Origin of the sequence: Micromonospora sp. NPDC049171 (genome assembly GCF_040648275.1) — a bacterium.
Taxonomy (GTDB): Bacteria; Actinomycetota; Actinomycetes; order Mycobacteriales; family Micromonosporaceae; genus Micromonospora.
The window spans coordinates 570,509-625,262 of record NZ_JBEZDJ010000001.1 but is presented as its reverse complement, the minus strand read 5'-3'; the positions used below and the strand labels follow the sequence as shown (position 1 = coordinate 625,262).

The window sequence follows — 54,754 nt, the reverse complement described above, 5'->3', positions numbered from 1 at the left end:
CACACTGACGGCCCGCGGGGCAGGCGACCGCCGACCCGCACGCCCCCGATCGTACGGAGGATGGTGCATGTCCATCGGCGCTGAGCCGCACGCAGCACGCGACGATGCGGCCTCCCGGCCGAGCTTCGAGCTCGCCCTGCGCGGCTATGACAAACGCCAGGTGGATCGGCACCTGGAGCAGCTCGACGGTCAGATCGCGATGCTGAGTGGCGAGCACGGTCGCTCCGCGGTCCGGGTCCGTGAGTTGACCGCCGAGGTGCAGCGCCTGCGCGCCGAGTTGGCCGAGATGCGGGAGCAGCCGGTGCAGGTGGACCGTGCCTCGATCCACGATCTGGGCCCGATGGTCGCCGAGATCATGACGCTCGCCGACAAGCAGGCCGCCATGATCATCGAGTCGGCCAGCGACCGGGCCAACGAACTGCGCAGCGAGTCGGAGCGGATCCTCGCCGACACCCGTGAGCGGGCCGCGCAGGCACGGCAGGACCTGTCCGAGGAGTTGGCGACCCGGCGTTCCGAGCAGGAGCAGGCGCACGAGGAGCGGCGCACCCTGGCCGAGGCCGAGTTGACCGCGATCCGCGAGCACGCCGAGCAGTTGCGCGCCGACGGTGAGGCCGCACACGAGCGCGCCCAGCACGAGGCGAAACGGATCACCGAGCAGAGCGCCCAGCAGCTCAACCAGACCCGGGTCGCCGCCGACGCGCTGATGAAGTCGGCCCGTACCCAGATCCAGCAGGAGCTCCAGTCGGCCCGCTCCAAGAACCAGCAGGAGATGGCCCAGTGGCAGGCCAGCGTGGAGCGGGAGGTCAACGAGCGGCGCACGGCCGCCGAGCAGGACATCGCCGAGCAGCAGGCCGCCGCCGAGCAGGAGCTTGCCGAGCAGCGCAGCTCCACCGAGCAGCAGATCGCCGCGCTGCTGGCCGAGGCGCAGCAGCACGTGACCGAGCTACGTAACCGGGCCGACGAGCAGGCCGCCACGCACCAGGAGCAGCTCACCGCCCTTCAGCAGGAGATCGCGGAGCGCCGGCAGGAGGCCGAGGAGCTGCACGCCGAGCTGGACACCGCCCGCCAGCAGCTCGCCGAGATCCAGCAGGAGGGCGAGACGCTGGAGAACGAGCTGTCGCGGATGCAACAGCGGCTCAGCGAGGTCCGCCGGGACCTCACCGCCGAGAGCGCCCGGCTGGACGAGGCCCGCCGTGCCGGGGACTCCGCCGAACGGCACGCCAAGGAGGTACGCGCCCGGGTGCAGCGGGAGGCCAAGCGGGTGGCCGACCTCGCCGCCGCCGCGGTCATGGCGGCGGCAGCCGGTGGTCCGGAGACCGCCGAGTACCCGATGGTGGGCACCCGGTCCAGCATCGACCGGCCGAGCGCCGACCGGCCCTTCGTCGACCGGACCGGTCACGGGCGGGCCGACGCCGACCAGTCCGGCGACGAGCAGTCCGTTACCGAGCAGTCGAGGGGCGACCGGTCCGGTGCCGAGCCGGCCGACCGTGAACGCGCCGACGGTGAACGCGCCGACGGGCCGACCACTGTGGACGAGCCGGTGGCCGCGTCCACCGACCGGCCCGCCGCCCCGGACGGGCACGTCCAGGAGCCGGAGCGCATCTTCACCCGGCCGGACGCCCCGACGCCCGTGCCGTTTCTCGCCTTCGGGCAGCCGGTCAGCGAGAACGGCGCCACCCGGCACTGACCACGACCACTGTCGTCCGGGCCCGCAGCGAACTCGCACGGGCCCGGGACGGTCCGGGTGTCGTGGCTACTGCCGCTCCCACTGCTCCTTGGTGATCTCGTACCGTACGCCTCCGTGCTCGGAGCCCTCGATCATCTCCATGTCGGAGGGAGTGGGGATGGTGGCCGCGAGCGTCATGTCGAGCTTCGCCATGATGTTGCGCGATCCGTGGTTCACGGACATCGTCTCAGCCCAGACCATGCGCACACCGAGCTCCGTGAACGCCTTGCCCAGCAAGGCCCGCGAGCCCTCGGTGGCATAACCGTTGCCCCAAGCCGCCTGCCGCAGACGGTAGCCGAGTTCGACTTCGTCCAGCGGGCCCTCCGGCCCGGGACGCAGGATGAACCAGCCGATGAACGCGCCGCCGTCCTTCTCGTGCGCGGCGAACAGTCCGAGGTCGCCGTCCCACTTCTCGTACCCGGCGAGGATGTTCGGGAGGTAGCGCTCGCGGACGAGCTCCGGCGCGGTCGGGTTGCCGCCGGTCAGGTAGCGCATCACCGCCGGGTCGCTGTCCAGCTCGATCAGCAGGTCCGCGTCATCGGCAGTGAAACGGCGCAGGGCCAGTCGCTCGGTCTCCAGGTAGGTGTCCACGAGTCGATCATGTCTGATGCAGGTCGGGGCAGCCCAACGGTTTTCCTCGGCACCTCGGGGGCGGCGGAGGAGCGACCCGCGACGGCGACGACCGGATCAGATCGACGCGACCGCCGGTGTGAGTCGGCGCTCGCCCTCTTGGCCGCCGCACGGCTTGCCGGGTTGGATAGGCGGATGGCTCTGATTTCCTACGACAGCGTGGACGCAGCCGCCTTCCACGCGACCCGGCACCTGCGAAACGCCGATCTCGGGACCTGGCGTACGGCGATCAGCCGGCACTTCGAGGCCCAGCCCGGGATGCGCATGCTCGACCTCGGCTGCGGCACCGGCAGTTGGGCGCACGCGTTCCGCACCTGGTGGCCTGGAGTCAGTGTCGTGGCGGTGGACCCCTCGGCGGCCATGCGCGAGCGTGCGGTGTTCCAGCCGGTCGTGCCGGGTGCCACCGACGGCCTGCCGTTCCGGGACGGGAGTTTCGACGGGGTCTGGCTCTCCACAGTGATTCACCATGTTCCCGACCTCGCTGCTGCTGCCCGCGAGATCCGGCGGGTGCTGAGACCGGGCGCGCCGGTGCTGATCCGGTCCGCGTTCGCCGGTCGGCACGAGGCGATCAGCCTGTTCCACTGGTTTCCGGAGGCCGTCGCCGTGCTGGACCGGTACCCGAGCATCGCCGACGTCGAGGCCGCGTTCGCCACCGCCGGGTTCGCGGTCACGGGCTGCGAACCTGTTCCGCAGGCGACCGCCCCGTCGATCGCCGACGCCGCCGCCGGACTGCGCCGCGAAGCGCACACCCCTCTACAGCTGATCAGCGACGAGGCGTACGCGGCAGGCATCGCCCGGTTGAACGATGCCGCACGAAGGCCGTCCGGGCCGGTCATCGATGCGCTGGACCTGCTGGTGCTCCGCTGAGCCACAACCCGGCCGACCCGGAAACCTGGACGACAGCCCTTCAACGACTGTTGACCTGGGGCGATTCTGCCCGGAACCGGGTCGCCGGTCTCCTCGGAGCTGGCAGGCTGGGCTGGCCGTCGCGCACCAGCGGTGGCCGCCGGCCTGCCCGGTGACCGAGAGGAGCGCCCGGTGACCGACGGACCTGAGGAATTCGACCTGCTCGTCGTGGGCGGCGGCAAGGCCGGCAAGACGTTGAGTATGGACGTCGCCCGCTCCGGGCAGCGGGTCGCCATGGTCGAACGCGGCATGATCGGCGGCAGCTGCATCAACGTCGCGTGCATCCCGACGAAGGCCCTGGTCACCAGCGCCCGGGCGGCCCGCCTGCTGCGCGACGCGTCCGCGCTCGGCCTGAGCGTGCAGGGCGGACGGGTCGACGTGGACCTGCTGCGTGCGCACAAGCAGGACGTCGTCGAGGGGATGGTGGCCGCCAACCGGCAGCAGTTCCTCGACTCCGGCCTGCACCTGGTGATCGGCGAGGCCCGGTTCGTCGGCCCCCGGACCGTACGGGTGTCGCTCGCCGACGGTGGTGAGCGGCTGCTGCGCGGCGACGACGTGGTGATCAACACGGGTACGCGTCCACATCTGCCCTCGGTGCCCGGGATGGCCGAGGCCGGGGTGCTGACCAGCGACGAGCTGCTGCGCCTGGATCGGTTGCCGGCCCGGCTGGTGGTGCTCGGCGGCGGCACCGTCGGGGTGGAGTTCGCGCAGATGTTCGCGTCGTTCGGCAGCGCGGTGACGCTTGTCGAGGGCGGCCCCCGGCTGCTCCCCCGCGAGGACCCGGACGTGAGTGACGCGGTGCTACGGGTCTTCCTCGACGACGGCATCGACGTCCGCGTCGGCATCGCCGTCGCCCGCGTCGACCGTGACGCGGACGGCACGCTCCGGGTGACACTTGACGACGGCAGCCTGGTGACCGGGGATGACGTGCTGGTGGCGGCCGGGCGGGAACCGGTCACCGACGGGCTCGGCCTGGACGTGGCCGGCGTACGCCTCAACGAGCGCGGCTTCGTGCAGGTCGACGAGCACCTGCGCACCAGCGCCGAGCGGACCTGGGCGGCCGGCGACGTCGCCGGCAGCCCGCAGTTCACCCACGTCTCGCTGGACGACTACCGGATCATCCGGGCGAACCTCGCGGGAGGACAGCGCAGCACCGCCGACCGGCTCATCCCGTACACCGTCTTCACCACCCCGGAGCTGGCCCGGGTCGGGCTCACCGAAACCGAGGCGCGCCGCGCCGGGTACGACATCGAGGTGGCCCACCTGCCGGTCGCCGCGATCCCCCGGGCGCGCACCCTGCGCCAGACCCAGGGCACATGGAAGGCGGTCATCGACACCAACACCGACCAGATCCTCGGCGCGGCGCTGCTCGGCGCCGAGGCCGGCGAGGTTATCACCTCGGTGCAGTTGGCCATGCTCGCCGGGATGCCGTGGACCGCCCTGCGCGACGCGGTCATCACCCACCCGACCATGACCGAAGGTCTCAACCTGCTCTTCGCCTCGCTCAAGCCCCGCCCGGTCCGCTGACCCGGCGCCCTCCGTCGGAGCGGTCACACAGTTCCGGGTACGCGGCTAGCATCCGGGCATGGCCCTGACCTACGCGACAAGCCACGGCCACGACGCGGCACGCTTCTTCGGGCCGCTTGTCGACCTGTACGAGTGTGTCTACGCCGAGCCGCCGTACGAGGAGGGCCCGGACCAGGTGTCCCGTTTCCGCGACCGCCTGCCCGGCGAGGCCGCCCGGCCAGGTTTCACCCTCGTCACCGTCACCGAGGGCTCGTCGCTGGTCGGTGCCGCGTACGGGTGGACCATGTCAGCCGGGACTGGTGGTCCCGCGCCGACGGCAACCCGCCCGCCGAGATCCGCGCGGCGTCGAAGCTGGCCGTCCTGGAATGGATCGTCCACCCGCACCGCCGAGGTGAGGGAGTTGGCGCGGAGCTGATGCGCCGACTACTCGCCGACCGGACAGAGCGGTACGCCACCCTCGCCTCCGACCCCCCGCTCGCGCGCCCGTGAGATGTACGCGCGCAACGGGTGGCGGCAGGTCGGCACGTCGATCCTGCCCTGGGGCCCGCCCATGGATCTGCTCGTCCGCGACCTCGACCCGAAGCCGATCCGCTGAACGGCCCACGGCCCACGGCCCACGGCTAGGCTAGGGCCTGTTTCCGCCGTAGGCGAGGTGACGGGCGAGGAAGCGCTCCGAGCTTTCCCGCTCGAATGCGGGTACGCCGGTGTGCGGCCCGGCGTTGGCGTGCAGCGTCTTCTCCGGCGAGGCGAATGCATCGAACAGCGCGACAGCCGAGTCACGGGGCACCAGCTTGTCGTCCCACTGCAGGAGAAATTCGACAGGTACGGTGATCCGGGCCGCCACCAACGGCACTCCGATCGCGCTGCCCAGCGACAATCCCCAGAACCCCACCGGCCCGCCCCGGCCGACGACGTCGAGTTGTTGCAGGGCGTCCAGCACCGTTCGCCACTCGGAGACCGCTTGTCTGCCGAGTTGAGCGCTGTGCCGCAGGAGCTGCGAGTCGATGGGCTCGCCGGCCGCTATCCGCTCCCGAATTCCGGCCCTGAACCGCTCGGTCAGCTCGGTTCCCGACCGATCACCGTGTCCCGGTGCATCGACGGCCGCCACCGCGAAACCGTGGGCGGTGACGAAGCGGTGTGCACGGGCCACCAGACCCGAGACCAGCTTGTGGTTACCGCCGCCGTGGGCCAGCAACACCAAGGGGCGACCGCTGGCGGCACCGCCCGGCGACCAGAGCACTCCAGGGATGTCCCCGAGGGTGAAGCGACGTTCCGAGACGCCGTTCGCGATCGTCTCCGAGGTGAAGCGCATAGGTCCGGAAGATAGCCTCCGAGGGGGTCGGGCAGGAACCGGGTTCCCTCATGATGTCGGGCCCGGCCTGGACAGTGAGACCAGGCCGGGCAACGCCAGGACTTAACGGAGAGCCCTTAGCTGTGCCGCGGGATGTCCGTCGTGTACGCCAGCTCGCGGCCCGCCTCCACGTCGGAGGTCAGTGCATCGATCCGGGCCTTGACCAGTGAGTAGGAGTCCGAGCCGAGCAGTTGGTGCAGAGGAGCCTTTCCCGCGACCGCCACCTCGATGATGGCGGTCGCGGCTCGGACGGGGTCACCGAGCTGGGTGCCCGGCATCGCCAGGTGCGCCTCGGTCATCTCCCGGATCGACTCGTAGCCGGAAACGGTGGTCGGCGGCAGGCCAAGGGAGTGGGTACGCAGAAAATCGGTCTGCATGTAGCCGGGCTCCACGAGGTTGACCTGCACGCCGAAATCGCCGACTTCCGCGGCCAGTGACTCGGTCAGCCCTTCCAGGGCGTACTTCCCGGCGCAGTAGAGACCCCAGCCCGGGAAGGAGGTCAGACCGAGGATCGAGGAGATGTTGATGATGTGACCGCTGCGCTGGGTGCGCATGGACGGCAGCACCGCACGAAGAACGTTCCAGAGCCCAAAGATCTGCACGTCGAACATCTGCCGGACGTCGGCGTCGGTGACCTCCTCGATGGCGGCGAGGAAGCCGTAGCCGGCGTTGTTCACGACTACGTCGATCGCGCCGAAACGGTCGGTGGTGGAGCGGATCGCCGCCGCGACCGCCGGCTCGTTCGCGAGGTTCAGCTCAAGTGGCAGCAGCCGGGCCCGGTCCACGGATCCCAGGGCCGCGTCGAGACGCTCAGCCGACCTGGTCGTCGCCGCGACGTTGTCACCGCGCTTGAGGAGCTGCTTGACCAACTCCAGGCCGAGGCCCCGGGAGGTGCCCGTGACGAACCAGGTGGCGGGTCGGGTGGTGGGGTACGACATCGGTGTTCTCCTTGTGACTGGAGTGGCAGCGCTGTGCCCTGCCGGAGACGCGTTTCATGCTGCTGCCGGGCGGGCGGGCCGAACACCCCTGGCCAGGCCCAGCCGTACCTGGGAACGACATGCCCACCCAACCCCTGGGCGCGGACTGTCGCGCGCGGCATCATTGGCGACATGGTGCGACGTACAGAACTGGCCGGCTTCCTGCGGAAATGCCGGGCTGACACGACGCCGGAGGCAGCGGGAATCGTCCCGCTGTCGGGGCGACGCGTCCGCGGCCTGCGCCGTGAGGAGGTGGCTCAGCTCGCCGGGGTGAGCGTCGACTACTACACCCGACTCGAGCAGGGCCGCCACAGCAGTCCGTCGGAGGCGGTCATCGACGCGTTGGGCCGTGTCTTCCAGCTCGACGCGGCCGCCCGGGCTCACCTTGTCGACCTGGCCCGGCCGGCCCGGCACCGCGCCGGGCAGGTGCCGGGCCAGCGGGTCCGGCCGGCGATGCACCAGATGATCGCCTCGATGGTCGACCACCCGGCCTTCATCGTCGGGCGCCGCACGGACATCCTCGCGTCGAACCTGCTGGCCCGCGCCCTCCTCACCGACTGGACCCAACTGCCACCCCGCGAGCGCAACTACACGCGCTGGGTCCTCCTCGACCCCGGCGCCCGCGAGGTCTACCCCGAATGGGCCACCGTGGCGGCTGACGTCGTGGGCACGCTGCGCCTCTACGCCGGCCGGAACCCCGACGACCCGCAGCTCAACGAACTCGTCGGCGAGCTGACCATCAAGAGCCCGCAGTTCCGTACGTGGTGGCACAACCACCGGGTGCACGAGCGGACCCACGGCACCAAGCACATGGTCCACCCCGTCGTGGGACCGATGACCATCCGATACGAGGCGCTGGCACTACCCGGCGACGACGACCAGACGCTCTTCATCTACACCACGGATCCCGGCAGCAGCTCACACGACAACCTGCGCCTGCTCGCGCTCTGGGCGACACAGCAGCGGTACGCCCCAACGACCGGCGCCTCCAAGGCCGCTTCCGCCCAGGACCTGCTCGTGTGTGACCTTGACCCGAAGCCGGTCCGCTGAGCGCCGCGGAGCACGGCTACGCGGCGGCGATCTCGTCGCGTACCCGTTGTTGGAAGGCACGGGCCTGTGCCCCGGTGGGCGGGGGCCCGCCGTGGCGTGCGGCGACCGCCCGGCCGATCACCTCGGCCGGGTCGCCGGCGTCGATCAGCCGCTGACCGGCCGCGACCTTGGCCAGCCAGACGCCGTCGCGGTGGCGCACCAGCGACCGGCAGGCGCCGAGCACGGCGTCCTCCGTGCCGGGCGCCGGTTCGTCGTCCGACGGGGTCGGCAGGGCCAGCCACCAGGACAGCGCGTCGACGAGCAGGCGGCGCAGGTCGGCCGGGGCGAGGTCGGCGAAGGCGTCCCCCGCCGGCGGGCCGAGCAGCGGCAGCCCGCTCTGGTGCAGGATGCTGCGGTCCAGCCCGTACCAGAAGCGGCCGTCGCCGACCGGCCGGTCCGCGGGGTCGAGGGTGCACCGGAACGGCATGCCGGACCCGGTGTTCAGCTCGACCTCGAAGCCCGGCTCGGGGGTTCCGGAGGCGGCCACCTCCCGGCGGTACGCGACAAGTTCCAGCCCGCGCGCCGGGCAGGGCAGGGCCTCGTGGCGTAGCCGCGCCACCAGCGTCCGCTTGACGGCGTCGGTGAGCGGTCCGGCGCTGACCAACGCCACGTCCACGTCGCTGCGGCCGGCCTGGTACGCGCCGAGCCCCACCGAGCCGGCCGCGTACGCGCCGACCAGGTCGGCCCCGAGCACGTCCCGGGCGGCGGCGACCAGGTCGTCCAGATAGTGCTGAAGTGCGGAGTCCACGGGCCATCATGGCGCACGGGTCGGAGCCGAGCGGGACTACCCCGCGTAGAGCAGCAGCAGACCGGCGACGGTGTAGGCGACCATCAGGGCCAGCAGCGGGAGTTGACCGGCCACCGCCCGGGCCCGGGGGAACAGGTACAGGGCGCGGTCGTGGGCGAGCAGTGTGCCGACCAGGTGTCCGAGGACGATGACGGTGATCTGGAGGCTGGCCACCCCGGAGGGCGTGACCAGCCCGGTGTGCGGTTCCCAGTCGGCGGTGCCGAGCCAGTTGGCGCCGGTGCCCAGCGGGTCGGAGAGCAGCGCGACGGTGCGTTGGCCTTCCAGGATCAGCAGCGAGTAGTAGTGCGCCACCACGTAGCCCACCGCGATCGGCACGATCGAGTGGGCGATCTCGCCCGGCACCGCTCGGGTTTCGGCCGGGTCGGCTCGCCCGATGCGGGCCGCGGCCGTGGTGGCGAGCAGGTACGCCACGGCGACGGCGGCGATGACCAGGATCAGCCCGCCGCTGCCGGTGACCGCCGGGTGCAGGCCGTTCTCCTGGCTGAAGCGCAACCAGCCCGGCGCGTTGGAGAGGCTGTCGTACATCGTCGAGCCGAGCAGCACGACCGCCACGGCGACCAGCCCGGGCCGGGGCCGCAGGCCGGCGATCCCGTCGAGCGGGTTGCGCCAGACCAGTACGCCGTCGGCGGCACGGCCGATCGGGGCGAGCTGACCGACCAGGGTGCTGTACACCTCGAAGGGGTCGGCGCGGTCGAACCAGCCGACGCCGAACAGGGCCGCTCCGACCAGCATGACCACCGCGTACGCGGCGAGCCAGGCGGTGATGACCGGCAGGGTGGCCCGTTCGGGTGCGACAAGTTCCAGCCAGACGAACCCGAACAGTGTGGCGGCACCCGGCCACAGCCCCACACCGGCTGGCAGCTCACGAAGCCCACGGTCCGGGTCCCGGCGCGCCGCCAGCGCGACGAGCAGATGCACCGTACGCAGCGGGTTGAGCGCCCGCCAGACCGGGCCGAGCAGCAGTGACAGTGGGGCCAGCCCGACCCAGAGCAGCACGTAGAGCGCGCCGGCGCTCGGATTGTCCGCGGTGTCCGGCCCACCCAGCAGACCCACGCAGAACCAGACGGCGGTGAGCAGGCCGACCCCGCGCAGCGTCCACCGCAACGGTGGTGCGTCGACGAGCCGGGCGAGCCGTCGGGGCACCGGGTGGCCGCCTGTCGCGTCCCGGTCGAGTCGGGGTTCGCGCCAGAGCAGGCCCAGCGCGAGGAACGTGACGACGAGGGTCAGCGCGGCGGCGACGACCAGCTGCGGCAGGGTGATCGGCAGGTCCTGGCGGCCACCGACGCCGTGTGCCAGCAGCGGTGCGGGGGCGCTCATCTCGGTCAGCGGACGACGAGCTGGAACAGCACCAGCTCGGTCTCGTGCGTCTCCACCTCGAACAGACCGGTCTTGTCGGCCCGGAAATCCACCGAGCCGGGCTTGCCGGCCGGCAGTCGCGCGCCCAGGTCGTAGCCGTGCACGTGCAGTTCGTCCGACACGTCGGAGGTAACGGTGATCCGGACCAACTGTCCCTTACCCACGGTGATCCGTCCGGTCGGCGGACTGATCCGCCGCTTGGCGATCGTCACGACGATCTCGCGGTCCGCCGCCGGTGCGCTGGGTGACGGGCTGGCCGTCGGGGTCGGCGCGGTGGTGGCGGCGCTCGGCGCGGCGGCGGACGTGGTCGGCGCGGTCGGGGTGGCCACGGACGGGTCGTCGTCGTGCCCGCAACCGGCGACGAGCAGGGCGGTGAGAACACCGGCGGTGAGGGCGGCAGCGGCGCGGGGGGTGGGGGTGCGGGCGAACACGGGCGGGCTCCGAACGACGCGAGGGGGACGGGTGGCGGGGTGATCGTCGGGGAGGAGAACTCTACGTCTTGTTCGGCGGCGGCGAAATGACCATGATGAACGAATGCCATCGAGGTTGGTCACTGTGCGTAACACCCTGAGTCGTGCCGTGGCGGCGTTGGCCGCGATGCTCGTGGTGTCGCTGCTGTTGCCCGCCGCTCCGGCGTCCGCGCACGGCCAGTTGGCGACCTCCACCCCGCTGACCGGCACCGTGGTGCGCGAGCCGCTGACCCAACTGGCCCTGTACTTCACCGAGAAGCCGGCCGCGAACGCGCACTTCACCGTCACCGGGCCGAACGGCTCCCGGGTGGACAGCGGCTGGTCCGCCGGCGAGCCGAAGCGGCTGGACAAGCCGGTCACCGAATACTTCAAGGTCAACGGCGTGTTCGAGCCACGGCTCTACCACACCGGTTTCCCGGCCCTGGTGACCGTCGCGCACTGGCCGGCGAAGGGCCGCTACACCGCCAACTACCTCTCCGTCGCCTCCGACGGCGAGACGGTCCGCGGCACCGTCACCTTCGACTACCAGGGGCGCAGCACGGCCGCGCCGGCCGGTTGGACGGCGCCCACGGCGGGGCCGGACCCGGCGCTGCTGGCCCAGGCCGAGGGCGAGGGATCGGCCGCCCCGGCGGCGACCGACAGCCCGGTGGCCCCGACCGGCGCTCCGACCGCCGCCAGCGAGGAGCGGTCCGGCGGGTTCCCGGCCTGGCTGGTCCCGGCCCTGATCGTCGTCGTGGTCTCCGCGATCGTGCTGGTGGCGGCACGCCGCCGACCCGCCGCGCGCACGGCCGCCACACCGGGCCGCCGACCCGCCGGCCCCGCCCGCAAGGCCGGTGCCCCGGCGCGTCAGTCCACCACCCCTCGCAAGACCGGTCGTCCGGCCCGGCGCGGACGGCGGTAGGGCCGCCCCGACATCCGGCATTCACCGCGTATCACCACGGACTTTCGTACAGACATCGGGAACTTTTGATGTATCGACGCGAAGCCATGGACAGTCAAATCGAAACGCCTTAATGTCTCGACCCATCAACCCGATGTTTCCGCAATGTCACTCGTCGGCGTCGAGGACATTACGGAGCCGGGCCCGACGGCCTTCCTCACCGCTGCCTCGCACCGGCCGTCGGACACTCCACTGCCTCCTGGAGGAACGATGGGCCCACGCCTGCAACGCCGACTCCACCATCCCGTCCTGGGTGCGCTCGCACTCGTCCTCACCACCGGCCTCTGGGCCGCTCCGGCCACCGCCGCCCCCGCGCAGGAACCGGGCGTCACGCTGCGCGTCTTCGACGTGCAGGTGCCACTCTCCGAGCTCTGCACCCTCAAGCCCGCGCAGACGCCCAACGTGGACAAGCTGATGCCCACGATCAACTGGACGTCGGCGACCGACTTCGGTTTCGAGGACAACTTCGTCTCGCAGGTGCTCGGCAACATCACCACCACCCAGGCCGGCAGCTACACGTTCCGGCTCAGCAGCGACGACGGGTCCAAGCTGGCGATCGACAACACCGTCGTGATCAACCACGACGGTCTGCACGGTGCCACCCCGCCCAAGGAGGGCACCGTCACCCTCACCGCCGGTCTGCACCCGCTGCGCATCGACCATTTTGAGCGGGGCGGCGGACAGCAGATCACCCTGGAGTGGAAGACGCCCGGCTCGTCGTCCTTCGTGGTCGTACCGAACTCGGCGTTGAGCACCGACGCCGGGGTGGTCCGGGTGACCGCGCCGGGCCGCAAGGAGTGCGAGGGCATCGCCGACACCCCCGGCGACGGCCTCCCGCTGACCGGGGTGCACCCCGGCTACACGCTGACCAACCTGCGGCCCAGCGGCTTCCAGCCGAAGGTCACCGGAATGGACTGGCTGGCCGACGGCCGGCTGGTCATCTGCACCTGGGGCGGCAGCGACCAGTCCGGCACCTCCCAGGACGGTGAGGTCTGGATCCTCGGCAACACCGGCGGCGCGACCACGTCGGGCGCCGTGACCACCAAGAAGATCGCCGGTGGCCTGAAGGAGCCGCAGGGGCTCAAGGTCGTCGACGGGGTGGTCTACGTCTCGGAGAAGCAGCGGCTGACCCGGCTGGTCAACACCGGCGGCGACGAGGTGGCCGAGCGCCTGGACACCGTCGCCACCTGGCCGTACGGCGGCAACTTCCACGAGTTCGCGTTCGGGCTGCTCTACCAGGACGGGTTCTTCTACCTGAACCTGTCGGTGTCGATCAACTCCGGCGGGGCCACCACCAACCCGCAACCCGCCACCAACCGGGGCACCACCCTCAAGGTCAACAAGGACACCGGCGCGGTCAGCTACGTCGCGGGCGGCCTGCGTACCCCACACGGCATCGGGTGGGGCCCGGAGGGCGGCATCTTCGTCACCGACAACCAGGGCGGCTGGCTGCCCTCGTCGAAGTTGGTGCACGTCAAGCAGGGCCGGTTCTTCAACCACTACACGAACCCGGCCGGCCCGTTCGACACCGCCCTGGTCACGCCGCCGGTGCTGTGGATGCCGCAGAACGAGATCGCCAACTCGCCCAGCACGCCGCTGTACCTGACCAGCGGCCGTTACGCCGGCCAGTTCGTCATCGGCGACGTGACGTACGGCGGCCTGCAACGGGCCAACGTGGAGAAGATCAACGGTGAGTACCAGGGCGCCCTGTTCCGGCTCACCCAGGGCCTGGAGGCGGGCGTCTCCGAGGTCAACATCGGCCCGGACGGTGCGATCTACGTCGGCGGGCTCGGCGCCGGTGGCAACTGGGGTCAGACCGGCAAGCTGTCGTACGGCCTGCAGAAGCTCACCCCGACCAGCACCACCGCGTTCGAGATGCTCGCCATGCGGGCCACCACGACCGGCTTCGAGGTGGAGTACACCCAGCCCGTCTCGACGGAGACCGCCGCCGACCTAGCCGCGCACTACAAGCTCAAGCAGTGGCGGTACGAGGCGACCGCGAACTACGGCGGCCCGAAGATCGACGAGGAGACGTTGAGCGTCACCTCGGCCACCCTCTCGGCCGACGGCCGGAAGGTCTCCCTGACCGTCGCCGGCCGCAAGGCCGGACGGGTCGTCCACCTGCGTTCACCGCGCCCGTTCACCGCCACCGGCGGCGAGTCACTGTGGAGCACCGAGGCGTGGTACACGCTCAACTCGATCCCCGGCAGCCCTCCCGCGCCCACCGGCGGCACCATCACCGGCGTCGGCGGCAAGTGCCTGGACGTCGACAACGCCGGCACCGCCGACGGCACGAAGATCCAGCTCTACACCTGCAACGGCACCGGCGCGCAGTCGTGGTTGCGCATCGGCGACACGTACCGGGTCCTGGGCAAGTGCCTGGACGTGGACAACGGCGGCACCGCCAACGGCACCAAGGTCCAGCTCTGGACGTGCAACGGCACCGGCGCGCAGGTCTGGCAGCCACAGGCCGACGGGTCGATCCGCAATCCGCAGTCCGGCAAGGTCGTGGAGGCCGCCGGCGGCAGCACCGCCAACGGCACCCAGATCCAGCTCGGCACGTACGCGGGCGGCGCCCACCAGAAGTGGGTCATCGGTGCCGGTGTGACCGGCTGACGTCGGACGAGGGGCGCGGTCTGACCGGCGGGTCGGCCGCGCCCCGCTCGTTCAGCGCAACAGCACCGGTCGGTTCCCCCGGGCGCCGACGAGCTGGCCGTGGACGTTGATGTCCTCGATCACGTCGCTCTCCCGCACGCCCCGGGTGGTCAGGTCGGTCATCACCCCGTCGCGCCAGAGAAACGGCTGCCACTGCGTGGTGGTGGTGCTCCGGCCCACCACCACGCCCCGGTCGTTGATCGCGGTGGCCCGGCTCCAGTCGCCGCCGAGGGTGCCCAGGTCGGTCAGTGTCCCGTTCTGCCAGCGGAAGGCCCGCCCGTTGGCCGCGCCCACCACCTGGCCCCGGTTGTTGACGCCGACGGCCTCGCTGCCGATCCGAGTGAGCACACCGTCGCGCAGCCGGCCGCCGACACAGGTGCACGGATAGTCCTGCGGCGGCACGTTCCACCCGCCCACCACGTCACCGACGTTGTTGAAATCGGCGGTGAACTCGTAGAAGTACTGCTGACCCAGGTCGGTGAAGGTGCCGTCGCGCCACAGGAACCGGTGCGGCATGTCGCCGGCGGGTTCGCTGGTGCCGAGCACCTGCCGCCGGTCATTGACGCCGATCGCCACGCTGTTCTCCCCGCCCAGGGTGCCCAGGTCGAGGAGGTGACCGTTGCGCCAGAGCACCGCCCGGGTCAGGTAGTCGGGACCGAACGAGGTGATCGCCACGTCGCCGAACTCGTTGACGTCCACGGCCTCGGAATCCGTGTCGCCTGGCAGCACGCCGAGGTCGGTGATGACGCCGTGGCGCCAGCGCACGGCGTGCCGGGCGCCGCTGGCGACGGTGCTCCAGCCGACGATGTCGCCGCGGTCGTTCATCGCCGTCGCGGCGCCGTCTCCCCCGCTCAGCGTGCCGAGGTCGACGACCCGGTAGGTGCGCGGGGACGCGGCGGCGGGAACGGGGGCAAGGGTGGTCAGGGCGACGACCGCCGTCGTCGCGACGGTCAGCAGGGAACGCGGGGACAGCACGGACGCCACGGGGACGCTCCTCGCATCGGAGCGGCGAAGGCCCGCGGACGGGCGCGACCGGACCTCACCACTGTGCGTTCAAACGGTCACGCACAGTAGAGCCGGCATGGCGCCCGGCACGCCAGGGACCGAACGGTCATCGATACCTGGGCGTCCGGCCGTACCCGCGTGGGTCAGGGGCCGTGCGGCAGTGGCTGGGCCAGCGCCCGCAGATCCGACGGGAGTTGGGCCAGGGCGTCCTCGAACTCCCGGTGCCCGACCACCCGGTGCATCGTCTGCAGGACCGCCCGGGCACCCCGCTCGGCGGCGGGTCGGTCGATCCCGGCGCGGTCGGCCACCCGGCGCAGAAACTCGTCGTAACCGAACGCCTCGGGCGGCTCCGCGCCCTTGACCAGCAGCGGGCTCAGCTCGTCGGCCAGGTGGGGGGCCAGCGCGCCCGCCTCACCACCACTGAGACGCTCGGTGAGGGTCCGCAGAACAGCCTCGGTCAGTGGGCGCGCCTGCTCCGGCGGAATGCCCGCCCGCGCGGCAACCTTGTCGACGAACCCCAGCTCGGCCATGCCCCCGCCCTTCACTTCGGAAAGGCGTGCCTACCCCGGCCGACCGGTGGCAAACCCCGCCCGCCGACCTGGACGCCCACCGGCCCCACGGCCGGTGAGCCCTCGTCGCGCGCCCGCCCGGTCGTTCTGTTCGTTGCTCCGCGCGGGACGGTCCCCTTCTCGTACGGTGAGATCGGACCGGGAACCCGACGGCGGCGGTGTGCCACAGGAGGAGCAGATGGCGGTGGACCTACCCGACGTGCTCGACAGGTACTTCCGGGCCATCAACGACCGGGACCTGGATGCCTTCGTCGCCTGCTTCGCGGACACCGCGAGCGTCGCCGACGAGGACCGGCTCTACGACGGACGGGCCTCCATCCGCGCCTGGCGACAGAAGACGATGGATGCCTACTCGTACACCGCCGAGCCGGTGCGTGTCACACCGCAGGCGGGCGACTCGTACCTGGTCCTCACCCGGGTGTCCGGCAACTTCCCCGGCAGCCCGATCGAGCTGCGCTACCGGTTCACTCTGCGCGACGACCTGGTCGGCGCTCTGGACATCCGCCCGTAGCAGCCGCCCACCCGCCAGGAGGAGACCACGTGCCGCGAGTCTGGCTCATCACCGGTTGTTCCCGGGGTCTCGGTCGGGCGCTCGCCGAGGCCGTGCTGGCCGACGGCGACCACCTGGTCGCCACCGCCCGCAACCCGGCCCAGCTCGACGCCCTGCGCGACAGGTACGGCGACCAGGTCAGGACGGTGGCCCTCGACGTCACCGACGCCGCGGCCGCCCACGCCGTCGCCCGCACCACCGTGGACACGTTCGGCAGCCTGGACATCCTCGTCAACAACGCCGGGTACGCCGACGTCGCCGCGATCGAGGACATGCCGGAGGACAACTTCCGGGCCCAGATCGAGGCCAACTTCTACGGGGTGGTCAATCTCTCCCGCGCGGCCCTGCCCGCGATGCGCGACCAGGGGCACGGGCACATCCTGCAGATCTCCAGCGTCGGCAGCCGGGTCGCCAGCACCGGCCTGGGCGCGTACCAGTCCGCCAAGTGGGCGGTCAGCGGCTTCTCCGGTGTGCTCGCCAAGGAGGTCGAGGGGTTCGGGATCCGGATCACCAGCGTCGAGCCGGGCGCGTTGCGGACCGACTGGGCCGGCTCGTCGATGAGCATGTTGCCGATCAGCGACCCGTACCGTCCGGTCATCGATCCGGCCGTGCAGCGGCTGCGCCAGGCCAGCGGCAACCAACCGGGCGACCCGGCCCGTGCCGCCCAGGTAATCATCCGGATCACCCAGGTCGACGACCCGCCCCTGCGGCTGCTGCTCGGCGCCGACGCCGTGGCGGGCGCCACGGCCGCCGCCGAGGCCCTGGCCGCGTCCGACGCGCGGTGGCGCGAGCTGAGCGAGTCCATCGCCTTCGACCCGGCCCCCTGACCGACGCGGCCCTTCCGACCGACGCGCCCCTTCCGACCGACGCGGCCGTACAACCGACGCGGCCTTCCGACCGACGCGGCCCCGGACCGACACCCGGCGCCCCGACCGACGCGGCGACCGGGCCGGGGTACGGGCCGGTGTGTCCGTGCGTCGCCGGATCGACCGCCGAACGGGCGGGACGGCCATTGGGCCAACAGGTGACATGATGTGTGAACAAACAGCTGTCGCTAGGAGAAGGGTTGCTGCTGCCCGATGGCGCACTTCGCGGCTCGCACGTCCACCGCACCCGGGTCGGTCGTGGTGCGGCTCACCGGCGACCCGCGGATGGTGGGCTGATGCCGCCCGAGCGACCGGAGGCCGTCGCCGAGCAGAGCGTCCCCGCCGGCCTCGCGGACACCATGTCGTACCGGGTCGCGACGGACGTGCGGGCGCTGCGCGCGTTCGTCAGCGTCGGGGCGCTGGCCCGGGGTCTGCCGGCGGAGCGGGTGGAGCTGCTGACGCTCGCGGTCAGCGAGCTGGCCACCAACACGTTGCAGCACACCACCGGCGGCGGCCGGGTCCGGCTCTGGGCCGAGTCGGGCCAGTTGTTCTGCGACGTCGTCGACCGGGGGCCGACGCGGGCGTTCGGCCGGGGCATGCCGGCCGCCGACGCGATACGGGGGCGCGGGCTGGCGATCGTGGAGCAGGTCTGCGACGAGGTCGCCGTGCTCACCCGTCCCGGCGAGACCGTCGTACGGATTCGCCTGAGCCTGTGAACACCGCCGGCGATCCACCCGCTGCCGGCCACGCCGGCTGTCACAATGCGGACAGCCCCGGGCCGACGGTGACGCCGGGCCGACACCGATCGGGAGGACGGCACGATGCCGGACAGCGCACGCGAGGCGGAGTTGCTCGATGCCGAGCGGACCCTGCAGAACGCCCAGCGGGCCGGCGACGTGGCCGCCCTCGACCAGTTGCTCGTCGACCAGCTGATCGCCATCGGCCCGGACGGCCGTGCCTACACCAAGCAGGATGACCTGGCCGCCCACCGGGACCGTCGCTCGGTGGTGCAGGAGCTGGTCGAGGAGGAGTTGGACCTGCTCGTGGTCGGCAAGACCGGTGTGACGTTCTTCCTGGGCCGGGTGTCCGGCGTGTTCGAGGGGGCGGCGTTCGCGGCGCGCCTGCGCTACACCCGGACCTGGGTCCACGACGACCCACACGGCTGGCGGGTCCTCGCCGCACACGTCAGCCCGGTCTGATCCGGGTCAGGCCCCGTCGTCGACGTCGAGCAGGCCCTGCTCGTCGAGGAACGCGAACCACCTGTCGTCGGCGGGGGTCAGCTCGGCATAACCCGGGCCGAGCACGTAGTAGTCCACGAAGGACCCGAGGTCGGGGGCGAGCTCCTCGAACGCGTCGGACATGAACCACTCGGTGCCGGTCGGTGGGAAATACCAGATGGCGCCCGTGCCACGGTCCATGAAGATGGGCTCGTCGCTGCGGGTGCCGATCACCAGCCAGCCCGCCCGGTCCTGCGGGATCGAGGAGAAGTCCGGCGCGTAGTCGAGGTGGTACTGGACTCCCGCGAGGGTCGCCGTGCTCGCCAACTCGACCCGACCGGCGCGCAGCCCGTCGGCGACCAGCAGCAGATCCCGCAGGTCGTCCGGCAACCCGACCGGAACGGCGTCGATGGCGGCACCCTCGCCGAACTCGGCGAACGCCACGCTCGCCGGCTGGTCGGCCAGGTCCACCCGCAGCTCCTCGATGAGCTGCCGCAGCTCGGGGATCAATCCACCACCTCTGTTCGCCTCAGGTCCGTCCGGTCGGCCCGGATCTGCCCTCAGCTCCGCGAACCGGTGCGCGTGTTGGTTCTACCACGCACCGGCCCGCGGGGGCGTCACCTCGCCGAATCGGCCAACCTGGCCGCCACCACCAGGTCGTTGAGCCGCGCCACCCCGGCGGGTCGCTCGGGCAGCCGGGTGTCGTCTTGCGCCTGGTCGAGCCGTGCCGTCAGCTCGGCGAGGTCACCATCCAGGACCGAGCCGGCGACGAGGTCGCCCAGCCCGCCGTGTTCGGCGGCCCGCTTCGCGGCGATCAGGTCGGCCAGGTACGCCGGCGCCGGCGCGGCGTCGAGCAGGCTCGGCAGGTGCGCCACCACCCGACCGGTACGCATCAGGTGCACGCCGGTGAGCAGCGCCCGGAACGCGTACAGCAGTGGTTTGAGCTCGCCGCTAATGCCGAACAACCGTCGCTGGGTGGCGGCGAAGCCACGGTAGTGGTGGGCGTGGTGCCGGGTCAGCACCAGCGGCGCCAGCTCGACAAGCGCCGCGTGCACCGGGGTGCTCCGCACGACCAGCGGTGACAGCAGCTGTTCCAGCACATAGCCGTTGCGACCCAGCATCAGCCGCACGAACTTGCGCAGGTCGTGCGTGACCAGGTCCAGCTCCACGCCGTCGCGGTCGGCCATCACCGTACGCGTCTCGGCCGGCTGCGCCAGCCCGATCACCTCCTCGACCGGAAGCAGGTGCGCGCCGCGCAGGTCGACGTCCGAGTCGGTGGACGGGAACCCGTACAGGTGGGCGCCGGAGACGGTCGCGAACACCAGCGGGTACGGCTGCTCGTCGACGACTGCCGCCAGGTCGATGCCGGCCGGCAGACCCGCGGACCCCAAGGTGCTCACGCCGCGCACCGCACCGAACGGTCCCGAACCGAGACCAGCCACTGTTCCACCCTCGCCTCGTCGGGCCGCTCGGGTAACGGGCTGGTGGCGAGGGCCTCCGTCATGCGGCTGACCAGCCGGTCACGCCAGGCGACGACCTCGTCCCAGGGCACCGCACCGGCCTTGACCGCCAGCAGACGGTCCCGGTCGGTGCCCACGTCCACCACCAGCCGGCCGGTGCGGACCAGGTCACCCCCGGCGGTCAGCAGGCGGATCAGGTGCATGACGTGCCGCCACACCGGCGCGCCGGAGCGGGCGATCCCACGCTCGGCCTTGCCGAACTGGGCGGTGGCGTAGCGCAGGTAGGTGTCGGCCACCCGCCGGGACAGGAAGGCCGGCGTGAGCGCCCGCAGCTCCGCGCCCAGTGGGGTGCACGTCTCGACCAGCGGAGAGTGCAGCACCTCCAGGACCGTGGGGTTGGCCGCCAACCCCAGCACGCAGACCCGCTCCACCTCCCACCGCATCTGCTCCGGCAGCGGCCCCTCGTGGTGCGACGCGGGTTTCCGCAGCCCCCAGAAGGCCGAGGCGGGTAACGCGTACACCCCGCGCCGATCGGTGTCCGAGGCCTCGCCGGCCAGGCCGAACGCCCGGGAACCCACGACGACCTGCAGGATCGTCAGGTCGTCGATCTGCTGATCGGTAGGCGGTTGCTCCATTGCGGCTTCCCCCGGGCGCTGCGTGGCCGCCCGACCGGGCGGTGTCCGGTGCACACCATGCCGGTCCCAGGGCGCCGCCGTCGAGTTGTTTCCTCAGCTCACCACGGCGCCTCAGCTCACCACGGCGCCTCAGCTCACCACGGCGCCTCAGCTCACCACGGCGTCGATCGGGCCGACGCGCAGGGTCCCGTCGTTGAGTGGCGTGCAGCGGATGCCACCGGTGGTGCGTAACGCCTTCCAGGCCCCCGGGCCGATGGTGACGTCCATCCAGGCGCAGGGCCGGGCCGCCCGGTTGACCCGCAGGCTGACCGGGCCGTCTCCGGAGTCCAGGACCAGCACCCTGCCGATCAGCTCGTCCACCGCGATGCCGGTGGTGAGGATGTTGCGCCGCACCTCGGCCAGGCCGAAGCCGACCGGCAGTGACTCCTGGGCGATGACCGTGACGCTGGCGTCGCGGTGCGCCTGTTGGCCGAAGTACCTGTCGCCGACGATGCCGAGGTGGGCCCGGATCCGGACGGCGTCGACCAGCTCACCGGGTGGGGCCGGCGCCGGGCCGTCGGCGGGCCGGCCCAGGAAGCGGTGCACGGGCGAGGCCAGCAACTCGACGATCTCCGGCATGGCAGGGATTCTACGAACCGAACCGGGTCCGGCGGGCCAGGTCGGCGGATGACCCGCTGGGGACGGCGGCGCGCCCCGCCCTCCCGGCGCATCCGCGGGTGCAGAGCAAAGGGGCCACGGCCTGCGCCACCGTCCCGGCGCATCCGCGGGTGCAGAGCAAAGGGCCACGGCCTACGCCGCTCTCCCGGCGCATCCGCGGGTGCAGGGCAAAGGGGCCACAACCGGTTCAGGCAGGTGTGCCGGTGACGGTGAGGTCGCGCAACCGGCCCACGTTGTCGAACGAGCCGAACCCCACCCGCCCGGAGCCGAACGTGGTGTCCGTCGCGGTCATCAGCGGGTCGGGGTGCCCGTCGACGTGGACGGCGATCTCGCCGCTGGCCGGCAGGTGCGCCACCCGCACGCGGTGCCAGTCGGCGTCGGTGATCGCCGGGTCCGCGCCACGGGAGTGACCGTTCCACTGGTGGTCGATGCGGACCCGGTCGGCGTTGTCGACAGTGAAGATGCCGTTGTGCGGGTAGATCGTGTTGTCGGTGCAGAGGTGGGCGTAGTAGAACTCGGTGTCCGAACGCCAACCGAAGACGATGATCACGTCCCGGTTGGTGACCTCCACCGGGGTGTCCAGTCGTACCCACGCGTCGATCTCGGCCGACGACCAGGCCGGGCCGGCGGTCAGCACGGCGTACTCGAAGGGTCGGCGCGGCCCCGGCCTGCTCTCGCCGGCCTCGGCGAGGACGACCTGGTCGTGGGTGAACTGCCACCTGGTCGGGGTGACCGGCGCCCAGTTCGACGCGCCGGCGGTGCGGCGCAGGGTGGTGCCGCCGACGTCGAACTCCCGGGTGCCGCTCACCGTCCAGATCCTGCCACTCAGACCGCCAGGGCCGCCCGGACCTCCCGTTCCGCCGTGACACCCCCGTCGCCGTGCGAGGTGACCCGGCCGGACTCCAGCACGTGGTAGCGGTTCGCCACCCGCAACGCGAAGCCCAGGTGCTGCTCCACGAGCAGCACACTGAACCCGGACTGCCGGGTCAGCTCGACGATCCGTTCCTGAATCTCGGCGACCACCGACGGTTGGATGCCCTCGGTCGGCTCGTCGAGCATCAGCAACCTCGGCCTGGTGATCAGTGCGCGAGCGATGGCCAGTTGCTGGCGTTGGCCGCCGGAGAGCAGCCCGGCCCGCCGCCGCAGCAGCGGGCGCAACGCCGGAAACAGGTCCAGCACCTCCGCGGTGGCCACCGCACCGTCGCGCCGCCCGTCGGCGACGAGCCGCAGATTCTCCGCGGCGGTCAGGTGCGGGAAGCTCTGCTGGCCCTGCGGGACGTACGCCATGCCCCGCGCCACCCGCTCGTGCGGCCCGAGACGGGTGACGTCCTCGCCGTCCAGCTCGATGGTGCCGGCACTCGGGCGCAGCAGCCCGGCTGCGACCCGCAGCAGGGTGCTCTTGCCGGCGCCGTTGTGGCCGAGCACGGCGGCCACCCCGTCGGGCGGGACGGTGAGGTCCACCCCGTGCAGCACCCGAGAGCGCCCGTACCCGGCGTGCACCCCGCGCAGCGTCAGCATCATGCCTCCAGGACCGTGGGGGCCGACCCGGCGTCGACCGGGTGGCCAAGGTAGACCTCCTGCACACGCGGGTCCGCCTGGACCTGCGCCACCGTGCCCTCGCTGAGCACCCGACCGGCGTGCAACACGGTGACGGTGCGCGCGAAACGACGCAGGAAGTCCATGTCGTGCTCGATCACCACCACCGTGCGGTCCCGGCTCACCGTCTCCAGCAGGGCACCCGTGGCGTCGCGTTCCTCGTGGCTCATCCCGGCGACCGGCTCGTCGAGCAGCAGCAGCCGGACATCCTGCACCAGCAGCATGCCGATCTCCAGCCACTGCTTCTGGCCGTGCGCGAGCGTCCCGGCGAGGTGCCCGGCCCGCCCGGCCAGCCCGATGGTCTCCAGTGCCGCGGCCACCTCGTCCGGGATGCCCCGGCGACGACGCGCCAGGGTCGCCCAGCTGCGACGGGCACCCGCCGCGATGTCGAGGTTCTGCAGGACCGACAGCTCCTCGAAGACCGTCGAGGTCTGGAAGGTGCGCCCGATGCCCAACCGGCTGATCCGGTGCACCGGGCGGCCCAGCAGCTCGTGCTCGCCGAACCGGACCGAGCCGGTGGCCCGGACCAGGCCGGTGATCGCGTCGACCAGGGTGGTCTTGCCGGCGCCGTTGGGCCCGATCAGGAACCGGATGTCACCGGCGGGCACCTCCAACGAGACCCCGTCGACGGCGGTGAACCCGTCGAAGCTGACCCGCACGTCACGGACGGACAACCCGTCCAGCCGCTCGTCACTCATGCCGCCGGCACCTCCGCCCGCCCGTCGCGTCGTCGAGTAAATGGCGACCACCGGCGGCGTGCCGGTTCCGCGCCGCCGTCGCGGCGGCGGGCCAGCGCCCACAGCGACGCCAGGCCGCCAGGCAGGAACGCCACCACCACCACGAAGAGCAGACCCTGCAGGTACGTCCAGGTGCCGGGAAAACGTTCCGACAGCGCGGTACGCGCCCAGGCCACCGCCACCGCGCCGAGCACCGGGCCGAGCAGGGTGGCCCGGCCGCCCACCGCCACCCCGATGACGAACTCGATCGACGGGACGATGCCGATCAACGCCGGCGAGATGATGCCCACCGCCGGCACGAACAGCGCCCCGGCCAGCCCCGCCATGCCGGCCGCGACGACGTACGCGACGAGCTTGACCGACGCCGGGTCGTAGCCGAGGAAACGGACCCGCTCCTCACCGTCGCGGACCGCCACCAGCAGCTCCCCGTAGCGGCTCTGGATGAGTTGGCGGGTCAGCGCGAGCAACGCCAGCAGCGTGCCGGCGATGATGAAGTAGACCATCCGCTGGTTGACCGGGTCGTCGAGGTTGTAGCCGAAGAAGCCCTTGATGTCGGTCAACCCGTTGGTGCCACCCGTGGTGCCCTGCTGCCCGATCAGCAGGATCACCATCGCCGCCGCGAGCGCCTGGCTGAGGATCGCGAAGTACGCGCCCCGGACCCGACGACGGAACACCAGCGACCCGAGTCCGAACGCGACAGCCATCGGCAGCAGCACCGTCGCGGGCAGCGCGAACCACGGGCTGGCGAACGGCCGCCACCACAGCGGCAGTTCGTCGAGCTGCCCGTACAGCTGCATGAAGTCGGGCATCCCACCCGGGCCCGTGTCGGCGAGCTTGAGGTGCATGGCCATCGCGTAGCCACCGAGGCCGAAGAAGACGCCCTGGCCGAGGGTGAGCATCCCGCCCCGGCCCCAGGCGATCCCGATGCCGACCGCCACCATGGCGACGCAGAGGTACTTGGCGAGCAGGGCCAGCCGGAAGTCCGACAGCACCAGCGGCGCCACGGCGAACAGCAGGGCCGCACCGAACGCGAACCCGGCCGCTGTCCGCAGCCGGGAGCGGCGCGCGGGCGGGCCCGGTGGTTCGGCGCCGGCGGGTGCCGGGTGGACGGCGGTGCTGGGTGGCACGGGGGTGACGGCGGTCATGCGAGGCTCCTGGTCCGCAGGGTGAACAGGCCCTGTGGCCGCCACTGGAGGAACGCGACGATCGCCACGAACACGATCACCTTGGCGACGCTGAGGGTGGTCAGGTACTCCCCGGTGGCCTGGAGCACGCCGAGGGCGAAGGCGACGATCACACTGCCCTTGAGCTGGCCAATCCCGCCGACCACGACGACCAGGAAGGCGTCGATGATCAGGTTGGTGCCCATGGTGGGGCCGATCGGGCCGAGCAGGGTGAGCGCCACTCCGGCGAGCCCGGCCAGACCGGAGCCGATGAAGAAGGTCGTCCGGTCGACCCGGGCGGTCGGGATGCCGGACACCGCGGCGAGGTCGCGGTTCTGCACGACCGCCCGAATGCGACGCCCGAGCGGGGTGAGCCGCAGTGCCAGGGTGAGCGCCGCGACCGCGGCCAACGCCAGGGCCAGGATGAACAGCCGGTTGTTGGCGATGGTCAGCCCACCGGGCAGCGCCACGTTGCCGGTCAGCAGGTCGGGAGCACGGGTCTGTACGTTCGGGCTGCCGAAGACGTCGCGGGCCAGTTGCTGCAGCATCAGCGACACACCCCAGGTGACCAGCAGGGTGTCCAGTGGCCGGGCGTAGAGCCGGCGGATGAGCAGCATCTCCAGCAGGACGCCCATGGTGCCGGCGACCACGAACGCCACCGGCAGCGCGACCACCAGTGACAGGCCGGCACCGGTGATGCTCTGTTGCAGGACATATGTGGTGTACGCGCCGGCCATGATGAACTCACCGTGCGCCATGTTGATCACGTTCATCTGGCCGAAGGTCAGCGCGAGGCCGAGAGCGATGAGCAGCAGCACCGCGCCGATGCTGATGCCGGTGAAGAGTTGACCGAAGAGGACTGTCACGGTGGGTACTCCGTACTGCTGGTCGGGTGGCCCGGGCGGACCGCGCGGCAACGCGCCCGCCCGGGCCGGCATCGTCAGCTCAGGCCACTCGCCCACGGATAGGTCTTGAGGTACGGGTCCGGCTGCACCGGCTTGCCGGAGTTCCACACCTCGGTGATCAGACCGTCCGCGCCGATCTTGCCGATCCGGGCGGTCTTGGCGATGTGTTGGGTCGGTCCGTCGACAGTGACCGTGCCCTCCGGCGCGTCGAAGGTGATCCCCCCGGACGCGGTGCGGACCTTCTCCACGTCGAAGGCGCCGGCCTTCTCGACCATCGCCTTCCACAGGTGCACCGCCACGTACGCGGCCTCCATCGGGTCACTCGTCGGCTTGTCCGCCCCGTACTTGGCCTTGTACGCGGCCACGAACTTCGAGTTCGCCGCACCGGGCGTGGTCTGGTAGTAGTTCCAGGCGGTCAGCTGACCCTCCAGGTACTGGGTGCCGATGCCCTTGACCTCCTCCTCGGCGATCGACACCGACACCACCGGCATCGCGGTGGCGGTCAGGCCCGCCGACTTGTACTCCTTGAAGAAGGCCACGTTGCTGTCGCCGTTGAGGGTGTTGAACACGGCGTCGGCACCGGACGACTTGACCTTGTTGACGATCGTGCCGAACTCGGTGGACCCGAGCGGCGCGTAGTCCTCGCCGGACACGGTCATCCCGTTGGCGGCCGCGTACGCCTTGATGATTTTGTTGGCCGTCCGGGGAAACACATAGTCACTGCCGACCAGATAGACCGATTTCGCACCCTGCGCCTTGAGGTAGTCGAGCCCGGGAACGATCTGCTGGTTGGTCGTCGCGCCGGTGTAGAAGATGTAGGGCGACTGTTCGAGTCCCTCGTACTGCACGGGGTAGAACAACAACGCCTTGTTTTTCTCGAAAACCGGCTTGACCGCCTTGCGGCTGGCCGAGGTCCAGCAGCCGAAGACGGCGGCGACCCGGTCCTCGGAGATGAGCTTCTCCGCCTTCTCCGCGAAGGTGGGCCAGTCCGAGGCGCCGTCCTCACCGACCGGCTGGATCTTCTTGCCGAGGACGCCGCCGGCCGCGTTGATCTCGTCGACGGCGAGCATGATGGAGTCGCGGACGGTGACCTCGCTGATCGCCATGGTGCCGGAGAGCGAGTTGAGCAGGCCGACCTTGACGGTGGAGCCGGAGACGTCGGCGGTGACGCCAGTCGCGCTTCCCGCGTCGGTGGTCTTGCTGCCGCACGCGGTCATCGCGGCCGCGGCGACCAGGGTCATGGCACCCGCCAGGATGCGGCGGCCCCGGAATAATGACATCAATTCTCCCCTGCGGTGCGCTCAAGTGGCGAATGGACGGTCGGTGCGGTCCGGTGGATCTGAGGTGGGCGATGCCGCGGTCGACGGGTGGACGCCACCGGGGCACCGCAGCGGATACGGGCAGGGAAAGCGTCGACCGGGATCATTGCGATCGTGTTTCCCGGCCCTTAATTGAGTGTTTCCCGCCGGCCGCGCGACACGGTCAGCAAAAAACGGCCGACGCCGTCAGGGAAAGACGGTGTCGGCCGCTGGAAATCTCGGAAAAATTGCCACCACAATGGTCGGCGAATGCTTTCGCCGATCGGGGACACACATTGGTGGTGGCTGCCCGCAGGGGCAGATCCTTCACGCAGGAAGTATCTTAGGGCCGCAGCGGGTACGGCTGTCAAGGCTCACGTCGGCCCCGCCGCCGATCAGAGCTGAGCGAGCACGGTGAAGTCGAGCCCGTCTGCCTCGGCGAGGTAGATGCGCTGACGTACGTGCCGCCGACGCAGCCGCAACCGCCCGCGGGGCCCGTGGTACGCCACGGTGTCGGCGGCCGTCTCGATGGCCCGCACGTCGAGGGTGCGGGCCTGGCCGATCAGCGCGGCGAGCAGCATCACGCCCTCGTAGCAGGACTCCCCCAGGCTGCCCAGCGGCGGCGCCTCGATGCCGAAACGACTGGCGAACTCGCCGTGGAAGTCGAGGTTCTCCTGGGTCACCAGCCCGGCGAAGAAGCCCGCGGTGCTGTACAGCCGCCGGGTCGCGCCGGCACCGCTGGCCAGCAGCATGTTCTCGTCCATCAGGGTGCTCAGCCGCAGACACCGCTGGTCCAGCCCGGATCGGGCGAACGCCCGGTTGAACCGCACCGCGTCCGCACCGACCAGCAGCATCACCACCGCGTCGGCGTCGCTGTGCTCGATGCGGCGCAGCACCTCGTCGAAGTCGTGCGCGTCCAACGGCAGAAAGTGCTGGCCCACCACCTGCCCGCCGCACCGCAGCGCGTACCGCTGGGCCGCCCGCGCCGTACGACGCGGCCACACGTAGTCGTTGCCGACCACGAACCAGCGACGCACCCGCTGCTCGCCGGCGAGCAGCCGCATCGCCGGCCACAGTTGGGCATCCGGCGTCTCGCTGGTCAGGAAGACCCCCTCGGTACGCTCACCGCCCTCGTAGAGTGCGGTGTAGACGTACGGCACCCGATGCGCGACGCGGGGCGCCAGCGCCTGGCGCACCGACGAGATGTGCCACCCCGTCACACCCTGCACGGCCCCCACCGACACCAGTGCCTCGACCTCGGCGGCCACCTCGGCCGGCGGCGCACCGCCGTCGACCGGCACCAGCCGCACCTCCCGGCCCAGCACCCCGCCACACCTGTTGATCTCCTCGACCGCGAGTTGCGCACACAGCTCGCAGGTCGGGCCGAACATGCCGGCCGGCCCGCGCATCGGGTAGACCAGGGCGATGCTGACCACGGCACGGTCGACGGTCAGCCACGGCGGTGCCGGCGCGGACATGTGCACATGATTGCCCGGCCCACGACGGAAGGCCAGAGCTCACCACGGACCGGGACGACTGGGTAGCATGACAGAGCCACCGGACCAGGGAGTTCCATGTCAGATGTGCCCGGGGCGCCAGCTGACCTGCTGCGCTCGCTCACCCGCGCCGAACGGCTGCTCTCCCGCCGGCTGGGCGCCGTCCTGGCCGACGACGCGCTGACCATCGAGGCGTGGCGGGTGCTCTGCCTGCTCGCCGACGGCCAGGGCCACCCGATGAGCGAGGTGTCCGCCGAGGCCTCACTGCCTCCCGGCACTCTCACCAAGCTTGTCGACCAGTTGGTCGACCGCAACCTCGTCTTCCGCCGGATCGATCCGATCGACCGCCGACGAATCCGGGCGTACCTGACCGCTCGTGGCCGCCGCGAGCACGCCCGCCTGGACGAGCGGGTCCGCGCCAGCCTCGCCGAGCTGGGCATCCCGGAGCCGGGGGTGCCACCGACCGCCAACCTCGTACACCAGCTCGACGACCTGATCGGCCGCCTCGACCCGGCCCGGCAGCGGGAGCACGCCGACGCGGCCAGCCCACACCGCTGACCCGCCCCCGCTCCCCGGTCTCCGCGCACCCCGGCCTTCCGGCTCCGGGCGTTCGGCACGGCCTTGAGCGCGGCCCGCCCCCCACACCGCAGAGAGCGTGATGCCGGTGAGTCATCATGATGACTCACCGGCATCACGCTCTCCAGCGTTCCCGCCGGTCCGGCACCGTCGTTCTGGGCACCAACCTGGCCTCGGGAGCGGCCTCACTGGTGGCAGCACACGGCCCGGCCGCGCCTCCCTAGACGGTCAGGTGGGCGCGCAGGGTGTGCGCGTCCGGAGCGGTGGCGGTGCACAGTGTCGCCGGACCGCCGGCCAGCGGCAGCCGGGCGACACTGCCCTCGGCGGTCGGAGGCGCGGTGGGCCGCGACGGGTCGACCACCAGCAGTGAGCCGGTGGCCGGTGCACCGTCGAGCACGGCGGGTCCGGCCCAGCCGGGTGCCTGCGGTCCCACGGCCAGGGACTGCCGCAGCAACGGCCGGCCCGCGTAGTCGACCTGGGTGTGCACGACCGCCCCGCCGGGCGTCTCGCCGTACCGGCCGCAGATCAGCTCGTCGCGCCAGCGCAGGCTCGCCCCGGCGGCCAGGTCGATCCGGGACTCGGCGAGGTGCGCGCAGCCGGCCGCGGCGACCAACTGTTCGGGAAGCCAATGCAACGTCGCCCCGGTACGCACCACCGCCCGCACCGCCATCCGGGACACCGCACCCGGCCGGCCCGGCAGGGCGATCGACGCGGCGACGGTGTGCACCCGGACCGCCGCCCCCGGTCCCACCTCGATGTCCAGCCGTAGATCGTCCCCGGCGATCGGGCCGGCCGCCCCGCCGACGAGGTGCACCGTGGCGAAGCCAGCGTCGGTCGGGGTCTGGCGCAGCAGCAGCGGCGTTTCGCCGTGCAACTCCACGAGCACCGTCCCGCCCCGACCGTCGGCCCGGGCGACCAGCCGGGCGAGCGCTCGCATCAGACGGGACCGACCGGTACGGCGAGGGGGTGCGCGGTGGCGTGGTGGGCCAACTCGTGCCGGATCCACTCGGCGACCCGGCTCGCCGTCGGGTCTCCCACGATGGACAGGAAGATGGTCGGGAGGTCGCCACGTCGGGCTCGCGCGTCGCGATCCATCACGGCCAGGTCCGCCCCCACCATCGGCGCCAGGTCGGTCTTGTTGATCACGAGGAGGTCGGCGGCGGTGACGCCGGGCCCGCCCTTGCGCGGCACCTTGTCCCCTCCGGCCACGTCGACCACGAAGATCTGCCGGTCGACGAGCCCCCGACTGAACGTCGCGGTCAGGTTGTCCCCACCGCTCTCCACCAGGACCAGATCCAACGGGCCGACGGCGTCGGCCAACTCGTCCACCGCGTCCAGGTTGGCGCCGATGTCGTCGCGGATGGCCGTGTGCGGGCAGCAGCCCGTCTCCACCGCGCGGATCCGGGCCGGATCCAGCACTCCGGCCCGCCGCAGGAAGTCGGCGTCCTCGGTCGTGTAGATGTCGTTGGTCACCACGCCGAGCCGCAGCTCGTCGGCGAAGGCACGACAGAGCGCGGCCACCAGGGCCGTCTTGCCGGACCCGACCGGGCCGCCGATGCCGACCCGCAGGGCACGACCCGCCCGGGCCAGCGGCGGGTGCGGGTCGACCCCCGGTTCGGGGTGGGTGTGCGGGACGCTCTCGTCGTGGAACGGGTCGGCCGGCGGCGTGGTCGGCTCGACGGCGGGCACAGCGCTCGGCACAACAGTCTCAGGACGCAAAGAGACGCACCTCCCAGGTGGCATGGATTTCGGCATGGATGTCGGCGAGTGGAGCGGCAGCGGCCGGCAACCGCTCCGGTGGATCGTCGGCGGCCCGGGCCGCCTCGGCGGCCGTGCCGTCGCAGGCGTCGGCAAGACCGACAAGCAGGGCCTGGACCTGGTACGGGTCGAGGCCGAGCAGCCGTACGCCGGCGCTGGCCGCCCCGGTCAGCGTCCCGTACGCGGCGACCGTGGCGGTTTCGAGACGGGACAGCCCGGCCGCCGCGCAGAGCAGCCCGAGCACCAACGGTTGGTGTGCGCCGCCCGGCGTCGCGGGCAGGTCGCCGAACGAGGCATCCGGCCAGATGGCCCGTCCGGCACGCAGCAGCGCCCGGCCCTGCCGGCGGGAGACCGCCCGCAGGGTCGGCGACGCGGTACGCGCGTCCAGCTCCCCGTCGAGCTGGGCAAGCATGCCCGACCGCGCGGCCACGTCGGCGATTTCGGGCTGCGCTGCCCGGTGTGCGGCTGCCGCGAAGGCCGCGCCGACCAGACCGGCGGTGGCCAACCGCCCGGCCAGGAACGCCGCCAACGAGGTCAGGTCGGTGACCCGGCCCGCGGCGACGGCCGCCTCCAGACCGCCGGAGTGCGCGTGCGCCCCGGCCGGGAAGCGTCCGTCGGCCAACAGCAACAGCAGGCTCGGTGTCGCCATCAGAACAGGAAGTACCGCTGGGCCATCGGCAGTCGGGTCACCGGGTCCGGCTCCACCACCTGCCCGTCGATCCGTACCGTGAACGTGTCCGGATCCACCTCGATGCGCGGCATCGCGTTGTTCTCCGGCAGGTCGGCCTTGCCCCGCGACCGCACGTCGCGCACCGGCACCACCCGCCGTCGCACGTCGAGGCGGAGCCCCGCGTCCAGGGCCGCCGGCGCCACGAAGGCCAGGCTGGTGGCGGCGGCCGCCGCGCCGTACGCCCCGAACATCGGCCGCGGCAACATCGGCTGCGGCGTGGGGATCGACGCGTTCGCGTCACCCATCTGGGCGTACGCGATCATGCCGCCCTTGAGGACCAGGTGCGGTCGTACGCCGAAGAACGCCGGGTCCCAGAGCACCAGGTCGGCGAGCTTGCCCGGCTCGACCGAGCCGACCTCGTCCTCCAACCCGTTGGCCATGGCGGCACAGATGGTGTATTTCGCGACGTACCGCCGGGCCCGGTGGTTGTCGGCGGCGCCGTCGCCCGGCAGTGCGCCGACCCGGTCCTTCATCACGTGCGCGCTCTGCCAGGTTCGCATGATCACCTCGCCGACCCGGCCCATCGCCTGCGCGTCGGAGCCGATGATGGAGATCGCGCCGAGGTCGTGCAGCAGGTCCTCGGCGGCCATCGTGGACGGCCGGATCCGGCTCTCCGCGAAGGCCAGATCCTCCGGCACGGACGGGTTGAGGTGGTGGCAGACCATCAACATGTCCAGGTGCTCGGCGAGGGTGTTGGCGGTGTACGGCCGGGTCGGGTTCGTCGACGACGGCAACACGTTCGGTTCGCTGGCGACGGTGATGATGTCCGGTGCGTGCCCGCCGCCGGCGCCCTCGGTGTGGTAGGAGTGGATGGCCCGGCCGCCGATCGCGCGCAGGGTGTCGGCGACGAAACCGGCCTCGTTGAGCGTGTCGGTGTGGATCGACACCTGGACCCCGGACGCGTCGGCCACCCGCAGGCAGGCGTCGATCGCTGCCGGTGTGGTGCCCCAGTCCTCGTGCAGCTTGAAACCGCCCGCGCCGGCCCGCAACTGCTCCCAGAGCGCCTCGGTGGACACGGTGTTGCCCTTGCCGAGCAGCAGCACGTTGACCGGCAGCGTGTCCAGGGCCTCGTGCATCCGGGCCAGGTGCCAGGCGTTCGGGGTGACGGTGGTGGCCCGGGTCCCCTCGGCCGGCCCGGTGCCGCCGCCGACCATCGTGGTGATGCCACTGGCCAACGCCTCGGTGACGATCTGCGGGCAGATGAAGTGCACGTGGGTGTCCACCGCGCCGGCGGTGAGGATCCGCCCGTTGCCGGCGATCACCTCGGTGGCCGGGCCGATGACCAGGTCGGGGTGGACGCCGGGCATGGTGTCCGGGTTGCCGGCTCGGCCGAGTGCCACGATCCGTCCGTCGCGCAGGCCCACGTCGGCCTTGATGACGCCCCAGTGGTCGAGCACCACGGCACCGGTGATGACGGTGTCCAGCGCCCCCTCGGCGCGGGTCGCACGGGACTGGCCCATCGACTCGCGGATCACCTTCCCGCCGCCGAAGACCGCCTCGTCACCGCCCACGCAGTGGTCGGTCTCCACCTCGATCAACAGGTTGGTGTCGGCCAGTCGGATCCGGTCACCGGTGGTGGGCCCGTACAGGTCGATGTAGCGGTCCCGCCGCACGGCGCTCACCGCGGTGCCCCGTCGGCCGGTGGCGGGTCCAGCGGCCCGGCGCACTCTGCGCGCAGGCCCGGCACGACGCGCGCTCCCCCGAACGGGACGAGGTCGACGCTGCGGCTGATGCCCGGCTCGAACCGGACCGAGGTGCCCGCCGGCACGGCGAGCCGTTGCCCCCAGGCGGCGTGCCGGTCGAACGTCAGCGCCGGGTTGGACTCGGCGAAGTGGTAGTGCGAGCCCACCTGCACCGGCCGGTCGGCGGTGTTGACCACGAGCAGGGTGGTCACCGGACGACCCACGTTGATCTCGACCGGGCCGGCGGCCGGCAGGATCTCCCCCGGGATCACGGGATCGGGTGGTGCACCGTCACCAGCTTGGTGCCATCCGGGAACGTCGCCTCCACCTGCACCTCCCTCAGCAGCTCGGGGATGCCGTCCTGGACGTCGTCGCGGCTGAGCACGGTCCGGCCCGTCGACATGAGGTCGACCACCGACTGGCCGTCGCGGGCCCCTTCCAGCAGGAACGCGGTGATCAGCGCGACCGCTTCGGGATAGTTGAGGCGCAGGCCGCGCTCGCGGCGGCGGCGGGCGACGTCGGCCGCGACGTGGACGAGCAGACGATCCTGCTCGTGCGGGCTGAGGAACACGGGCTTCTCCCGGTGGGATCGGCGTGCCCGGCTCGTCGTCGGCTCCGCACGGAGCCGCGCCAGGCAGCACTGCCCGGGGTACGAGCTGGAGTCACAGGACCGCCGGAACCACCGCCGACGGGGTGACCCGGGACTCCACCATCCCGGCCCGCGCAACGGGCAACCGGCGGTGTCCGGTCGGATGCGGACCGCACCGCCCACCGCTGAGCAGACCGTAGAGGATCGCCACCGGCCGAGGCAACACTCGACCGCGTGTCCGGGACCCCGCTGGTGTGCGCGTCGGTGAGAGCATGAGCACAACCCGAGCACTGTGGAGGACAGCGCCCATGCAGGAGTCAGCGTCCACGGCGACCGATGACCGCGAACGGCGGATCCGGGCGCTCGCCGTGGTGGGTGTGGCGGCGAACGTGCTCGGCGTCGTCACCGCCGTGCAGAGCGCACTGCGGCGGGACGCGCTGCTGATCGCCCTCGCTGTCACCGCCGTCCTGCTGCTCGGCGGGTTCTGGTTCTGGTACCAGCGGACCCGGCTGGCGATCACCCTGCTCACACTCGGCTGTGTGCTGCTCGGCGCGGTCGTGGCGACCCAGCTCGGTCGCCAGTCGACGCCATCGCCCGTCGCGCACGCCACCGCGACACCGTCGACGCAGTCGGCACCGGGCGGTGCTCCCCCGCCGAGCGGCACCGGGGGTCCGCCGTCGGCGGGGGCCACCCCGATCGCCAGCGGCACCCCGGCGGACCCGGACGCGCCCCGGACGCTCGTGGACGGCAGCGTCGTGCTGCCGCGCGGCTCGGCCGTCGACGTGGACCGACCGGATCAGCGGGTCGTCGCGCACCACACCACCGGGGCCACCGACGGGCTCGACCTGTACCACGACTGGGGAGATCTGCGGTCGGACAACGTCCAGGTGGCCAACCCGCCGAACGTGTACCAGTACTCCGGCGGCGACCCACGTCGTGGATACGCGACGTGCGCCGCCGGCGGGCCGGGCTCCCCCCGGGCGTTGTTCACGCCCGGCGCGGATTTCTGCTTCCGCACCTCGGAGGGGCGCGTCGGGTTCGCGACCATCACCTCGCCCGGCAGCGACCCGACGTTCGTCGTGCGCGTCCTGGTCTGGGACGCCACCGGCGCCTGAGGTCGGGGGGTCGGGACAGCCGTTCCGGTGCGGTGGTACGCAGGGGATGATCACCGGATGACGGCGACGAGGGGTACCCGCGCACTGTTCGGTGTTCTGTTCCTGGCGGTGGCCACGGTCGGGGCGTGGATCCTCTGGCTGGGCTGGGACACCCGGTACACGGTCGACGCGCAGACCGGCGCGAGCAGCGGTCCGTACGAGCCGTGGCAGGTGATCGGCTGCGTGTTGACGCTCGTGCTGCTGGCCGCGCTCGCCGGGACGCGGCTCAGCCCGTGGCTGGTGGCGCCGGTAATGACAGTGACGTTCACGGCGGTCTGGTCGTGGCGGGCCGCGGGGACCGACGACAGCGGGTTGTGGGCGGTCGGGGGGATTCTGGTGCTGGTCGGGATGGCGGTCGGCAGCGCCCTGGTGAGCCTCGTCGGGCGGCGGGTCGGCCAGCGGTCCGCCGGCCGATCCGCCTAGGGCATGCCGGCCGGGGCGCCAGTTGCCGCCGGTCGGCTGGTCAGCGGGCTCCGGCGGGCTGCGGCGCGGGCACACCGGCGAACGGGACGTCGACGTGGTCCGTCGGCTGGCCGTCGGGGTGTCGCCACAGGCCGCGGTCGCGCAGGATCGGCAGCACGCCCTCCCCGAACCAGTACGCCTCCTCCAGGTGCGGGTAGCCGGAGAGGATGAACTCGTCGATGCCGAGCGCGTGGTACTCGGCGATCCGGTCGGCGACCTCGGTGTGGCTGCCCACCAGCGCGGTGCCGGCGCCGCCGCGGACCAGCCCGACGCCGGCCCACAGGTTGGGTGCGACCTCCAGGCCGTCGCGGGACCCGCCGTGCAGGTCGAGCATCCGGCGCTGCCCCTCGGACTCGCTGCGGCGCAGCCCGTCCTGCACCGCCCGGATGTCGGCCTCGGCGATGCCGTCGAGCAGCCGGTGCGCCTGCGCCCAGGCCTGCTCGGCGGTGTCCCGGGCGATGACGTGCAACCGGATGCCGAAGCGCAGCTCGCGCCCGGCGTCGGCGGCCAGTGCCCGGACCCGGCTGACCTTCTCGGCGACCTGGGCCGGGGGCTCGCCCCAGGTGAGGTAGACGTCGCTGTGCCGCACCGCCACCGGCAGCGCGGCGGCCGAGGAGCCACCGAAGTAGACGGCTGGGACCGGGTCGGGCAGCCGGTGCAGCCGCGCCTGCTCGACGCGTACGTGGGTGCCGGCGTGGTCCACCGTCTCGCCGCGCCAGAGCGCGCGCACCACGTGCAGGAACTCGTCGGCCCGCGCGTACCGGGCGTCCTTGTCCAGGAAGTCACCGTAGGAGCGCTGCTCCTGCGACTCGCCGCCGGTGACCACGTTGAGCAGCAGCCGGCCCCGGGACAGCCGCTGGAAGGTGGAGGCCATCTGGGCGGCGAGGGTGGGTGAGGTCAGGCCGGGTCGGAAGGCGACCAGGAACTTGAGGCGCTCGGTCACCTCGGTCAGCATCGCCGTGCTCAGCCAGGCGTCCTCACACCAGGCGCCGGTCGGGGTGAGCGCGCCGACGAAGCCGAGCTGCTCGGCGGTGCGGGCGATCTGCCCCAGGTACGCCACGCTGGCCGGACGGGCTCCCCCGGCGGCGCCGGTCGGCACGCCGTGTCCGCCGCCGACGATGTCCCGGCTGTCGCCGTTGGTGGGCAGGAACCAGTGGAAGGTGAGGGTCATCGCGGCTCTTTCCTCCAGCGGGGACGGTCGGCGCACGCGGCGAGGCGGGCACCTCCTGAGGGGTGGGACGATCGCGCCGACAGCCTACCCATAAAACCTATCGGGTTAGTAGGCTACTCACCACCTGTCGATGCGCCACCACCCCCGCTTGCCCGACCCGAGGAGCCGCCATGCCCACCCCGTCAACGAGCCGCCCTCCGCGTCGCCGCCTCCTGACGGCCGCGCTCACCACCGTGGCGCTGCTCGCCACGGTCGCGGTGAGCGCGTGCGGCGGGACCGCCGATGCGGGCGGCACCAAGGGCAAGCTCCGGATCGGGTACCAGCGCTTCGGTGGCCTCAGCCTGGTCAAGGCGCGCGGCGCGGCACCGGATGTGGAGTGGGCGCTGTTCGAGAGTGGCCCGGCGCTCACCGAGGCGCTCAAGGCCGGGTCCATCGACATCGGACAGGTGGGCGAGGCCCCGCCCGTCTTCGCCGCGGCCGGGAAGATCCCGTTCTCCGTCATCGGCACCTCCGCGCCGATCCCGCAGGGTGAGGCCGTGCTGGTCAAGGCCGATCGGGGCTACCGCAGCTTCGCCGACCTGAAGGGCAAGACGGTCGCCCTCAACAAGGGCTCCAACGTGCACTGGCTGCTGGTCCAGCTCCTCAAGGCGAACAACATGACCCTGAAGGACATCCAGGTCAAGTACCTCAAGCCCGCCGAGGGGCGGCCCGCGTTCGACGGCGGGCAGATCGACGCCTGGGTGATCTGGGACCCGTACTTCGCCCTGGCCGAGCAACCGGGGGTGCAGGTGCTCGCGGACGCGACGGGTCTGGCCAGCAACCGCGAGTACGTCCTGGCCGCCCCCGGCGCGGTCGACAAGCGGTCGGACGACATCCGGGCGTTCCTCCAGCGCTACCGTGAGGTGACCGACTGGGGGATCGCCCACCCCGAGGAACGGGCCAGCACCCTCGCGCCGGAGCTGAAGATCCCGCAGGACGTCACCAGCCGTGCCCTGGCCCGCAGCGCCAAGCCGCTCGCCCCGGTCACCCCGGCCATCGGCGACGAACTCCAGGCGATCACCGACAGCTTCATCGCCCTGGAGCTCATTCCCGGCCCGGTCGACCTGCGGTCCCGGGTCGACGACCGGTTCAGCGCGGTCTTCCAGTGAGCCGCACGACGCTCGCCGAGGCCCCCAGCGAGGTGGTGACCGCGGCGCCCGCCGCGCCGCGGCGCCCGGGGGTGGCCCGGCGCTACCGGCGGCTGATCAGCCCGGTGGCGCTGGTCCTGGGCTGGGAGCTGGCCGCCCGGACCGGGCTGCTGGCACCGGAGAAGCTGCCCGCGCCCAGTGACGTCCTGGCCACCGGCTGGCGGCTGGCCCGGGACGGGACGCTCTTCGTGCACCTCCTGGACTCCCTCACCCGCGCCGGGGCGGGTCTGCTGATCGGCGGCGTCCTGGCGCTGGTCCTGGGCACGGTGGCGGGTCTGCTGCGCCTCGGCGACGACCTGGTCGACCCACCGGTGCAGATGGCCCGGATGCTGCCGCACCTGGGCCTGGTCCCGCTGCTGATCATCTGGGTCGGCATCGGTGAGTCACTCAAGATCAGCCTGGTGGCGCTGGGCGCGTTCTTCCCCATCTACTTCAACACCTACGCCGGCATCCGGGACATCGACGAGCGGCTGGTGGAGGCCGCTCGTACCTGCGGGCTGGGGCAGGCCGCCCGGCTGCGGCACGTGGTGCTGCCCGGCGCGCTACCGGCCCTGTTCCTCGGCCTGCGCCTGGCGATCGGCGCGGCCTGGCTCAGCCTGGTCGTCGGCGAGCAGGTCAACGCCCAAACCGGGATCGGCTTTCTGATGATGGAGGCACGGGAGTTCAGCCAGACCGACGTGGTGGTGCTCGGCCTGCTCGTCTACGCGCTGCTCGGGCTGATATCCGACCTTGCGTTGCGGGTCCTGGAGAGGAGGATGTTGACATGGCGTCGCGGACTGCGGGCCACCTGAGCGGCACGACGCTGGTGTTGACCGCGCACGCGGTGCACCGGGCGTTCGGGCCGACCGTCGTGTTGGCCGGGGTCGACCTGACCATCGCCCGTGGCGAGGTGGTGGCCCTGCTCGGCGGCAGTGGCTCCGGCAAGAGCACCCTCCTGCGGATTCTCGCCGGGCTCGACGGCGAGGCCAGCGGCGAGATCGTCGTGCACGGCACCGCCGCGGTGGTCTTCCAGGAGCACCGGCTGCTGCCCTGGAAACGGGTCGCACCCAACGTCGGGCTCGGGCTGTCCGGAGCGGACACTGCCGGCCGGATCCAGCGGGCGCTGGCCGAGGTGGGGCTCGCCGAACGGGACCGCGCCTGGCCGGCCGAGCTCTCCGGTGGGCAGGCGCAACGGGTCGCCGTCGCACGGGCCCTGGTCCGCGAACCAGACCTGCTGCTGCTCGACGAGCCGTTCGGCGCCCTGGACGCGCTGACCCGACTGCGGATGCAGGTCCTGCTGCGCCGGCTGCGCGCCGAGCACGGCTTCGCGGCCCTGCTCGTCACCCACGACGTGGAGGAGGCACTGCTGCTCGCCGATCGGATCCTGCTCCTGGACGAGGGCCGCATCGCCGCGGACCTTCCCGTCGACCTGGCCCCCACCCGTACGCCGGACGACCCGGCCTTCGGCGCGCTGCGCCGGCACCTGCTCGACCGACTCGGCGTTCCCACCACCTGACGAGCGGAGCTGTGATGACCCGCTGGACCCCCGACCCCACGTTCTATCCCTCACCCCGCGAGGCGGTGACCGCACCGGCGGAGAAGCTGGCCTACGTGGCGGCCTTCGACCGGACGGCCAGCCGCCCGGACGCCATCGTGGTGCTGGACACCGACCCCGACTCCCCCGACTACGGCCGGGTCGTGGGCTGGACCGACCTGCCGCACCTCGGCGACGAGCTGCACCACTTCGGCTGGAACGCGTGCAGCAGCGCGCTCTGCCCGACCGCACCGCACCCGCACGTCGAGCGGCGCTACCTGATCGTGCCCGGCCTGCGGTCGTCGCGCATCCACGTGCTCGACACCCAGCCCGACCCGCGCCAGCCGCAGGTGGTCAAGGTGATCGGGCCGGAGGAGCTGGCCAAGCGGGCCGGCTACTCCCGGCCGCACACGGTGCACTGTGGCCCGGACGGCATCTACCTGTCCGCCCTCGGCGGCGCGGACGGCGCGGAAGGGCCGGGCGGCATCGCGATCCTGGACCACACCACGTTCGAGGTCCGCGGGGCGTGGGAGGCCGACCGGGGTCCGCAGTTCCTCGCGTACGACGTGTGGTGGCACCTGACCCAGGACGTGCTGGTCACCAGCGAGTGGGGCACCCCGTCGATGATCGAGGACGGCATCATCGGTGAGTTGCTGCTGGGCCGCCGCTACGGCCACGCCATCCACTTCTGGGACCTCGCGAAACGTCGCCACGTGCAGCGGGTCGACCTGGGCGATCAATACCAGATGCCGCTGGAGCTGCGCCCGGCGCACGACCCGACGAAGTCGTACGGGTTCGTCGGGGTGGTGATCAGTGTGGAGGACCTGTCCGCCTCGGTCTGGCTGTGGCACCGCGACGGGGACGCCTGGGCGGTCACCAAGGTGATCGACATCCCGGCCGAGCCGGCCGACCCGGCGGACCTGCCCGACCTGCTCAAGCCGTTCGGCGCGGTGCCGCCACTGGTGACCGACATCGACCTGTCAGTGGACGACCGGTTCCTCTACGTCTCCTGCTGGGGCACCGGTGAGCTGCGCCAGTACGACGTCAGCGACCCGCTGCACCCGGTGCACACCGGCTCGGTGCACCTCGGCGGGATCGTCCGCCGCACCGCCCACCCGTCCGCACCGGACGAGGCCCTCGCGGGCGGCCCGCAGATGGTCGAGGTCAGCCGGGACGGCCGACGGGTCTACGTCAGCAACTCCCTCTACGGCGCCTGGGACGACCAGTTCTACCCCGACGGGGTGGGTGCCTGGCTGGCGAAGCTCGACGTCGACACCGACGCTGGTGGGCTCACCCCGGACGAGCGGTTCTTCCCGCACGGCGAGGAGTTCCGCGGGCTGCGGGTGCACCAGACCCGGTTGCAGGGCGGGGACGCGTCCTCCGACTCGTACTGCTTTCCGTGACCGTCGCCACCCTGGCGACGCTCGCCGCGCTCGGCGCGTTCCATGGTCTGAACCCGGCGATGGGGTGGCTGTTCGCGGTGGCCCGGGGTTTGCAGGAGCGCAGCCGCGCGGCGCTGCTGCGGTCGCTGCCGCCGATCGCGGCGGGGCATCTCGCCTCGGTGGCCATCGTCGCGGCGCTGGTGACCGCGACCCGGTCGGTGACGGCGAGCACCGCCCTCGCGGTGGTCGGCGGCGTGCTGCTCGTCGCCTTCGGGCTGTGGCGGCTGCTGTCCGAGCGGCACTTCCGCTGGGCGGGGATGCGACTGTCCTCGGCGCAGCTCGCCGGCTGGTCGTTTCTCATGTCGTCGGCGCACGGCGCGGGGCTGATGCTGTTGCCGGTGCTGGTGGCCGAGCCGGTGCCCGGGGGCCACGCCGGGCACCTGGCCGCCGCACCGGTGGGTGCGCTGACCGGGCTCGCCGCGGCCGGGGTGCACACCGCGGCGATGCTCGGCGTTGCCGTGGCCGTGGCGATGCTCGTCTACCAGGTGCTCGGGGTCGGCGTGCTGCGCCGGGCGTGGTTCAACGTCGATCGGCTGTGGGCGGGCGTGCTTGTCGCGGCCGGGCTGGTGACGCTGATCCGCGCGTGAACGTCGGTCCTTCGGCCGGCCGGCTCAGCCGAAGGACGGACAGGCCACCCGGGACTCGCATTCCATCGATCGATGTGGGAGGGCGGGCCACCGCCATACGGTCGTTCTCGGTCCTGACCGTTCGAGCGATCCGCGAGGTGTTTCCCATGACAGATGACGTTGACCGGAGGCGGTTTCTGCGACGTGCCGCCGGTGCGGGCGCCGGGGTCGGCGCGTTGGCACTCGGCACCGCGATGGGCGCGAGAGGGGTGGCCGAGGCGGCCCCGCCCGGCCACGGGGTGTCCGGCAGCCCGGTGCTGGGCACCTGGCGCGGGGTGGTCACCCTGCCGCACGAGGATGAGGTCGCCCTGTTCACCTTCCTGCCCGGAGGCTTCTTCCTGTCGTTCGCGCAGGGCATCCACATCGCCACCGGTCGGTGGGAGGCCACCGGCCGACGGACTGTCACGTTCCTGTTGTGGCAGGTGCTGCCGCACGACCTGAAGGGGCAGCCGCTGCGCTACAACGGCGAGGTTCGGGCGCTGCACCACGCCCAGGTGAACGGCGACAGGCTGACCAGCGAGGGCACCTACCGGGCGCTCGACATCGACGGCAACGAGGTCGGTCGGGGCCCGGTGAGCGCCACGGCTACGCGGTTCGACATCAGCACCTTCTGACCCGGCCACCCGCGCCCATAGTGGAGGGAGTCGATCTGTGATCTCATGTCGCGATGAACACTCCGACTCCCCTCATGCGCCTGGTGGCCGGTGTGTGGGGGTTCAAGACCCTCGCGGTCGGCGTCGAGCTCGGCCTGTTCACCCGGCTGGCCGGCGGGCGGACGATGACCGTGGAGGACGTCTCCGCCGAGTTCGGGTTACCCGACCGGCCCGCAGACCTGTTGCTGGCCGCCAGTGCCTCACTGGGCCTGTTGGAGAAGGCCGGCGCCGGCTACCGCAACACCGAGTTGGCCGAGCAGTTCCTGGTCGAGGGCCGCCCCTACTACTTCGGCGCGCAGGTGCGCTACTCGGACCTGCGCACCTACCTGCCCTGGCATCGCATCGGCGAGGCCCTGCGCACCGATCGACCGTTGACCTGGGACCCGGAGTCCCAGCAGTCGATGTTCGACACCGCCGACCCGGCGATGCTGGCGCAGTTCTGGGACGCGATGTTCTCCACGTCCAGCTTCACCGCCAGCGCGTTGGCCGACGCGTACGACTTCTCCGCCCATCAACGGCTGCTCGACGTGGGCGGTGGGGCGGGCGCGTTCCCGATCGAGTTCTGCCGCCGCCTGCCCGACCTGCGGGCGACGGTGCTGGACCTGCCGCACGTGTGCGTCCGGGCGCGGGAGCGGATCGCCGAGGCCGGTCTGACCGGGCGGATCGACGCGGTGGCCGGTGACTTCCTCGTCGATCCGGCGCTGCCGAGCGGGCACGACGTCATCCTGCTCAGCATGATCCTGCACGACTGGGACGAGCCCACCAACCGGGCGCTGCTGGCCCGCTGCCACGCGGCGCTGCCGCCCGGTGGGGCGATCGTCGTCTGCGAGCTGCTGCTCAACGACGAACGCACCGGGCCACCGGAGGCGGCGCTGATGGGGATGAACATGCTCGTCGAGACCGAGGGCGGGCGCAACTACTCGGGCGCCGAATACCGGACCTGGCTTGCCGACGCCGGCTTCGTCGACGTGCGTACCGTGCCGTTCGACGCCCCGGGCGCCAACGGCGCGGTGGTGGCCCTCCGGCCCTGACCGCCGGCGACACCCGGCCCCGGTGCGAACCGTGGGCCGGGTGTCGCGGCACCGCACGGTGCCGGCGTCCGATCGGCTACCGGTACGGGTCAGGCGCGAGCCTTCGCCGGCTGCTTCATGAACTCCAGGATCGCCTTGTTGACGTCCTCGGCGTGCGTCCACGGGATACCGTGCGGCGCGCCCTTGAGCGTGATGAGCTTGCCGGTCGGCATCATCGGCCCGAGCCGCTGGCCGGTCACCGGGTAGGGCAGCACCCGGTCCTGGTCACCCTGCACGATCAACACCGGAATGTCGATCTTCGGCAGGTCCGGGCGGAAGTCCTCCTGCCAGGCGTCCACACTGTCATGGGTGGCCTTACCGGAGGCCATGGCGCCGATCTGCCAGTGCGCCCGGTACGCCTCCTCGCTGACCCGCTTGCCCATGTTCTGATCCGGGTTGAAGAACGCGTCGCAGAACGACGTCAGGTACGCGAAGCGATCCTTGATGATGGCGTCCTGGAAGCCCTTGAAGAGGCTCCGCTCGACACCCTCCGGATTGTCGCTGGCCTTGGCCAACATGGGTTGCAGCGGGCTGAGCACCACGGCCCGACTCACTCGCTGGGAGCCGTAGTTACCCAGGTAGCGGATCACCTCGCCGGTGCCCATCGAGTGCCCCACCAGGGTCACGTCGCTGAGGTCCAGCTCGGTCATCAGCACGTCCAGGTCCGCCGCGAACGTGTTGTAGTCGTACCCGAAGGCTGGTTGCGCCGAGTTGCCGTAACCGCGGCGATCGTAGGTGATCGTCCGGTATCCGGCCTCGAGCAACGCCCTGGTTTCCTTCTCCCAGGTCGCCCCGTTGAACGGGAAGCCGTGGATCAGCACCACCGGCTTACCGGATCCGTGATCCTCGTAGTACAGGTCGATGGGTGCGGAGTTTTCCGTCCCCACGGTGATGAAAGGCATGTTTGTCTCCTGCTCCGGTCTCGGGCTGTCGGACCCCCCGCGCTTTCCCGTCGGGTCGCCGGATATGCGGGCCACCGAAGGCACCCCGGCAGGCGCTCACCCGACCACCGCACCATCGACATTTATCAACCTCATCGGTACGCTCGCCGGTAGGAAAGTTTCGGCGTACGGGAGGTGGGCATGCCCCGACGAATGCGCACGAGGGTCGCCGCGTTGGCCATCGGAGCGGCCACGGTCGCAGTGGGCGCCACGCCGGCCCACGCCGACCCGGTGGTGCCACGGCACGCCATCGTGGTCTGTCAGAGCGCCAGTTTCTACGCCAACTACGACTCGGCCGGCGGGCCGACCGGCCTCAAGCGCACCCTGGTCTACGGCAACAAGATCGGCCACACGCCGGGGGCGCACCCGGTCTACAACGGGTGGGCGGCGTCGTTCGACTTCGGCCCCAACGACTGGGGCTACCTGCGCGCCGAGTGCATCGGTGGGTACGACTCATGGTGACCCGACGTCGGACGGTCGCCGGCCTGCTGGCCGGGATCGTCGCCGCCACCGTGACCCTGCCGTCCCCCGCGCAGGCCGCCAACGGCACGATCGGCCAACGGGAGACAGTGTGCGCGAGCGACCTGTTCGTCCGCACCCAACCCAACGGCGCCTGGATGGGCACTCTCTACCAGGGGCAGACCTTCCTGGTCGAGGGTCCCCGCAGCGGCGGCTACGTCTACGGCTTCGCGTACGGGTATATCAACCGACGCGGCTGGGTGCAGGACGGCTGGTTCTGCTGACCGCCTCCGCTGGCGCGAGACGGCAGGACAGGGGTGTCCGGATCGGCTCGCGACGGCCTAGCCTCGCAGGGTGAGTCTTTCGCCTCGGCTGCGGGCCGTCAGTGACCTGCACATCGCGTACCCGGAGAACCGCTCGTTCGTCCAGGAGCTACACCCGGACCACGACGGCGACTGGCTGCTCGTCGCCGGTGACGTCGCCGAGCGGTACGCCGACGTCGAGTGGGCACTGGCGCTGCTGAGCACCCGCTTCGCGAAGGTCGTCTGGGCACCGGGCAACCACGAGCTGTGGACGCCGCCCGACGACCCGGTGCAACTCCGTGGGAGGGCGCGCTACCAGGAACTGGTCCGCATGTGTCGACAGTTGGGGGTCGTCACCCCGGAAGACCCCTACCCGGTCTGGGACGGCGTGGGCGGCCCCGCCACGGTCGCCCCGCTCTTCGTGCTCTACGACTACACGTTCCGGGTGCCCGCCGCGCGCACCAAACAGGAGTCGCTGGATCTGGCGTACAAGGCAGGGGTGGTCTGCTCGGACGAGTCGATGCTGCACCCCGACCCCTACCCGAGCCGGGAGGCGTGGTGCGACGCCCGGATCACCGAGACCGAGCGCCGGCTGTCCGAGCGCGACCCGGCCCTGCCGACCGTGCTGGTCAACCACTACCCACTGGTGCGCGAACCCACCGACGTGCTGTGGTATCCGGAGTTCGCCCAGTGGTGCGGCACCGTCCGCACCCGCGACTGGCACCTGCGCTTCGGCGCGGCGACGATGGTCTACGGGCACCTGCACATCCCCCGCACGACGTTCCACGATGGGGTGCGGTTCGAAGAGGTCTCCCTGGGCTACCCGCGCGAGTGGCGGCGACGCGGCTCGGTCCCCGACCCGGTGCGCACCATCGACCCGGCGGAGGACCTACGCCGACGCGCGTCCGTCACCGGGTAAGACCGACACCGTCGCGCCACGCCGGCGCGCGGTCGGCGCGCGGGCCCAAGATCGACTCGTTTTTCAGGAACTCGCGGTGTCCGAGCGGCTCGGACACCGCGAGTTCACCAAACCCGAGTCGATCATCAGCGCTCTCCCAGCAGTCGGGACGCTGACCCGGCTACTCACGGCCGAATGAGGCCGACCAACGTCGCCAGTCGCGTCACGCCGGCCGGCGCCGGCTTCGCGCGGGCGACATCGGCGATGAGGGTACGCGCCAACGGCCGGCACCGAACCTCAGCAGGCGCGACACTGTCCGCGTCGACCATGGCGCGTGCCGCGCCACGCAGGTCACCCAGTTGCAGGTACGCCCGCGCGGCGCCTGACCCAGACCGCGCTCGTCTGCTTCGTAGGCAGCGCGGGAGTGAGGGGCAACCAGAGCAGCGACTCGCGCAGACATACGACAGTAGGCGAGCGACCGGACGCGATTCGCCTACTGTCGATGCAGTCTGAGCGGAGAACCGAACTTCTGCCGCTCCTCGTCGCCAATGGCACGTCGCAGTGATCCGGCACCGGGTTCGGATCCGGTGGAAGGTCAGCTAATTCGGAGACGTCCACGTGCTCACGCCGCCGTCGTCGAATGTCGCCCTCAGCCATCGTCTTGACAGAACCGATGCCACCCGAACGTTTATTGATTGAACGTCATAAATGATTATCCAATGGGCGACACTCAGCGCGACTCACCCAGGTGGCGGCACGATGAATGTGATCTCGGGGTTAGCTGGTACGGCTGGTTCGCATGATCGCGTGGGTCTGTCCGTAGTCGTAGCCGACCGGGAGCAGGCCCGCATAGCCGGGGGGAATCTCCCCGTGGGAGCCGTTGCAGGTGGTGGTGCGGAACACGTACCACCTCGTGTTGGTCAGGTTAATGACGAAGTCGTCGTCGAAGCTCTGCAGCTTGATGCACGTGTTGCGGGGCGTGTTCCCGGGGTACGGCGGCTCGGAGGGACTGAGCCAATAGTCATACAGGCAAAACTGGGGGCTGTCAGAGCAGTCCGCAAGAGCCGCCTGAGCCGGAGTTGTCGCCACGAAGGCGCCAGCTCCGATCGACAGCAAGAAAGTGGACAGCCCTGCCATGAGCCTGCGCTTGACGATCATTCGTCCTCCTCGTCGATCTGACGACCGCCCCCGCTGCCGATGAGACGAAGGCCGGCTTACATTGTGACAATGTAGCCGGCCCGCTGGCATTTTTCTACCCCGATTCCTGTCGGCCGTCTCGGCAATCCCTTTCTGTCGACTTGGCGTCCGGACGAGGGTTGATGATCGCCATGGAGTGGCGTGCGAGGGATGCACGAGGACCACATCCCGGCCCGGGACGGCGGACAGGAGCACCGCGATGCCGGGTGGATGCCGCAGGAGCCGCTGGCCGGGTCGAAGGTGCGTCCCGCCGACCCGGCGAGGGTGCCGAAGCTGGGTTACCCGCGCGAGTGGCGGGCGGTTCGGTGCCCGATGGGGTGCGCAGGATCAATCCGGCCGCCGCCCTGCGCCGGTGCTCGTCCGTCAGCGGGTCAGACCGACCACCGTCGCCAGTCGCGCCACGCCAGCCGGCGCAGGCTGCGCGCGGGCGATCTCGGCGATCACGGTACGCGCCAACGGCCGGCACCGAACCTCGGCCGGCGCGACGTGGTCCGCGTCGACGAGGGCGCGTGCCGCGCCACGCAGGTCACCCAGTTGCAGGTACGCCCGCGCGGCGTCGAGCAGGTAGGCGCCCCGATGCTCGGCCGGCAGTCGCCGCCACCCCTCCCGCCGCACCACCGTCGAGTGTCGACGCACCGCCTCGTCGGCGTCCCCCCGTTGCGCCGCCACCAGCACCCGCGCCAGGTCGACGGCAACCGGCCCGAAGCTGGTGCGGTGCTCATCGTCGTACCCCCGAAGGTTGGCGGCGACGCCCGCGGCCCGGTCGGTCAGCTCGTCGGCGCGGCGGTGCTCGCCGGAGCCGGCGGCGGCCAGAGCCGCCTGGAGCAGCAGCGTCCCGCCCACGGCCCACTCCCCCGGCGACCGTTGCGGCCTGATGCGGTTCGCGGCGGCGAGCGTCGCGGCCAGGGCGAGACGGTCGCGGCCCGATTCGCGCAACGCCTGCCCGACCGACACGGCCGCCGTCGCCGCGAGCGCCGGATCGTCACCCGCCACGGCCATCGCCCGGTCGGCGGCCAGCCACCCGAGGTCGGCCTCACCGAGCTTGACCAGCAATGCGGAGGTGATCCGGTACGTCTGCACCCGCAACTCCGGTGCCCGCACGCCCTGCACGACATCGAGCAGACCCGGCAACACCCGCACCAACTGCGCGTAGTGCGCATGCTGGTAGGTCAACCAGGCATGCCCGACCTGCCTTCTCGCCTCCTCCGTCGCCTGCCCGGTGGCTTCCGGTGTGTCGTAGCGGGCGAGAGCGGCCCGGATGTCGTCCACCCCGCCGAGCGCGCCGACCGGCGTCCGCTGCGGCTGCTGGCCGAGCAGCACCTCCGGGTCGACCCGCAGCACCTCGGCCACCTCGTGGATCACCGAGTACCGGTCCAGGGCGCGCACACCCCGCTCAACCTTGTCGACCCAGCTCTTCGACCTACGGAGACGGTCGGCGAGCTGCTGCTGCGTCATCGAGCGCCGTACCCGCCAGCGCGCGACCCGGCGGCCGATCGGCAGGTCATCGCTGGTCACGCCGCCACCGCCGATCCGGGACCGCACGGGTCGTGTCCTCCACCGGTACGCGCTCCGCCTCGGCCTGCGCCAGGAGGCGCTGCTTGGCCGCCTCACGCTCGACCGCGTCCGACTCTTCGCCCTTGCTTGCCGGCTCGTCGCCCTGCTTAGTTCGTCTGCCGCTCATCGCCCACCTCACGGATCGGGGCGCGACGTGCACGTGACGGAGTTGGCCGTCGCACCCGGCACGTCATGACCCCCAAAGCGGGTCATTCGCGACGCCCAGGTAACAGCCTGTGACGATCACCAGCCACGATCCAGACGGATCGCGTCCGCTACTGTCTCCCGAGGTGTCCGCCTGTCACGGCGGACAGGTCGGCGGACACCTTCAGGAACTCGTCAGCAGCGCCCGTACTGCCCTGAGCGGCGGCAATCATGCGACGCAGTTCAGCGATACGGTCGACTGCGCGCTGCGACCGTGCCGAGCGCGCGAGGCCCACAGACCGCCCCGCCGCGACCACGGCGTGCTCAAGCTCCCCGGCCTGCAACAGGGCTTCCGTGAGCCAACTGAGATACAAGGAAGTCTCGCGTGGAAAGTCGTCGCCGTAACGAGCGATCGCACCCTCCAAGATGGGCACAGCCCGCAGTGGCCGCCGCAACTCGGTCCACACGCGCCCAGCCATGACCTCAACCTCGTCGCGGGTCAGCCAGTACGCCCAGGAGGGAGCTTCGTCCAAGTCGCAGTGTTCATAGACTCGCTCGACATCGCCCAGTGCTCGTTCGGCAAGGCTCGCCTCGCCCAGACGCGCGTGTGCCCAGGCGACCCGCTCCAGCAGTAGGGCTTGGCCGGTGGCCTCTGCCGCATGTCGACCACCGACGTACGCCGACCTTGCCAAGGTGACGGCAGAGCGCCTGTCACCGAGATTCGCCTCAAGGTAGGACAGGCTGCTGAGGCAGTTGGCCGCGCTGGCGCTGTCGCCACCAGCGTGCGCGGCCCGCATCCCAGTCAAATAATGCTGACGTGCTTCAGTGACCCGGCCGGAGTCCTCGGCGACGAAGCCCGCCAACTGACAGAGGTCAGCGATGGCGACGAGCAGCCTCCGATTTACCGCTTCTCGATAGCTGCCCTCGCGAAGCAGGTCAGCGGTGGCGGCCAACTCGGCGGAGACCATCGTGTAGGTCTCTGCACCACCGACGTGGTCGTCCAACCGTCGAAGCTGGCGAACCCGACCTTCGATGCGAGCCACCGTCTCGTCTCCGACGCGGCGGCCCGCGCTCAGTTCATATCGCTGCGGCGGCTCCGCGATCAGCCATTGATGTGCCAGCGCGGCCGCGATCTCCGGGTTGGGCGTCTGCGCGACGAGCAAGTCGGCGAGCTGTTCGGCATCGCACCGCAACCCATAGGTGACCGCCGACCCCTCCTCGGCGCCGGGGGCCACGGCAAGCGCAGCCAGCATCCCGCCCACCTCCAAAGCAGCGTCCAAACGCTGCGCCGTGTTCACGGTCGGATTCTTTCGACCGCAGGCCAGGTCGTGGAGATAGCTCTTGCTGTAGAAAGTTTTTCCAGCCAGCGCGCGGTAACTGACTCCCCGACTCTTGATCAGAGTCCTGAGTCTTTCAGCGAAAGGCGAAGCAGATTCGGACATCGTTGCTCCAAATAGGCCTGCGGTAGGCAGTCGCGCTTCGGACAGTACATCGGCCGTCACCGAAGGCACGTGGAACGCCAGCCGGATTTATCAGCCACGTCCAGCTACCTTTACCGCTTGTAAGCCACGCGATACCAGCAACCGCTTAGACCGGGCACACTGTCTGGCTCCGCTAGCGTCACGGAGGTGACCTGGACGGAACCCGCCACCTGGTAAGCAAACCTGGTTTCCTTCTACGCCGCTGCGGCGCTCATCACCAACCCCGACGGCAACATGCAGCTCCGTCTGGCCCGAGCACTGATCCGCCCGATGAGAGGTTGACGGCATGGCCCGGATCGAGCACTTCCACAACCCGAACGCCCCGAAGCCCAACAGCATCGTCGTCGCCGTGACCGTCTTCGTCCAGGATGGCCAAGGGCGGGTGCTGCTCATCCAACGCACCGACAACGGCCTGTGGGCGCTACCCGGCGGTGCCCAGGACTTCGGCGAGTACATCGCCGAAACGGCTGTCCGGGAGACGCGCGAGGAGACCGGCATCGAGGTTGAGATGACCGGGGTGGTCGGGATCTACACGAACCCAAACCACGTGGTGGAGTACAGCGACGGCGAGGTGCGGCAGCAGTTCTCGATCTGCTTCCGCGGCCGCTACGTGTCGGGAGACCCTACGACCAGCGACGAGTCATCGTCAGTGCGCTGGGTGGCGCAAGACCAACTGGACCACCTTTCGATCCACCCCTCCATGCGGCTTCGGGTCGACCATGGATTCCAGTGGCGTCCTGAACCCTATGTCGGCTGAGCTGACATGCGTATCTGGGTCCTACGTATCGCGTCTTGAAGCGTCGGCTCAGCCCTGTGCCAGAACCGAGTCACAACGTCGTCCGGGCCGTAGCGCTCTCGGATCTCCTCCAACCTTTCATCGACGCTGAGGTCCTGACCGTCTGGACCAGTCGTCATGTCCGCGTACCAGAGTGCATCCGATGTCGCCGTCTCCTCACGGGGAAACTCTTTGGCCAAGGCCTGGCCCAGACCGCGCTCGTCCGCTTCGTACGCAGCGCAGGAGTGGTGGGCGACCAGAGCAGCGACTCGCGCTTCGAAGCCTCGACGCTGTAGCCAGCGCGCGCCGTCCAGCGAGTGCAGACCCGTATCGGCGGCATCCGGGGCGTATCCGATGTCGTGGAGCCAGGCAGCCGCCGTCAGCAGGTCCGCATCGTCTCCGACCAGGCACGCAAGCCGCTCCGCCTTGACCGCCACCGCCTGTACGTGCCGCCACCGACGGGGTAGGCAACTCCGCAGGTGACGCTGCGAGGTTGCCGCAGCTCGCTCTGAATACGTACCCACACGGAAATTCTATGAGGCCAATTGACTCGGGCCGCCCCTGACCACCTCGGCCCGTCCGCTAGCGTCGCCGAGGTGACCTGGACGGAGCCCGCCACCTGGTACGCCAACCTGGCTTCCTTCTACGCGGCCGCCGCGGCCTTTATCACCGACCGCGACGGCAACGTGCTGCTCGTCAAACCCACGTACCGCGACCACTGGGCCTTCCCCGGCGGCTATGTCGACGAGGGCGAATACCCGCATGATGCCTGCGCCCGCGAGATTCGAGAGGAGTTAGGAATCTCGGTGGTGGTGGGCAATCTTCTCGTCGTCGACTGGGCACCGCCCGCCGGGGAGCGGCCACGCGCGATCATCAGCTTCACGTTCGACTGCGGGTCGGTCGATAACCTCGATGGCTTCGATCTGCCGGGACAGGAGTTGGCGGACGTCGCTTTCGTCCCGCCCCGAGAGGCCGAGCGGCATCTTCCCGGCAACGTCGCCATGCGAGTCCAGGCGGCGATGAGCGCTCGCGACCTGCACGCTCCGCTGTACCTTGCTGGCGGCTCTGTCGTTCCACTGCCCTCCGTTCATGGAGCGGAACAGGAAGCCGGACCTCGGCCGCAGACTGCGTAAACACGATCCGGTGCACAGGTCGATTCCTTGGTGGCTCCCGACGCTATCGCAATTCCTGAAGTCATTCCCGTGTCGATCCTGCGCTTGTTGATCTATGCGCTTGCCGGCCTCAATGTGGACTGGGATTGTCGGGTGTTGGTCTCAGGGAACAGGTCATTGACGCTCGGTGGTATAGGTGAGCGGCGTGTTTCAGGGGGAGGAGCCGGATGCGTCGGGTCGTATTCACTGTGCTGTCGGTCGTGTTAGCTGCCGCTGTAGCTGTGGTGACGAATGAGTTCACGGAGCGGTGGCAGTGGGTCTGGGGCGTCGGTCTGGCGTCGCTCGTCGCGCTCATGGCGGCGGTGCAGGTGGGCTTGACCAACCCAGGGCGCGGTGGGACGGACCGGCGGAATGAGCAGTCTTCGGTGACGGTGTTTGGTGATCGGTCGGTCGGGTCGGCGGGTGACGGCACGGTGGTTACCGGGGACCGGAATGTGGTTGGCCAGCCCCGTGCCCTGGGCGGTGCCGAGCCGGTGGATGGGGTGGGTTCCCCAAAAGACGATCGCCGGTGAGGTCTGACGCCGGCTCAGGTGTGGGTGATGTTGACGTCGCAGGTGACCGGTCGGTCGGCTCGGCGGTCAACAGCGTGGTGGTCACTGGTGACCGTTCGGTAGTACTGCTAGCTGATGATCGGCAGGTGGCCGAGGTCCCCGTCGTGGGGACGGTCGCCGAGTTGGAGAGGTTGTTGTTTGGGCCGGTGGTGGGGCCCGACCTGTCGTTGGTGGGTTCGTGGTTGCGTCCGGATGCGGGCGTGATCCAGGCCGAGCCGCGTGGCGAGGCGGACGCGTTGGTGGACTGGTGTGTGTCGGCCGGTGGACCGGTGGTGCGGTTGGTGTGTGGGTCGGGCGGGCAGGGCAAGACGCATCTCGCGGGTCAGGTGTGTCGGCGGCTATGGGAGCAGGGCTGGTCGGCGGGGGTGGTGTCGGTGCCGTCGCCGAGTTGGCGGGCGGTGCGGCTGTCCGATCTGGCACAGGGCGGAGCGGCGGGGCAGCGAGCGCGGCGCGATTTGCAGCGGGTGGTGGAGTTGACCGCCGGGGTGCAGGCGGCGGTCCGGTTGCGGGTGCGGACGCTCCTGGTTGTCGACTACGCGGAGAACGTCGGTCCGGTGGTGGCCGAGCTGTTGGACACCATTGCGGAGGCCGACGCTGCCAGGTGTGTACGGGTGTTGCTGCTGGCGCGCACGGATGCGGATTGGTTCCGTGCTTTGTCGGTGGATCACCGGCTGCATGACTGGGTGCATCCCCGGCCAATGCGGTTGGCGACGTTGTCGCGGGACTGGGATCAGGGCCGGGAGTGGGAGGTGTGGACGCGGGCGGTGCAGCGATTTGCGGTGCATGCCCGTGAGCGTGGCTTCGAGGTGCCGCCGGGTGTCGGGCAGGCGTCGTTGCTCGGGGGCGGGTTCGCCACGACGTTGGATTTGTATGCGGGGGCGTTGTTGACGGTGTTGGATGCCGCGGACGGGCCGCGAGGAGGGGATCCAGGTGACTTGGACGCGTTGGTGGGGGTGTTGCGGCATGAGCAGCGTCAGGTGTCGGCGGCGCTGAACGCGGTAGGTCTGGATCTGGGTGAGGTGGGGCAGGCGTGGGCGGTGGCCATGGTGTCGTTGACGGCACCGGGGACCGTGGACGAGGCGATGCAGGTGGTGAGCCGGCTTTCTGGGGTGTCGGGTGTGGGCGACGTGGACGGGCATGGATTGGTGCGGGTGTTGTGTGGGTTGTTTCCGGATGAGTCGCGGGAACGGGTGTGGCAGGCGCCGAAGCCGGATCGCTTGACGGATATTCACCTGTTGGAGTTGGCTGCTCGGTCGTCGAGCCGGCGACAGTGGATTGATGATCTGGCGGCGGTGTGTGGTGATGATGATCCTGAGGTAGCGGCGCACGCGACGGCGGTGCTGCGGCGGTGTTTGTCGACGCCGGATCCGGGCGGGGTGTGGCGGGACGGGTTGGGGCTTGTCCGGGATGGGCTGGCGGGTTTGGCGGTCCGGTTCCCGCCGGCGTATGTGCCGGCGTTGGTGGTGGTGGATCCGGTGGGATTCGAGTCAGAGCTCGTGGCTGCGGTGAATGGCAGTGACGGTGGGTTGAGCCTGGCGCAGGTGGAGGAACTGGACGCGCTGCTGCACCGGTTGGGGTTTGCGACGACGCGGACGCAGGTGGCGGTGGCGGTGGGGCAGAGGCTGGTAGCGGCGACACGGACTGACGCTGCCCGTGATGAGGTGTCCCAGGACCGATATGCGCGCGCGTTGAACAACCTGTCGGTGCGGTTGGGTGAGGTAGGCCGACGCGACGAGGGACTGACAGCGATCGAAGAAGCCGTCACGATCCGCCGCCGACTGGCCGAGACCAACCCCGCCGGCTACCTCCCCGACCTCGCCATGTCGCTGAACAACCTGTCGGTGCGGTTGGGTGAGGTAGGCCGGCACGACGAAGGACTGACAGCGATCGAAGAAGCCGTCACGATCCGCCGCCGACTGGCCGAGACCAACCCCGCCGGCTACCTCCCCGACCTCGCCATGTCGCTGAACAACCTGTCGGTCGATCTGGGTGAGGTAGGCCGACGCGACGAGGCACTGACAGCGATCGAAGAAGCCGTCACGATCCGCCGCCGACTGGCCGAGACCAACCCCGCCGGC

The 54,754-nt window shown here is 71.1% G+C and carries 61 protein-coding genes; 28 read left to right on the top strand and 33 right to left on the bottom strand.

Annotation, left to right across the window (positions count from 1 at the left end; all coding sequences use genetic code 11):
- The first annotated feature begins 67 nt into the window (after nt 1-67).
- Nucleotides 68-1,687: a hypothetical protein gene (locus tag AB0B14_RS02550; RefSeq protein ID WP_357520812.1), complete on the top strand. Its 1,620-nt coding sequence runs from the start codon at nt 68-70 to the stop codon at nt 1,685-1,687.
- A 66-nt stretch (nt 1,688-1,753) separates the two neighbouring features.
- On the opposite strand, the gene AB0B14_RS02545 is transcribed toward AB0B14_RS02550, so the two are convergent.
- Nucleotides 1,754-2,317, bottom strand: coding sequence for a GNAT family N-acetyltransferase (locus AB0B14_RS02545; protein WP_357520810.1), 564 nt, complete (start codon nt 2,315-2,317; stop codon nt 1,754-1,756).
- Between the two features lie 174 nt (nt 2,318-2,491).
- On the opposite strand from AB0B14_RS02545, the gene AB0B14_RS02540 reads away from it, so the two are divergent.
- From AB0B14_RS02540 to AB0B14_RS02530, 3 genes are all read left to right on the top strand, one after another.
- Nucleotides 2,492-3,223, top strand: a complete 732-nt coding sequence (locus AB0B14_RS02540; RefSeq protein WP_357520808.1) for a methyltransferase domain-containing protein — start codon at nt 2,492-2,494, stop codon at nt 3,221-3,223.
- 171 nt (nt 3,224-3,394) lie between these two features.
- Nucleotides 3,395-4,789: an FAD-dependent oxidoreductase gene (locus AB0B14_RS02535; protein ID WP_357520806.1), complete on the top strand. Its 1,395-nt coding sequence runs from the start codon at nt 3,395-3,397 to the stop codon at nt 4,787-4,789.
- Between the two features lie 58 nt (nt 4,790-4,847).
- Entirely contained in the window at nt 4,848-5,204 is a 357-nt protein-coding gene (locus AB0B14_RS02530) for a hypothetical protein (RefSeq protein WP_357520804.1), read from the top strand.
- A gap of 210 nt (nt 5,205-5,414) precedes the next feature.
- Here AB0B14_RS02530 and AB0B14_RS02525 read toward each other — a convergent pair whose 3' ends face one another.
- Both AB0B14_RS02525 and AB0B14_RS02520 read right to left on the bottom strand, forming a co-directional pair.
- A complete protein-coding gene (locus tag AB0B14_RS02525; RefSeq protein ID WP_357520802.1) occupies nt 5,415-6,101 on the bottom strand; it encodes an alpha/beta fold hydrolase in 687 nt (228 codons plus the stop codon).
- A gap of 116 nt (nt 6,102-6,217) precedes the next feature.
- Entirely contained in the window at nt 6,218-7,078 is an 861-nt protein-coding gene (locus AB0B14_RS02520) for an SDR family NAD(P)-dependent oxidoreductase (RefSeq protein ID WP_357520800.1), read from the bottom strand.
- A gap of 171 nt (nt 7,079-7,249) precedes the next feature.
- Here AB0B14_RS02520 and AB0B14_RS02515 point away from each other — a divergent pair, with 171 nt between their 5' ends.
- Nucleotides 7,250-8,167, top strand: coding sequence for a helix-turn-helix transcriptional regulator (locus AB0B14_RS02515; protein WP_357520798.1), 918 nt, complete (start codon nt 7,250-7,252; stop codon nt 8,165-8,167).
- Nucleotides 8,168-8,183: 16 nt separating this feature from the next.
- Here AB0B14_RS02515 and AB0B14_RS02510 read toward each other — a convergent pair whose 3' ends face one another.
- From AB0B14_RS02510 to AB0B14_RS02500, 3 genes are read right to left on the bottom strand one after another with little or no spacing between them, the layout of a single operon-like run.
- Nucleotides 8,184-8,954 (bottom strand): nucleotidyltransferase domain-containing protein, encoded by a 771-nt coding sequence (locus tag AB0B14_RS02510; RefSeq protein ID WP_357520796.1) that lies wholly within the window; start codon nt 8,952-8,954, stop codon nt 8,184-8,186.
- A 36-nt stretch (nt 8,955-8,990) separates the two neighbouring features.
- On the bottom strand, nt 8,991-10,331 hold the full coding sequence (locus AB0B14_RS02505; protein WP_357520794.1) for a hypothetical protein: 1,341 nt from the start codon (nt 10,329-10,331) through the stop codon (nt 8,991-8,993).
- 5 nt (nt 10,332-10,336) lie between these two features.
- A complete protein-coding gene (locus tag AB0B14_RS02500; protein ID WP_357063623.1) occupies nt 10,337-10,801 on the bottom strand; it encodes a hypothetical protein in 465 nt (154 codons plus the stop codon).
- A gap of 124 nt (nt 10,802-10,925) precedes the next feature.
- On the opposite strand from AB0B14_RS02500, the gene AB0B14_RS02495 reads away from it, so the two are divergent.
- Complete coding sequence (locus AB0B14_RS02495; protein ID WP_357063625.1) at nt 10,926-11,741, top strand: copper resistance protein CopC; 816 nt, start codon at nt 10,926-10,928, stop codon at nt 11,739-11,741.
- Between the two features lie 249 nt (nt 11,742-11,990).
- The gene (locus AB0B14_RS02490; protein WP_357520792.1) at nt 11,991-14,396 is read left to right on the top strand and encodes a ricin-type beta-trefoil lectin domain protein; all 2,406 of its coding nucleotides are present in this window, start codon (nt 11,991-11,993) and stop codon (nt 14,394-14,396) included.
- Between the two features lie 51 nt (nt 14,397-14,447).
- Here the strand turns inward: AB0B14_RS02490 and AB0B14_RS02485 are convergent, their stop codons facing one another.
- Nucleotides 14,448-15,419: a hypothetical protein gene (locus AB0B14_RS02485; protein WP_357520790.1), complete on the bottom strand. Its 972-nt coding sequence runs from the start codon at nt 15,417-15,419 to the stop codon at nt 14,448-14,450.
- A gap of 164 nt (nt 15,420-15,583) precedes the next feature.
- Nucleotides 15,584-15,970, bottom strand: a complete 387-nt coding sequence (locus AB0B14_RS02480; RefSeq protein WP_357520788.1) for a DUF2267 domain-containing protein — start codon at nt 15,968-15,970, stop codon at nt 15,584-15,586.
- A gap of 166 nt (nt 15,971-16,136) precedes the next feature.
- Here AB0B14_RS02480 and AB0B14_RS02475 point away from each other — a divergent pair, with 166 nt between their 5' ends.
- The 4 genes from AB0B14_RS02475 to AB0B14_RS02460 all read left to right on the top strand — a co-directional run bounded on the left by AB0B14_RS02475 (nt 16,137) and on the right by AB0B14_RS02460 (nt 18,624).
- Nucleotides 16,137-16,520 (top strand): nuclear transport factor 2 family protein, encoded by a 384-nt coding sequence (locus AB0B14_RS02475; protein WP_357520786.1) that lies wholly within the window; start codon nt 16,137-16,139, stop codon nt 16,518-16,520.
- Between the two features lie 29 nt (nt 16,521-16,549).
- Nucleotides 16,550-17,386 carry an SDR family NAD(P)-dependent oxidoreductase gene (locus AB0B14_RS02470; protein ID WP_357520784.1) on the top strand — a complete coding sequence of 279 codons (837 nt, stop codon included), beginning with the start codon at nt 16,550-16,552 and terminating at the stop codon, nt 17,384-17,386.
- Nucleotides 17,387-17,721: 335 nt separating this feature from the next.
- Entirely contained in the window at nt 17,722-18,141 is a 420-nt protein-coding gene (locus tag AB0B14_RS02465) for an ATP-binding protein (protein ID WP_357063642.1), read from the top strand.
- A 105-nt stretch (nt 18,142-18,246) separates the two neighbouring features.
- Nucleotides 18,247-18,624 carry a nuclear transport factor 2 family protein gene (locus AB0B14_RS02460; protein WP_357520782.1) on the top strand — a complete coding sequence of 126 codons (378 nt, stop codon included), beginning with the start codon at nt 18,247-18,249 and terminating at the stop codon, nt 18,622-18,624.
- Between the two features lie 6 nt (nt 18,625-18,630).
- Here AB0B14_RS02460 and AB0B14_RS02455 read toward each other — a convergent pair whose 3' ends face one another.
- The 11 genes from AB0B14_RS02455 to AB0B14_RS02405 all read right to left on the bottom strand — a co-directional run bounded on the left by AB0B14_RS02455 (nt 18,631) and on the right by AB0B14_RS02405 (nt 28,571).
- Entirely contained in the window at nt 18,631-19,152 is a 522-nt protein-coding gene (locus AB0B14_RS02455; RefSeq protein ID WP_357063648.1) for an SUKH-4 family immunity protein, read from the bottom strand.
- Nucleotides 19,153-19,259: 107 nt separating this feature from the next.
- On the bottom strand, nt 19,260-20,033 hold the full coding sequence (locus tag AB0B14_RS02450; protein ID WP_357520890.1) for a nucleotidyltransferase domain-containing protein: 774 nt from the start codon (nt 20,031-20,033) through the stop codon (nt 19,260-19,262).
- Between the two features lie 5 nt (nt 20,034-20,038).
- A complete protein-coding gene (locus AB0B14_RS02445; RefSeq protein ID WP_357063650.1) occupies nt 20,039-20,737 on the bottom strand; it encodes a nucleotidyltransferase domain-containing protein in 699 nt (232 codons plus the stop codon).
- Nucleotides 20,738-20,884: 147 nt separating this feature from the next.
- Complete coding sequence (locus AB0B14_RS02440) at nt 20,885-21,355, bottom strand: molybdenum cofactor biosysynthesis protein (RefSeq protein WP_357063653.1); 471 nt, start codon at nt 21,353-21,355, stop codon at nt 20,885-20,887.
- Nucleotides 21,356-21,581: 226 nt separating this feature from the next.
- A complete protein-coding gene (locus tag AB0B14_RS02435; protein WP_357520779.1) occupies nt 21,582-22,202 on the bottom strand; it encodes a hypothetical protein in 621 nt (206 codons plus the stop codon).
- Nucleotides 22,203-22,219: 17 nt separating this feature from the next.
- Nucleotides 22,220-22,915, bottom strand: coding sequence for an urea ABC transporter ATP-binding subunit UrtE (urtE, locus tag AB0B14_RS02430; protein WP_357520777.1), 696 nt, complete (start codon nt 22,913-22,915; stop codon nt 22,220-22,222).
- A complete protein-coding gene (urtD, locus tag AB0B14_RS02425) occupies nt 22,912-23,688 on the bottom strand; it encodes an urea ABC transporter ATP-binding protein UrtD (protein ID WP_357063661.1) in 777 nt (258 codons plus the stop codon). The genes urtE and urtD overlap by 4 nt, the downstream gene beginning before the upstream one ends.
- A complete protein-coding gene (gene urtC / locus AB0B14_RS02420; protein ID WP_357520775.1) occupies nt 23,685-24,872 on the bottom strand; it encodes an urea ABC transporter permease subunit UrtC in 1,188 nt (395 codons plus the stop codon). Before urtC ends, urtD begins: the two co-directional genes overlap by 4 nt.
- Complete coding sequence (gene urtB / locus AB0B14_RS02415; protein WP_357520773.1) at nt 24,869-25,852, bottom strand: urea ABC transporter permease subunit UrtB; 984 nt, start codon at nt 25,850-25,852, stop codon at nt 24,869-24,871. The genes urtC and urtB overlap by 4 nt, the downstream gene beginning before the upstream one ends.
- Nucleotides 25,831-27,075, bottom strand: a complete 1,245-nt coding sequence (urtA, locus tag AB0B14_RS02410) for an urea ABC transporter substrate-binding protein (protein WP_357063669.1) — start codon at nt 27,073-27,075, stop codon at nt 25,831-25,833. The genes urtB and urtA overlap by 22 nt, the downstream gene beginning before the upstream one ends.
- 413 nt (nt 27,076-27,488) lie before the next feature.
- Nucleotides 27,489-28,571, bottom strand: a complete 1,083-nt coding sequence (locus AB0B14_RS02405; protein WP_357063671.1) for a substrate-binding domain-containing protein — start codon at nt 28,569-28,571, stop codon at nt 27,489-27,491.
- 96 nt (nt 28,572-28,667) lie between these two features.
- Between AB0B14_RS02405 and AB0B14_RS02400 the strand changes: the two genes are divergently transcribed.
- Nucleotides 28,668-29,147: a MarR family winged helix-turn-helix transcriptional regulator gene (locus tag AB0B14_RS02400; RefSeq protein WP_357520772.1), complete on the top strand. Its 480-nt coding sequence runs from the start codon at nt 28,668-28,670 to the stop codon at nt 29,145-29,147.
- A gap of 238 nt (nt 29,148-29,385) precedes the next feature.
- Here the strand turns inward: AB0B14_RS02400 and AB0B14_RS02395 are convergent, their stop codons facing one another.
- The 7 genes from AB0B14_RS02395 to AB0B14_RS02365 form a co-directional block, all read right to left on the bottom strand.
- Complete coding sequence (locus tag AB0B14_RS02395; protein ID WP_357520770.1) at nt 29,386-30,102, bottom strand: urease accessory protein UreD; 717 nt, start codon at nt 30,100-30,102, stop codon at nt 29,386-29,388.
- The gene (gene ureG, locus AB0B14_RS02390) at nt 30,102-30,854 is read right to left on the bottom strand and encodes an urease accessory protein UreG (protein WP_357520888.1); all 753 of its coding nucleotides are present in this window, start codon (nt 30,852-30,854) and stop codon (nt 30,102-30,104) included. The genes AB0B14_RS02395 and ureG overlap by 1 nt, the downstream gene beginning before the upstream one ends.
- A 19-nt stretch (nt 30,855-30,873) precedes the next feature.
- Nucleotides 30,874-31,572: an urease accessory UreF family protein gene (locus AB0B14_RS02385; protein ID WP_357063679.1), complete on the bottom strand. Its 699-nt coding sequence runs from the start codon at nt 31,570-31,572 to the stop codon at nt 30,874-30,876.
- Nucleotides 31,572-33,275, bottom strand: coding sequence for an urease subunit alpha (locus tag AB0B14_RS02380; RefSeq protein WP_357520768.1), 1,704 nt, complete (start codon nt 33,273-33,275; stop codon nt 31,572-31,574). The genes AB0B14_RS02385 and AB0B14_RS02380 overlap by 1 nt, the downstream gene beginning before the upstream one ends.
- Nucleotides 33,272-33,607 carry an urease subunit beta gene (locus AB0B14_RS02375; protein ID WP_357520767.1) on the bottom strand — a complete coding sequence of 112 codons (336 nt, stop codon included), beginning with the start codon at nt 33,605-33,607 and terminating at the stop codon, nt 33,272-33,274. Before AB0B14_RS02375 ends, AB0B14_RS02380 begins: the two co-directional genes overlap by 4 nt.
- Nucleotides 33,604-33,906 (bottom strand): urease subunit gamma, encoded by a 303-nt coding sequence (locus tag AB0B14_RS02370; RefSeq protein WP_355029767.1) that lies wholly within the window; start codon nt 33,904-33,906, stop codon nt 33,604-33,606. The genes AB0B14_RS02375 and AB0B14_RS02370 overlap by 4 nt, the downstream gene beginning before the upstream one ends.
- 91 nt (nt 33,907-33,997) lie before the next feature.
- Nucleotides 33,998-34,135: a hypothetical protein gene (locus tag AB0B14_RS02365; RefSeq protein WP_357520765.1), complete on the bottom strand. Its 138-nt coding sequence runs from the start codon at nt 34,133-34,135 to the stop codon at nt 33,998-34,000.
- A gap of 97 nt (nt 34,136-34,232) precedes the next feature.
- Here AB0B14_RS02365 and AB0B14_RS02360 point away from each other — a divergent pair, with 97 nt between their 5' ends.
- Together AB0B14_RS02360 and AB0B14_RS02355 are read left to right on the top strand one after the other, a co-directional pair.
- The gene (locus AB0B14_RS02360; RefSeq protein WP_357520763.1) at nt 34,233-35,039 is read left to right on the top strand and encodes a hypothetical protein; all 807 of its coding nucleotides are present in this window, start codon (nt 34,233-34,235) and stop codon (nt 35,037-35,039) included.
- A 57-nt stretch (nt 35,040-35,096) separates the two neighbouring features.
- A complete protein-coding gene (locus AB0B14_RS02355) occupies nt 35,097-35,501 on the top strand; it encodes a hypothetical protein (RefSeq protein ID WP_357520760.1) in 405 nt (134 codons plus the stop codon).
- A gap of 40 nt (nt 35,502-35,541) precedes the next feature.
- On the opposite strand, the gene AB0B14_RS02350 is transcribed toward AB0B14_RS02355, so the two are convergent.
- Nucleotides 35,542-36,711, bottom strand: coding sequence for an LLM class flavin-dependent oxidoreductase (locus AB0B14_RS02350; protein ID WP_357063692.1), 1,170 nt, complete (start codon nt 36,709-36,711; stop codon nt 35,542-35,544).
- A gap of 170 nt (nt 36,712-36,881) precedes the next feature.
- Here AB0B14_RS02350 and AB0B14_RS02345 point away from each other — a divergent pair, with 170 nt between their 5' ends.
- The 7 genes from AB0B14_RS02345 (at nt 36,882) to AB0B14_RS02315 (ending at nt 43,163) form a co-directional block, all read left to right on the top strand.
- On the top strand, nt 36,882-37,859 hold the full coding sequence (locus AB0B14_RS02345) for an aliphatic sulfonate ABC transporter substrate-binding protein (protein ID WP_357520758.1): 978 nt from the start codon (nt 36,882-36,884) through the stop codon (nt 37,857-37,859).
- The gene (locus tag AB0B14_RS02340; RefSeq protein WP_357520756.1) at nt 37,856-38,689 is read left to right on the top strand and encodes an ABC transporter permease; all 834 of its coding nucleotides are present in this window, start codon (nt 37,856-37,858) and stop codon (nt 38,687-38,689) included. The genes AB0B14_RS02345 and AB0B14_RS02340 overlap by 4 nt, the downstream gene beginning before the upstream one ends.
- Complete coding sequence (locus AB0B14_RS02335; RefSeq protein ID WP_357063699.1) at nt 38,662-39,393, top strand: ABC transporter ATP-binding protein; 732 nt, start codon at nt 38,662-38,664, stop codon at nt 39,391-39,393. The genes AB0B14_RS02340 and AB0B14_RS02335 overlap by 28 nt, the downstream gene beginning before the upstream one ends.
- Before the next feature lie 14 nt (nt 39,394-39,407).
- Nucleotides 39,408-40,814, top strand: a complete 1,407-nt coding sequence (locus AB0B14_RS02330; protein ID WP_357063702.1) for a selenium-binding family protein — start codon at nt 39,408-39,410, stop codon at nt 40,812-40,814.
- Nucleotides 40,811-41,440 (top strand): hypothetical protein, encoded by a 630-nt coding sequence (locus AB0B14_RS02325; protein WP_357063706.1) that lies wholly within the window; start codon nt 40,811-40,813, stop codon nt 41,438-41,440. The genes AB0B14_RS02330 and AB0B14_RS02325 overlap by 4 nt, the downstream gene beginning before the upstream one ends.
- Nucleotides 41,441-41,586: 146 nt before the next feature.
- Nucleotides 41,587-42,093, top strand: coding sequence for a hypothetical protein (locus AB0B14_RS02320; RefSeq protein WP_357520754.1), 507 nt, complete (start codon nt 41,587-41,589; stop codon nt 42,091-42,093).
- Nucleotides 42,094-42,146: 53 nt separating this feature from the next.
- Nucleotides 42,147-43,163, top strand: a complete 1,017-nt coding sequence (locus AB0B14_RS02315) for a methyltransferase (RefSeq protein WP_357520752.1) — start codon at nt 42,147-42,149, stop codon at nt 43,161-43,163.
- A gap of 89 nt (nt 43,164-43,252) precedes the next feature.
- Here the strand turns inward: AB0B14_RS02315 and AB0B14_RS02310 are convergent, their stop codons facing one another.
- Nucleotides 43,253-44,104, bottom strand: coding sequence for an alpha/beta hydrolase (locus AB0B14_RS02310; protein WP_357063713.1), 852 nt, complete (start codon nt 44,102-44,104; stop codon nt 43,253-43,255).
- A gap of 180 nt (nt 44,105-44,284) precedes the next feature.
- Between AB0B14_RS02310 and AB0B14_RS02305 the strand changes: the two genes are divergently transcribed.
- The 3 genes from AB0B14_RS02305 (at nt 44,285) to AB0B14_RS02295 (ending at nt 45,823) form a co-directional block, all read left to right on the top strand.
- The gene (locus AB0B14_RS02305) at nt 44,285-44,605 is read left to right on the top strand and encodes a hypothetical protein (RefSeq protein ID WP_357063716.1); all 321 of its coding nucleotides are present in this window, start codon (nt 44,285-44,287) and stop codon (nt 44,603-44,605) included.
- Nucleotides 44,599-44,886, top strand: coding sequence for a hypothetical protein (locus AB0B14_RS02300; RefSeq protein WP_357063719.1), 288 nt, complete (start codon nt 44,599-44,601; stop codon nt 44,884-44,886). The genes AB0B14_RS02305 and AB0B14_RS02300 overlap by 7 nt, the downstream gene beginning before the upstream one ends.
- Nucleotides 44,887-44,956: 70 nt before the next feature.
- Nucleotides 44,957-45,823, top strand: coding sequence for a metallophosphoesterase (locus tag AB0B14_RS02295; protein WP_357520750.1), 867 nt, complete (start codon nt 44,957-44,959; stop codon nt 45,821-45,823).
- 756 nt (nt 45,824-46,579) lie between these two features.
- Here the strand turns inward: AB0B14_RS02295 and AB0B14_RS02290 are convergent.
- From AB0B14_RS02290 to AB0B14_RS02275, 4 genes are all read right to left on the bottom strand, one after another.
- A complete protein-coding gene (locus tag AB0B14_RS02290; RefSeq protein ID WP_357520748.1) occupies nt 46,580-46,960 on the bottom strand; it encodes a hypothetical protein in 381 nt (126 codons plus the stop codon).
- A 402-nt stretch (nt 46,961-47,362) separates the two neighbouring features.
- On the bottom strand, nt 47,363-48,514 hold the full coding sequence (locus AB0B14_RS02285; RefSeq protein WP_357520746.1) for a helix-turn-helix domain-containing protein: 1,152 nt from the start codon (nt 48,512-48,514) through the stop codon (nt 47,363-47,365).
- Nucleotides 48,501-48,680, bottom strand: coding sequence for a hypothetical protein (locus tag AB0B14_RS02280; protein ID WP_357520744.1), 180 nt, complete (start codon nt 48,678-48,680; stop codon nt 48,501-48,503). Before AB0B14_RS02280 ends, AB0B14_RS02285 begins: the two co-directional genes overlap by 14 nt.
- A gap of 148 nt (nt 48,681-48,828) precedes the next feature.
- Nucleotides 48,829-50,139, bottom strand: coding sequence for a helix-turn-helix transcriptional regulator (locus AB0B14_RS02275; RefSeq protein WP_357520742.1), 1,311 nt, complete (start codon nt 50,137-50,139; stop codon nt 48,829-48,831).
- Between the two features lie 325 nt (nt 50,140-50,464).
- Here AB0B14_RS02275 and AB0B14_RS02270 point away from each other — a divergent pair, with 325 nt between their 5' ends.
- Complete coding sequence (locus AB0B14_RS02270) at nt 50,465-50,935, top strand: NUDIX domain-containing protein (protein ID WP_357520740.1); 471 nt, start codon at nt 50,465-50,467, stop codon at nt 50,933-50,935.
- On the opposite strand, the gene AB0B14_RS02265 is transcribed toward AB0B14_RS02270, so the two are convergent.
- A complete protein-coding gene (locus AB0B14_RS02265; RefSeq protein WP_357520738.1) occupies nt 50,923-51,477 on the bottom strand; it encodes an HD domain-containing protein in 555 nt (184 codons plus the stop codon). The genes AB0B14_RS02270 and AB0B14_RS02265 overlap by 13 nt on opposite strands.
- Nucleotides 51,478-51,549: 72 nt before the next feature.
- On the opposite strand from AB0B14_RS02265, the gene AB0B14_RS02260 reads away from it, so the two are divergent.
- The 3 genes from AB0B14_RS02260 to AB0B14_RS02250 all read left to right on the top strand — a co-directional run.
- The gene (locus AB0B14_RS02260; RefSeq protein ID WP_357520736.1) at nt 51,550-52,086 is read left to right on the top strand and encodes an NUDIX hydrolase; all 537 of its coding nucleotides are present in this window, start codon (nt 51,550-51,552) and stop codon (nt 52,084-52,086) included.
- 206 nt (nt 52,087-52,292) lie between these two features.
- Nucleotides 52,293-52,637, top strand: a complete 345-nt coding sequence (locus AB0B14_RS02255; RefSeq protein WP_357520735.1) for a hypothetical protein — start codon at nt 52,293-52,295, stop codon at nt 52,635-52,637.
- Nucleotides 52,638-52,762: 125 nt separating this feature from the next.
- Nucleotides 52,763-54,754 (top strand): tetratricopeptide repeat protein (locus AB0B14_RS02250; RefSeq protein WP_357520733.1); only part of this gene is annotated, 1,992 nt, incomplete at its 3' end.

Bases quoted from the DNA above. Each gene is read 5' to 3' on its own strand.
- AB0B14_RS02360 (WP_357520763.1), top strand. From the start codon at position 34,233: ATGCAGGAGTCAGCGTCCACGGCGACCGATGACCGCGAACGGCGGATC.
- AB0B14_RS02440 (WP_357063653.1), bottom strand. From the start codon at position 21,355: ATGCCGGAGATCGTCGAGTTGCTGGCCTCGCCCGTGCACCGCTTCCTG.
- AB0B14_RS02310 (WP_357063713.1), bottom strand. From the start codon at position 44,104: ATGCCTTTCATCACCGTGGGGACGGAAAACTCCGCACCCATCGACCTG.
- AB0B14_RS02330 (WP_357063702.1), top strand. From the start codon at position 39,408: ATGACCCGCTGGACCCCCGACCCCACGTTCTATCCCTCACCCCGCGAG.
- AB0B14_RS02530 (WP_357520804.1), top strand. From the start codon at position 4,848: ATGGCCCTGACCTACGCGACAAGCCACGGCCACGACGCGGCACGCTTC.
- AB0B14_RS02505 (WP_357520794.1), bottom strand. From the start codon at position 10,331: ATGAGCGCCCCCGCACCGCTGCTGGCACACGGCGTCGGTGGCCGCCAG.
- urtC (WP_357520775.1), bottom strand. From the start codon at position 24,872: ATGACCGCCGTCACCCCCGTGCCACCCAGCACCGCCGTCCACCCGGCA.
- AB0B14_RS02550 (WP_357520812.1), top strand. From the start codon at position 68: ATGTCCATCGGCGCTGAGCCGCACGCAGCACGCGACGATGCGGCCTCC.
- AB0B14_RS02350 (WP_357063692.1), bottom strand. From the start codon at position 36,711: ATGACCCTCACCTTCCACTGGTTCCTGCCCACCAACGGCGACAGCCGG.
- AB0B14_RS02270 (WP_357520740.1), top strand. From the start codon at position 50,465: ATGGCCCGGATCGAGCACTTCCACAACCCGAACGCCCCGAAGCCCAAC.
- AB0B14_RS02300 (WP_357063719.1), top strand. From the start codon at position 44,599: ATGGTGACCCGACGTCGGACGGTCGCCGGCCTGCTGGCCGGGATCGTC.
- AB0B14_RS02255 (WP_357520735.1), top strand. From the start codon at position 52,293: ATGCGTCGGGTCGTATTCACTGTGCTGTCGGTCGTGTTAGCTGCCGCT.
- AB0B14_RS02315 (WP_357520752.1), top strand. From the start codon at position 42,147: ATGAACACTCCGACTCCCCTCATGCGCCTGGTGGCCGGTGTGTGGGGG.
- AB0B14_RS02490 (WP_357520792.1), top strand. From the start codon at position 11,991: ATGGGCCCACGCCTGCAACGCCGACTCCACCATCCCGTCCTGGGTGCG.
- AB0B14_RS02275 (WP_357520742.1), bottom strand. From the start codon at position 50,139: ATGTCCGAATCTGCTTCGCCTTTCGCTGAAAGACTCAGGACTCTGATC.
- AB0B14_RS02465 (WP_357063642.1), top strand. From the start codon at position 17,722: ATGCCGCCCGAGCGACCGGAGGCCGTCGCCGAGCAGAGCGTCCCCGCC.
- AB0B14_RS02385 (WP_357063679.1), bottom strand. From the start codon at position 31,572: ATGGCGACACCGAGCCTGCTGTTGCTGTTGGCCGACGGACGCTTCCCG.
- AB0B14_RS02345 (WP_357520758.1), top strand. From the start codon at position 36,882: ATGCCCACCCCGTCAACGAGCCGCCCTCCGCGTCGCCGCCTCCTGACG.
- urtA (WP_357063669.1), bottom strand. From the start codon at position 27,075: ATGTCATTATTCCGGGGCCGCCGCATCCTGGCGGGTGCCATGACCCTG.
- AB0B14_RS02460 (WP_357520782.1), top strand. From the start codon at position 18,247: ATGCCGGACAGCGCACGCGAGGCGGAGTTGCTCGATGCCGAGCGGACC.
- AB0B14_RS02400 (WP_357520772.1), top strand. From the start codon at position 28,668: ATGTCAGATGTGCCCGGGGCGCCAGCTGACCTGCTGCGCTCGCTCACC.
- AB0B14_RS02320 (WP_357520754.1), top strand. From the start codon at position 41,587: ATGACAGATGACGTTGACCGGAGGCGGTTTCTGCGACGTGCCGCCGGT.
- AB0B14_RS02405 (WP_357063671.1), bottom strand. From the start codon at position 28,571: ATGTCCGCGCCGGCACCGCCGTGGCTGACCGTCGACCGTGCCGTGGTC.
- AB0B14_RS02355 (WP_357520760.1), top strand. From the start codon at position 35,097: ATGACGGCGACGAGGGGTACCCGCGCACTGTTCGGTGTTCTGTTCCTG.
- AB0B14_RS02520 (WP_357520800.1), bottom strand. From the start codon at position 7,078: ATGTCGTACCCCACCACCCGACCCGCCACCTGGTTCGTCACGGGCACC.
- AB0B14_RS02525 (WP_357520802.1), bottom strand. From the start codon at position 6,101: ATGCGCTTCACCTCGGAGACGATCGCGAACGGCGTCTCGGAACGTCGC.
- urtE (WP_357520777.1), bottom strand. From the start codon at position 22,915: ATGATGCTGACGCTGCGCGGGGTGCACGCCGGGTACGGGCGCTCTCGG.
- AB0B14_RS02305 (WP_357063716.1), top strand. From the start codon at position 44,285: ATGCCCCGACGAATGCGCACGAGGGTCGCCGCGTTGGCCATCGGAGCG.
- urtD (WP_357063661.1), bottom strand. From the start codon at position 23,688: ATGAGTGACGAGCGGCTGGACGGGTTGTCCGTCCGTGACGTGCGGGTC.
- AB0B14_RS02395 (WP_357520770.1), bottom strand. From the start codon at position 30,102: ATGCGAGCGCTCGCCCGGCTGGTCGCCCGGGCCGACGGTCGGGGCGGG.
- AB0B14_RS02540 (WP_357520808.1), top strand. From the start codon at position 2,492: ATGGCTCTGATTTCCTACGACAGCGTGGACGCAGCCGCCTTCCACGCG.
- AB0B14_RS02290 (WP_357520748.1), bottom strand. From the start codon at position 46,960: ATGATCGTCAAGCGCAGGCTCATGGCAGGGCTGTCCACTTTCTTGCTG.
- AB0B14_RS02515 (WP_357520798.1), top strand. From the start codon at position 7,250: ATGGTGCGACGTACAGAACTGGCCGGCTTCCTGCGGAAATGCCGGGCT.
- AB0B14_RS02335 (WP_357063699.1), top strand. From the start codon at position 38,662: ATGGCGTCGCGGACTGCGGGCCACCTGAGCGGCACGACGCTGGTGTTG.
- AB0B14_RS02445 (WP_357063650.1), bottom strand. From the start codon at position 20,737: ATGGAGCAACCGCCTACCGATCAGCAGATCGACGACCTGACGATCCTG.
- AB0B14_RS02280 (WP_357520744.1), bottom strand. From the start codon at position 48,680: ATGAGCGGCAGACGAACTAAGCAGGGCGACGAGCCGGCAAGCAAGGGC.
- AB0B14_RS02480 (WP_357520788.1), bottom strand. From the start codon at position 15,970: ATGGCCGAGCTGGGGTTCGTCGACAAGGTTGCCGCGCGGGCGGGCATT.